A 56,629-nucleotide genomic window follows, 5' to 3' on the forward strand; every position below is an offset into this window, starting at 1 on the left:
ATGAGCACCACCGCCGGCGCGATGAAAAAAGTGCGCGAGTGGCGGTCGAGCCACTCGCCCCAGTTCTCACGCTGAAGGATGCCGGCCGGGGTGCCCCCCGGCCGGACATCTGCGCCGGCATTCGGCATCGAACGGGCTTAGTTGCCGGGCGTGCCGAGCGCCAAGGCCTGCGCCTTGATCTGGCTGTCGCGGCCGAAATCCTCGGTCACTTCCTCCCAGCCAGCCTCGATGTTCTTGAGGGCCTCGTCCACCGTGATCTCGCCGGCGAGATAGCGGGCGAGCTCGGTGTCAAGAATGACCCCGGTGTACTTCTGCGCACCCGGGATCTTCATGTCGGAAGCCATGTTGGGGTTGTTCAGGGCGCCGTTGATGGCGCCCAGGTAGTTTTCCGCCAGGTCCTTCGGCATGCCGGCCTTGACCCAGAGATCGGTGCTGGCGAGCTGCGAGTTCCGATAGGGGTTGTAGCCGGTGGCGCCGATCGTCACGTCGACGTTCGATTGGGCCGCCTGGTTCATGTAGGAGAGGAAGGCATAGGCCGCGTCCTTCTTCTTCTGGTCGATCTTGGCATTGATCGCGCCGGCCCAACCGCCGAAGGCGGCGAAGGGCGCATAGTTGATGCCATCGACGGCATAGGGCGCGCTTTCCTTGGTCACCGGCACGAGCTTGCCGGTGGCGCGGTCGAGCACCTCCTTGGAGCCGACAGCGCCGACGGCGAAGATCAGGCCCTTGACCTTGGCGGCATCCGGGTCGAGCTGCAGCGTGCCGGGATCACCCCACTCGATCAGCAGGCCGCAGCGGCCGGCCTTGAACAGGCCGCGGGTGTCGCCGATGTCCATGTTGAGCTCTTCCGGCGGGCCGTACTTGCCGGTCTCCTTGTAGACCTCGAAGGCCTTCTTCCAGGCTTCGTTGTTCACGATCGGCTTCATCGTCGCGGCATCGAAGTGGAAGCCCTGGGCCGTGCCCTGGGTCTGCACATAGGACGCGGCGACCGTCTGGATGGCGAAGTAAGATTGCGCGTTGCGCTTTTTGAAGATGCAAGAGCCGTAATCCGGGGTGCCGTCGCCATTCATGTCCTGGCCATGGATCTTGGACGCCACCGCGAGATAGTCGTCCCAGGTCTTCGGCGGCTGCAGGCCGGCCTTCTCCAGCACATCCTTGCGGTAGTAGACCATCTGGAAGTCGCCATCGACCATCAGCAGCTTGGTCTTGCCGCCGATCTTCTGGCCGAAGTCCCGGAAGTAGGGGGCGATGTCATTGGTGTCGAGCTTCGTGTCTTTCTCCACGTAGGGCGTCAGGTCCTCGAGCAGCCCCGCAGAATCCAACTCCACGCCCCAGCCGGCGGCAAACACGCCGACGTCGATCGCGTTCGTGCCCGTCGACCAGTCATTCTGGATCTTCGGGAAAATCTCGGCGAACGGCACTTCCGTAACGACGATCTTGGCTCCCGTCGCGGCTTCGAACTCCTTGCCGCGCTCAGCGAGGCGCCCGGCGATGACATATCCCGGCCGGGTAAGAATGTTGACCGTAACCCCATCGAACTCGCCGGCCGTCGAGCCGCCCGAAAAAGCGCCGAGAGCGACGGCGACGGAAAGCGCGCACACAGACACCTTGTATGATGACATTTACTTTCCTCCCCTTCTTTTCTTGCCGGCCCGCTTTGCGGCACCGGAACCGCCGGATTCTACCGTGCGTCTGCGCCGAAACGCCAGTAGACCATCGTCAGGCGCGTCTCGGTTTTTTTTGGCGAAAAAAACGCCCGGCATGCGATCACCGCAGGCCGGGCGAGTTTAAGGAGGCACCTAGGCCCGGGGGTCCTGAGACCCCCGGGGTAGAGCGGTCGAACGACCGTTAGTTCGCTTGCCGGCGCAGGAAGGCCGGGATGTCCAGCAGATCCTCCTCGGCCCGCGGCGCCGCAATGCGGTCGCTCGGGTCGAGGTTCAGCATCGGCTGGGCCGCCGGCGCTTCGACCCGCGGCTCGACGCGCTGCGGCTCACGCATCTGGACCCGCGGCGCCTGGGCCGGCGCCTGCGCCGGAGCCTGGGCCCGCGGCGGCTGGCCCGCCGGTTGCGCCGGCAGTGGCTGACCGGTGAGGCGCGAGGTCATCTTCTCGAACAGGCTCGCGCTGCGCCGGGCGGGCTCACCATGCTGGGCCTGGCCGCGACCGGCTTCCATCGCCTGCGGGGCGATGAACGGGCGGTCGTCGATCGGACGTTCGGCCGGCCGCGCGACCGTGGTCGCCCGCTGCAGATGCGCCATCTCGTCCTTCACCTGCGGCGGGCGCGCCGGCTGGGCCTGGAGCGCGGTCGCACCGATGCTGGACGTGGTCATGGTCGGTTGCGGCGCCATCATCGGACGCGGCGTCGCGGCCTGGGCGACGATCGGAGCGGCGGGACTCTGCGCCACGATCGGCGCCGGCTGGTAGCTCGGCATCGGCGCGGGCGTCGCTTCCATGCGCGCGATGCCGCGGTCTTCCGTCACCGACGCGATGGTCGGCGCGGTGTAGGCCGCCGGCATCGGCGCCGGGTTGCTGGAGATGACGCTCAGGTTGACGCCGCCGGTCTGGGTCGGGCGCTGCTGCTGGGCGACCGCCTCGATGCCGGTGGCGACGACCGAGATGCGGATCTTGCCGTCGAGCGACTGGTCGAAGGTCGAGCCGAAGATGATGTTGGCTTCGGGATCGACCTCGTCGCGGATCCGGTTCGCGGCCTCATCGACCTCGAACAGGGTCATGTCCATGCCGCCGGTGATGTTGATGAGCACGCCGCGGGCGCCCTTCATCGAGACTTCATCCAGCAGCGGATTGGAGATCGCGGCCTCGGCGGCGGCGATCGCGCGATTCTCGCCGGTCGCCTCGCCGGTGCCCATCATCGCCTTGCCCATCTCGCCCATCACCGCGCGGATGTCGGCGAAGTCGAGATTGATCAGGCCCGGCATGACCATGAGGTCGGTCACGCCGCGAACGCCCGAGTAGAGGACTTCGTCGGCCATCTTGAAGGCGTCGGCAAAAGTCGTCTTCTCGTTGGCGACCCGGAACAGGTTCTGGTTCGGGATGATGATCAGGGTATCGACGTATTGCTGCAGCTCCTGGATGCCCGACTCGGCCAGGCGCATGCGGTGCGCACCCTCGAAGTGAAAGGGTTTCGTGACCACGCCGACGGTGAGAATCCCCTGCTCCCGGGCGATCTGCGCCACGACGGGAGCCGCACCGGTGCCGGTGCCGCCGCCCATGCCGGCGGTGATGAAGGCCATGTTGGAGCCGGCCAGCTGGTCGGCGATCTCGCGGACCGCCTCTTCGGCCGCGACGCGACCGACATCCGGACGCGCGCCGGCGCCCAGGCCCTTGGTCGTGCTGGAGCCGAGCTGGATGCGCCGCTCGCACATGCTGCCTTGCAGCGCCTGTGCGTCGGTGTTGGCGATCAGGAACTCCACGCCTTCGAGCTGGGCGCGGATCATGTTGTTGACCGCATTGCCGCCGGCGCCACCGACGCCGATCACGGTGATGCGGGGCCGGATGTCGAACGGATCCGACGGAATCGAGAGATTGAGTGCCATTGAGTGCCTCCTAAGAGTTTTGATGGTCGATGATCAGAAGTTTTCTTTCAACCAAGAACCAAACCGTCCGAAGAGTCCGGACGCAGATTCGTGCTGGGAACGGCTTGGTTTCAGGCTTTCAGGCTCTGCTTGCAGTGCGTAGTTCAAGAGACCGGCAGCGGTCGCGAAGGCCGGGCCGCCGGTCGAATCGGCCAGACCATGGATGCGAATCGGACGGCCCATGCGGACCTGCTTGTCGAGAACGAGAGCGGCAAGCTCCCTGACGCCGCCGAGCTGACTGCCGCCGCCGGTCAAGACGACGCGACGGCCGGCGATCTTGTCGAAACCGGAAGCTTCGAGTCGGCCGCGCACCAGTTCGAAGGTCTCTTCGAGCCGCGGCTGCACGATGCCGATCAGGATCGAGCGCGGGATCGGGTTGGTGATGCCCGCCTCCTCCTCGCCGACCTGGGGAACCTGGATGATCTCGCGCTCGTCCGCCGGGGTGGCGAGGCAATTCCCATAGAGCGTCTTCATCCGCTCGGCATGGGCGAGCGGGGTCGAGAGGCCGCGCGCGATGTCGTTGGTGACATGGGAGCCGCCGATGGCGATCGAGTCGGTGTAGACGACGTGGCCGTCGAAGAAGACGGCGATCGAGGTGGTGGCGGCGCCCATGTCGATCACGGTGACGCCGAGATCCATCTCGTCCTCGACCAGGGTGGCGAGACCGGAGGCATAGGGCGAGACCACCAGCGCCTTGATCTCGAGATGGCAGCGGGTCACGCAATTGGTCAGATTCCGGACCGCGCCGGCCGCCGCGGTGACGACATGCATGTCCACGCCGAGCCGGTCGCCGAACATGCCGCGCGGGTCGCGGATGCCGCGCGAGCCGTCGATGGTGTAGCCGACCGGAATCGAGTGGATCAGGCGCCGCTCGACGCCGCCGTTGATCTGGGCGCCCTGCATCAGGACCCGCTGCAGGTCGTGGTCGCCGATCTCGCGGCCCGAAAGCGGCACCTCGACGCCGATGGTCTGCGAGGCGGGATAGCCGCCGGAAAGGTTGATGACCACGTCGGTGATCGTTTCCTGCGCCATCTGCTCGGCGGCATGGACGGTGGAGAGCACCGCCATCTCGGCTTGTTCCATGTCGATGATCGCGCCCTGGCGCACGCCGCGCGAGATCTGGTGGCCGATGCCGACCACGTTGGGCTTGCCGTCATCGGCCAGGCGGGCGATGAAGCAGCAGATCTTGCTGGAGCCGACATCGACGGCGGCGATCAGCCCGTTCTTGGTCACAATCCGCGGCTTCTTCATCGCTGATCCCCCGAAACCCTTAAGTCGCGTTCCATTTGCATCCCCGAAATCAAGTCTCGTTGCTCTTGGCCGGTGTCGCCGGATCGGCCGCCGGCTGCGGATGACCCTGCCGGACGACGACGCGGTCCGGCTGCCGCAGATCGACCACGCTCACATCCTTGTCCAGCAGGTTGTCCTGGCGGTTGAGGTCGGCGAAATGCCGCCAGGCCTCGAGCGCGCCGTCCTCGGGCAGCTTCACATCGACGTCGTTGTCCATGCGGATGTTCCAACGCCGCTTGCCGACCAGCACGGCGGCGGTCACATGCGTCCTCAATTCAGGCTCCTGCGCCAGGATGTCGAACAGGTCCTGGGCCTTCTTCGGCGCATCCTCGCCGACGATGATCAGCAGCTTGGCGTATTTGCCGAGATTGGCGGTCTCGATCACCGCGCCGTCGCGGCTGACCAGATAGAGTTTCTGGCTGCGCTGCCAGAGCGCCATCGGCGCGGCCTCGGCGACCTGGACGATGAGCTGGTCCGGAAAGCGCCGCTCGACGCTGGCGGTCTCGATCCAGGGCAGGTCTTCCAGCCGCTGGCGGACGGCATCGATGTCGATGCCGAGGATGGGATCGCCGCGATTGGCCTGTACGGCGGCGAGGATGTCGGCGACCGCCGTCTCGCCGCGGCCCTCGACCCTGACCTCGCGCAGCGCAAAACCGGAGGCGGCCGTCGTCTTCAGGATGCCCGCATGCGTGGCCTCGATCGTCGCGGTGATCCAGCCGCTGGAGATCGCCCAGTAGACCGGCGCCGCCACCGCCAGGGTGCCGATGGTCACCGCCGCCCAGCGCATGAAGCGCCGGGTGCTTGCACCGTGCACGTGCGGGCGCAGTTCGTCCTTCTTCGGTGCGCGCGACGCGGTAGGCCCGAAGCGCGGGCTGGATTTCGGCGAAACGTCGATCGCCTTCACTCGTCCCATGCGGCGTGCTCCACCATCCAGCTCACCAGCTCGGGGTAGGAGATCCCGAGATGGCGGGCTTGTTCCGGAACCAGGCTCAGCGCGGTCATGCCGGGCTGGGTGTTGATTTCGAGCAGATAGAGGCCCTCGATGGCGTGGCCGTTCGGCTTGCTGTCGTCGAAGCGGAAATCGGCGCGGGCGACGCCGCGGCAGCCGAGCGAGCGATAAGCGGTCTGCGCCATCTGCATCGCCGCGTCATAGACGTGCTTCGGCAGCGGCGCCGGGCAGAGATGTTCCGTCATCCCATCCGTGTATTTGTTCTTGTAGTCGTAGAAGCCGGACTTCGGCCGGAGCTCGGTCACCGCCATGGCCTTGTCGCCCATGACGCCGACGGTCAATTCGCGGCCCGGGATGTAGCGCTCGCAGAGCACATGATCGCCGAACGGCCAGTCGATGCCGGCGAAGGGATTGGCATTGTCGCCCGGCTTGATGATGTAGACGCCGACGCTGGAGCCCTCGTTCGACGGCTTCACCACGTAGGGGCGCGGCAGCGGATCGCCTTTCAGGATCTCCGCCTTGGTCAGCTGGATGCCTTCGGGGCAGCGCACGCCGTTCGCCGCGAAGATGCGCTTGGCGACCGGCTTGTCCATTGCCATGGCCGAGGCCATCACGCCGGAATGGGTATAGGGCAGCTTCAGGAGATTGAGCAGGCCCTGGAAGTTGCCGTCCTCGCCGAAGCGGCCATGCAGCGCGTTGAACACCACGTCCGGCTTCTGTGCCAGCAGGCGGTCGATCACGGTCCGGATGTCGCCATGCACATCCAGGGTCTCGACGTGATAGCCCGCCTCCTTCAGCGCGGTGGCGCAGTTGACGCCGGAAGCGAGCGAGACTTCCCGCTCCTTCGAATAGCCGCCCATCAGGACCGAAACGCGCTTCATGCTTCACTCTCTGGCTTGACGCGCAGGGCTGAATCCCCCGGCACGCCGATGCGCTTGATTTCCCAGTGGAGCTCGACGCCGGACTGCGCCTTCACGCGCCGGCGCACCTCTTCCCCCAGGCCTTCCAGATCGGCGGCGGTGGCGGTGCCGGTGTTGATCAGGAAGTTGCAGTGCTTCTCCGAGACCTGTGCGCCGCCGAGCGTCAAGCCGCGGCAGCCGGCGGCATCGATCAGCTCCCAGGCCTTGCGATGCGGCGGGTTGGTGAAGGTGCTGCCGCCGGTGCGCGACCGGATCGGCTGGCTCTCGGCCCGCGCATTCTGGATCTCGGTGATGCGGGCCTGGATCGCCTGCGGGCTGTCGGCATGGCCTTGCAGCTCGGCGCCGATGAAGATCCAGTCGGGATCGACCGCACAGTGCCGATAGGTGAAGCCGAGTTCCTCCTTCGAGAGCTTGTGCAGCCGGCCATGGCTGTCCAGCGCCGTCGCCGCGGTCACCACCGTCGCCATGTCGCTGCCATAGGCGCCGGCATTCATCCGCAGCGCCCCGCCGATAAGGCCGGGCACGCCGGAGAGGAATTCGAGGCCGGCGATGCCGGCATCCCGCGCCGCCAGCGCGACGTTGAGATCGAGCGCCGAGGCGCCCGCGGTGATCGCGGTGTCGGTCGCGCGCACTTCGGCGAAGGCGCGCCCCAAGCGGATCACCACGCCGGGAATGCCGCCGTCGCGCACCAGCAGGTTGGAGCCGACGCCGAGCACGGTCACCGGCACGCCGTCGGGCTTGCGCGCGAGAAAGCCCTGCAGGTCCATGAGGTCGGCCGGCTTGAACAAGACTTCCGCGGCGCCGCCGACCCGGAACCAGGTCACGTTGGCAAGGCTGGCGCCGGCGGTCAGGCGACCCCGGACTTGCGGCAGGCGTTCGATGAGCGGGCGTTGCTGTGTCATCAGGGCCCTCATTCCGCCGCTCCGGGAGCCTGGCGGGCGAACACCGCCTCGAGCTCGCTCGGCAAAGACTGCGCCCAGTAGGTGATCGAGCCGGCACCGAGGCAGACCACCAGGTCGCCGGGCCGCACCAGCGGCGCGATCTGCTGCGCGAGACCCTTGGGATCGGGCATGTACTCGACATGGCGATGGCCGCGCTCGCGCATGCCCTGCACCAGCGCCTCGGCGTTGACGCCTTCGATCGGCTGCTCGCCGGCCGAATAGACATCGGCCACCAGCACGACGTCGGCATCGTTGAAGCAGGTCGCGAAACCGTCGAACAGCGAATGCAGCCGCGTGTAGCGGTGCGGCTGCACCACGGCGATGACCCGGCCGCGGCTGGCCTGGCGCGCCGCGGTCAGCACCGCGGCGATCTCGACCGGGTGATGGCCGTAGTCGTCGATCACGGTGACGCCGCGCGCCTCGCCGGTCTTGGTGAAGCGGCGCTTGACGCCGCCGAAGCCGGCAAAGCCGTTGCGGATGGTGTCGTCGGAAACACCCATCTCGTTGGCGACGGCGATCGCGGCGAGGCTGTTCTGGACGTTGTGCTTGCCGACCATCGGCAGCTTCACGCCGGCGATTTCGCGCTGGACGTTCTTGTAGCGGTCGTTGATGACCACGGTGAACTGCGAACCGTCGGGATGCATGGTGAGGTCGATCGCGCGCACGTCGGCCTGGGGCGAGAAGCCATAGGTGACGATGCGCCGGTCGATGAGGCGCGGGATCATCGCCTGCACCACCGGATGGTCGATGCAAAGCGCGGCGAAGCCGTAGAACGGGATGTTCTCGACGAAGGTCTCGTAGGCGCGGTTCATCGCCTCGACCGAGCCGTAATAGTCGAGATGTTCCGGGTCCATGTTGGTGACGATGGCGATGGTCGCCGGCAGTTTCATGAAACTGCCGTCGCTCTCATCGGCCTCGACCACCATCCAGTCGCCGGCGCCGAGGCGCGCGTTGGTGCCGTAGTTGTTGATGATGCCGCCGTTGATGATGGTCGGGTCGAAGCCCCCGGCCTCCAGCAAGGCACCGACCAGCGAGGTGGTCGTGGTCTTGCCGTGGGTGCCGCCGATCGCAATCGACCACTTCAAGCGCATCAGCTCGCCCAGCATCTCGGCGCGGCGCACCACCGGCAGCAGGCGCGCGCGGGCGGCGAGCACCTCCGGGTTGTCGGGCTTCACCGCCGAGGACACGACCACGACCGCCGCGTCGGCGAGATTCTCGGCGCGATGGCCGATCTCGATCTGCACGCCGCGCTCGCGCAGGCGCTTGGTATTGTAAGAGTCGGCGAGATCGCTGCCGCGCACCTTGTAGCCGAGATTGTGCAGGGTCTCGGCGATGCCGCTCATGCCGATGCCGCCGATCCCGACGAAGTGGATGACGCCGATATCGAGAGGAAGTGCCCGCATCAGCGCGCCTCCCCCGCAAGGTTGGCGACAACGTCCGCCAGCCGCTCGGCGGCGTCGGTGCGGGCGAGGCCGCGCGCGTTGTCGGCGGCCCGCTGCAAGCCATCGCGATCGGTCAGGATCTCGGTGAGGCGCAGCGCCAAGGCCTGCGGCGAGGCCGCATTCTCATCCAGGACCCAGCCGGCGCCTTTCTCGCTGAGCGAGCGCGCGTTGGCGCGCTGGTGGTCGTCGATCGAATGGGGCAGCGGGATCATCAGGGCAGGACGGCCGCAGGCCTCGATCTCCGCGACCGAGGAGGCACCGGACCGGCACACCACCAGATGCGCCCATTCATAGCGCGCCGGCATGTCCTTGAAGAAAGGGCTGAGTTCGGCGTCGAGGCCCAGGTCGCGATAGGCCTTGGTCACGTCTTCCACGTCCTCGCGGCGGACCTGCTGCACCAGCTTCAGGCGGTTGCGGAGTTCTTCCGGCAGCAGCGCGATCGCCGGCGGCGTCACGCGCCCGAACACCCGCGCGCCCTGGCTGCCGCCGAAGACGAGCAGGTTGACCGGCCCGCCCGGGCTGGGTGCCGCATAAGCTGCGATCTCGGAGACGGCGGCGCGCACCGGATTGCCGGTGACGATCTTCTTGGCCGCCGGCAGTTGCTCGGTGAAGCGCACGTGCTCGAAGCTCAGCGCCACGCGGTTGGCGCGCTTCATCAACACGCGGTTGGCACGGCCGGCGACGGCATTCTGCTCGTGCACCACGGTGCGGATCTTGCCCCATTGCGCGGCGAGGATCGGCGGCAGGGAGGGATAGCCGCCGAAGCCGACGGCCACGGAGGGCTTCAGGCGCTTCAGCAGGCCGCGCGACTGCAGGAAGCCGAGCATCAGGCGGCCATAGTTGCGGGCGCGCACGCCCATGCCCTTGCCGGCGATGCCGCCCGAGGCGATGCGATGCACCGGCACGCTCGCCAGCTTGCCGGCGAAGCCGGTGCCGCGCTCGTCGGTCACCAGATCGACCGCGAAGCCGCGGCCGAGCAAGGCGCCCGCCAAGGCTTCCGCCGGGAAGAGATGGCCGCCGGTGCCGCCGGCTGCGAGGAGGATGCGGGCCGTCATACGTCCTGGCTCCCCGGGAAGCGTTTGCGGGTCAAAGCCAGCAGCATGCCGACACCAAGCGCGATCGCCACGATCGAGGAGCCGCCATAGGAGATGAACGGTAACGTCATACCTTTCGTCGGCATCAGGTGCAGGGTCGAGGCCATGTTGACCACGGCCTGCAGGCCGAAGCTGGTGACGAGACCCGTGGTCGCCAGCAAGACGAAGAGGTTGGTCTCGCCCAGCATGCGCAGCAGGCTGCGGAGCACGATGAAGGCGAACAGCCCGACGATGAGGGTGCAGACCACCATGCCGAATTCCTCGCCGGCGACGGCGAAGACGAAGTCGGCATGGGCGTCGGGAATCGTCAGCTTCACGGTGCCGCCGCCGGGACCTTGCCCGACCAGGCCGCCATGGCTGAAGGCTTCGAGCGCGCGGTCGATCTGATAGGTGTCGCCGGTGGAGGGATCGAGGAACTGGTTCACGCGATCGGTGACGTGCGGCAGCATCATGTAGGCGCCGACGAGACCCGCGACGCCGGCGCCGACGATCGACGCCACCCAGAAGATCGGCAGGCCGGCGACGAAGAACTGGGCCGCCCAGGTCGCGGTGATGACCACGGTCATGCCGAGATCCGGCTGCTTGATCAGGATCGCGACGGTCACCAGATAGGCGCCGATGCTGATGAGGTTGCCGGGAATGCGCTGCCCTTCGGTGCGCTGCAGCGCGAACATCCAGGCGGTGAAGATCGCGAAGCAGGGCTTCAGGAACTCGGAGGGCTGCATCGAGAGCGGGCCGACCGAGATCCAGCGCGTGGCGCCCTTGATCTCCATGCCGGAGCCCAAGGTGAGCGCGGTCAGCGCGAGGAAGAAGAAGAAGAACACCACGCCGACCCGGCGCACCTGGCGCGGGGTCAGCACCGAGACCGCGATCAGCACCGCCGCCGCGGCCGGCAGCATCATGTAGTGGTGGCGCACCAGGTAGAAGCTGTCGAGGCCGATGCGGGTCGCGACCGCCGGGCTCGCGGCCAGCACCAGGATCGCGCCGACGAACATCAGCGCGATGACCGCGGCCAGGGTCCAGCGGTCGACGGTCCACCACCATTGGCCCAGCGCGGAACGGTCGGTGCGGGCAAAGCCGATCATGCGGCCCCCTTGGCTTGAAGGGTTGCCACGATCTGGCGGAAATGGTCGCCGCGCTCTTCGAAGTCGTTGTACTGGTCGAAGGATGCGCAGGCCGGCGAAAGAAGCACGACCGGGCTTTGCGCGGCGTCCTTTTTCGCATCCGCGGCGGCCTGGGCGACGGCCTGGTCCAGCGTGCCGCTCTGCGTCGCCGTGACGGCGCCACCCAGCTGCTTGCCGAACGCTGCGGCCGCCTCGCCGATCAGATAGGCGCGACGGATACGCGGATAGAATTGCTCGAGGCCGGCCAGCCCGCCTTCCTTCGGCTTGCCGCCGGCGATCCAATAGATGTTGTCGTAGCACGCCAATGCCTTGGCCGCGGCATCGGCATTGGTCGCCTTGCTGTCGTTGACGAAGCGGATGCCGTCGATGGTCGCGACCAGCTCCTGGCGATGGACGAGGCCCGGGTAGGTCTTGATCCCCTCGACGACTTCGTCGATGCCGAGGCCGAGCGCCCGAGCCGCGGCATAGCAAGCGGCGGCGTTCTGCCAATTGTGCCGGCCGGGCAGCCGGGCAACGGTGTTGAGATCCAGGATCTCGATCGGCTTGCCGGCGATCGCGTCGGTGAGCTTGCCATCGACAGCGGAGACACCGGCTTCGACCGCGCGTTCGGCGGAGATCGGAATCATGCGCCGCTTGCCCTCGGCCTGCAGCGCCGCGAACATCTGGCGGCAGGGCGCGTCGTCGAGGCCGATGATGCCGATGCTGGAGCCGCCCTTGGGCCGCATGATCAGCTTCTTCGCCGCAACATAGCCTTCCATCCCGCCATGGCGGTCGAGATGGTCGGGCGTGATGTTCAAGAGGATCGCCACGTCCGAGACCGGGCTCGGCGTGATCTCCAGCTGATAAGAGGAGAGTTCCAGCACGTAGATGCCGCCGCCCCCGAGCGCCGGGAGACCAAGCACGGCCTGGCCGAGATTGCCGCCGACCGCGACGTTGCGGCCGGCCGCCTTCAGGATATGGCCGAGCAGGGTCGTGACGGTGGACTTGCCGTTGGTGCCGGTGATGCCGACGACCCGGGCCTTCGGCTCGGCGCGGTGCAGCAGCTCGATGTCGCTGATCAGCGGCAGGCCCGCGGCCTTGGCCGCGGCCGCGACCGCATTGGGCTTCGGGAAGGTGGTGGGAATGCCCGGGCTCATCACCAGCGCCGTCGCCTTCGACCAGTCCGCCTGATGCAGATCGGCCAGCAGCGGCTCCGGCACGTTGGCGCGCGCCTTCTCCGCGTCGTCCCAGGCCCAGACGATGGCGCCGGAATTGTGCAGGGCCTCGACCGCGGCCAAGCCGGAACGGGCGAGGCCGAGCACGGCCACCACCTTGTTCGCGACGTCGGGGATGCGGATCGGGTTGGCCATCGTCACCTCAGCTTGAGCGTTGCGAGGCCGATCAGCGCGAGCACGGCGGCGATGATCCAGAAGCGGATGACGATGGTGGGCTCGGCCCAGCCTTTCTTCTCGAAGTGATGGTGGAGCGGCGCCATCATGAAGACGCGGCGGCCGGTGGTCTTGAAACTCACCACCTGGACCACGACCGAGACCGTCTCCAGCACGAACAGGCCGCCGATGATGGCGAGCACCAGCTCGTGCTTGGTGATGACGCTGATGGCGCCCAAGGCGCCGCCCATCGACAGCGAGCCGGTGTCGCCCATGAAGACCATTGCCGGCGGCGCATTGAACCAGAGGAAGCCCAATCCCGCGCCGCAGAGCGCGCCGCAGAACACCGCGAGCTCGCCGGTGCGCGGCACGAAATGGAGCTGCAGGTATTCGGCGAAGACCGCGTTGCCGACGAGGTAGGCGATCAGCGAGAAGCAGGCCGCGGCGATCATCACCGGCACGATGGCCAGGCCATCCAGGCCATCCGTCAGGTTCACCGCGTTCGAGGCCCCCACCATCACGAAGGCCGCGAAGGGGATGAAGAACCAGCCGAGCGGCACCAGCACCTCTTTCAGGAACGGCACCGCGAGGCCGGTCGAGAGCGGCGCGGGGGTGAGCAGCATCGCGCAATAGGCGGCGACCAGGCCGATCAGGCCCTGCGCGATCAGCTTGAAGCGGCCGGGCAGGCCCTTGGTGTTGCGCTTGGTCAGTTTCAGAAAATCGTCGCCAAAGCCGATCATGCCGTAGCCGATCGTCACCAGCAGCACGATCCAGACGAAGCCGTTGGTGAGGTCGGCCCAGAGCAAAGTCGTGATCGCTGCCGAGATCAGGAACATGAGGCCGCCCATGGTGGGCGTGCCTTTCTTGGTGACGAGATGCGAGGCCGGTCCGTCGTCGCGGATCGGCTGGCCCTCGCGCTGCAACCGCTTCAGGACGCGGATCACCATCGGTCCGATCAGCAAGGTCAGGAACAGCGAGAACAGAATCGCCGCACCGGTGCGGAAGGTCAGATAGCGGAACAGGTTGAAGATTCCGCCGTCCTCCGCCAGTGGTGCCAACAGGTTATAGATCACGTGCGACTCTCCCCCTTCAGTCGCCGTTGGCGGCTTTGGGCCGCTTGACGGTGGCCTGATCGACCGCGCGCAAGGCTTCCACGATCGGCGCCATGCGCGTGCCGAGCGAACCCTTCACCAGCACGACATCGCCGGAACGCAGCGCGCCCAGCAGCGGCTGGATCACCTCGGTCGATTCCCCCCAATGCCCGGCGCGGATCTTGTCCGGCAGGATCGCGTGCAGCTCCTGCATGACCGGCCCGACCAGGAAGACGTGCTCGACGCCCGACGCGACGATGTCCGGCATCAGTTCACGGTGCAGCATCGGCCCGGATGCGCCGAGCTCGCGCATGTCGCCCAGGACCGCGATCCGTCGTCCGTTGCCCTCGGGCTGCGAAGCCGCGAGCAGGGACAGCGCCGCGCGCACCGAAGCCGGGCTCGCGTTGTAGGATTCGTCGAGCAAGGTGATCGGCCCGGAGACCAGCATCAGCGTCTCGCGGGCACCGCGGCCTTTCAGCGCCGCAAGCCCACCGAGCGCCGCCGCGGCGGTCGCGACGTCGAGACCGAGCGCCTTCACCGCGGCCAGCACCGCGAGGCTGTTCTTCGCCTGGTGCAGGCCGGGGAGGCCCAGCGCGTAACTCACCCGCTGGCCCATCACCTCGGCGGTGACGCGGCTGCCGGTCGGCGAGACCACGCAGTCGATCAGCCTGGCATCGGCGGCATCGCTGCCGAAGGACAGGATATGCGAGATGCCGCGGCGCTCGGCATGGGCGACCAGGCGGTCGTAGTGCGGGTTGTCGCGCGGCAGGATCACGGTGCCGTCGGCATCCATGCCGTCCATGATCTCGGCCTTGGCGTCGGCGATCTCCGCCACGGAGGGGAAGAATTCGATATGCACCGCCTCGACCGTGGTGATGATCGCGACCTGCGGCTTCACCAGCTTCGACAGCGGCGTGATCTCGCCCGCGTGGTTCATGCCGAGCTCGAACACGCCATATTCGGTCTCACGCGGCATGCGCGACAGGGACAGCGGCGCACCCCAATGGTTGTTCAGGTTGCCGACGCTGGCATAGGTGCGGCCGAACGGCTCGAGCGCCGCTTTCAGCGCTTCCTTGGTGCTGGTCTTGCCGACGCTGCCGGTGACCGCCGTGAACTTCGCGGGCGTGCGCGACCGCGCCGCGCCGCCGAGATCCTGCAGGCCCTGCAACGTGTCTTCGACCACCACGACCGGCATATCCGCCGCCATGCTGCCCGGCAGGCGATCGACCAGCGCGCCCGCCGCACCCGCGGTCAGCGCGCCGGCGACGAAGTCGTTGCCGTCGAAGTTGGGGCCGTGCAAGGCGACAAAGAGATCGCCCTGCGCGATCTTGCGGCTGTCGATGGAGACGCCGTTGGCGCTGAACCGCTTGCCCGCCCGCCCGTTGGTGGCGGCGGCGATCTCGGCCGAGGTCCAGAGTGCGCGCGTTTCGCTCATTGCGCCCCTCCAGGATTGTCGGCCAGGCCTGCGACGACCGAGCGCGCGACGGCGCTGTCGTCGAACGGGTGCTTCACCTTGCCGATGATCTGATAGGTCTCGTGGCCCTTGCCGGCGATCACCAGCAGGTCGCCCTGCTTCAATTCGCCGATCGCAACCTTGATCGCCTCGGCGCGGTCGCCGATTTCCACGGCGGAGGGCGCGCCGGCCAGGATCGCGGCGCGGATCTTCGCCGGGTCCTCGCTGCGCGGGTTGTCGTCGGTGACGATGACGCGGTCGGCGAGCCTGGTCGCGATCTCGCCCATCTGCGGCCGCTTGCCGGGATCGCGGTCGCCGCCGCAGCCGAACAGCACGAACAGCCGGCCTTCCGCATGCGGCCGCAAGGTGGTCAGCACCGCTTCGAGGCCGGCCGGCTTATGCGCGTAATCGACATAGATCGAGGCGCCGGAGGGCGTCGTCGCCACATGCTCGATCCGGCCATGGACGCCGGAGACGCTGGCGATCATGCCGACCGCCTTCTCCGCATCGGCGCCGGCGCCGATGACGAGACCCAAGGCCGCCAGCAGGTTCTCGGCCTGGAAGATGCCGACCACCGGGAAGGTGACGGTGTGCCGCTTGCCCAGCACATCGAGCTCCAGGGTCTGGCCATGGGCGCCCGGGATCTGCTGCAGCAGCTTGATCTCGCTACCGCTCTTGCCGAAGCTGATCAGCCGCAGGCCGCGCCGCTGGGCGATCTCGCGCACCCGCGCCGCCGGCTCGATATCCGCGTTGACCACCGCGGCGGCGCCCGCCGGCAGCAGTTCCTCGAACAGCCGCAGCTTGGCGGCGAGATAGGCTTCCATCGTCGGGTGATAGTCGAGATGGTCGCGCGAGAGATTGGTGAAGGCGGCGGCGGCCAGCTGCACGCCGTCCAGCCGGTACTGGTCGAGGCCGTGGCTGGAGGCCTCGATCGCCAGGTGATCGACATCGGCGCGCGCCAGATCGGCCAGGATGCGGTGCAGCTCGATCGGGTCCGGGGTGGTCAGGGATTCGCCGCGCTCATAGCCCGGGGCGAAGACGCCGATCGTGCCGAGGCTCCCGGCGCGATGGCCGAGCAACGACCAGAGCTGCCGCGCGAAAACCGTGGTCGAGGTCTTGCCGCTGGTGCCGGTGACGGCGACGACGATCTTCGGCTGGGCGCCGGCGAAGCGCGCCGCCATCAGCGCCAGGGCACGGCGCGGATTCGGTGCCGTCAACACCGCGACTTCCGACGGCACCGAGATCCGGCTCCCCTCAGGCAGCAGCAAGGCCGCGGCACCGGCCTTGATCGCCGCCGGCACGAATTCCCGGCCGTCGACCTGCGTGCCCGGCAACGCAGCGAAAAGGAATCCCGGCGCGACCTGGCGGGAATCCGCGGTCATGCCGGCGATCTCGACATCGAGCGGCCCGCTCGCCTTTAGTGCTTCGGCGCTGGCCGCCAGGATGTCGGTCGCGGAGATCAAATCATTCAGCCTCAAGTGGAGCTCCGGGAGCAGCCGCCGGTTCCGCGGCCGCCGACTTCGATTCGGCGTCGTCCGTGGCCTTCACCTGGATTACAGGCGAATGCGATTTTTTTGAGGCCGGCGAATCGTAATCCGGCACCAGGGCGACCAGCGGGTTCTCTTCTTCCGGCGGCAGCACCGGCATCGGGCTGATGCCCATCAGCGGCGCCATGCGCTCGACGATCGAGCCGACCGCGGGTGCCGAGACCCAGCCGCCGGTCGCGTAGCCATGGCTCTTCTTGTTGCCCTTCGGCTCATCGACCATGACCAGGATCGCGTAGCGCGGGTCGTCCATCGGGAAGGCCGCGAGGAACGAGGCGAGATTGGCATGTTCGGAATAGCGCCCGCCCTTCTCCTTGTCGGCGGTGCCGGTCTTGCCGCCGACCTGGTAGCCGGGCGTGTTGGCGAACTTGCCGGTACCGACCAGAGTCACCAGCCGCATCAGCTGGCGGATCGAGGTCGAGGCCTTCTCGGAAATGACGCGATGCCCCGCCGGCACTTCGTTCGGCGAGCGCTTCAGCAAGGTCGGCGGAATCATGAGGCCGTGGTTGACGGTCGCGGCCATGCCGCTGACCAGCTGCATCGGGCTGACCGAGATGCCATGGCCGTAGGACACCGTCATCGTGTTGATGCGCTTCCAGTTCTTGGGCGCGGGATATTGCGGCTCGCCGACTTCGGGCAGCTCGATCGGCGACTTATCCATCAGGCCGAACTTGGCGAGATAGGCCTGCTGCACCTCGGCGCCGAACAGGTCGGCCATCTTGGCCGAGCCGATGTTCGACGAGTAGGTGAAGATCTCCGGCACCGAGAGCCAGCGATGCTTGCCGTGGAAATCGTCGATCGAGAAGCGGCTGATCTTGATCGCATGGGTCGCGTCGAAGCCGTCGCTGATCCGGCAGGTGCCGGAATCGAGCGCGATCGCCGTGTTGAAGATCTTGAAGACCGAGCCCATCTCGAACACGCCGAGCGTCGCGCGGTTGAAGCGCGTGTCGGCATCGGCCTTGCCCGGATCGGTCGGATCGAAATCCGGCAGCGAAACCAGCGAAAGCACCTCGCCGGTCTTGATGTCGGTGACGATGCCGACGCCGCCGATGCCGTTGAAGTCGGCGATCGCACGCGACACTTCCTCGTGCACGATGTGCTGGATCCGGATGTCGATCGAGAGCTGCAGCGGCCGCTGTCCGCCGGAGAGCAGGTCGTCGAACGAGCGCTCGACGCCGGCGAGGCCCCGGCTGTCGACGTCGGTGAAACCGACGACATGCGAGGTCAGTGAGCCCTGCGGATAGATGCGCTTGGTCTCCATCTGGAAATAAAGTCCCGGAATGCCGAGACGGTTCACGCCATCCTGCTGCTTGGGCGTCAGGTTGCGCTTCAGCCAGATGAAGGTCTTGTCGGTGTCGAGCTTCGCCGCGGTCGAGGCGATGTTGAGATCCGGCAGCACCATGTTCAGCCGCTCGGCGGTGTCGTCCGGATCGCGGATCTGTGACGGATTGGCGAACAGCGAAGCGGTGGTCAGCGAGGTCGCGAGCACGACGCCGTTGCGATCGATGATGTCGGCGCGATCGGCGACCGGCGCGACGCCGGACTTGTGCGCCAGCGCCGGATCCTGCTCCTGCGGCAGCAAGGTCACCATGGCGAGCCGCACGGTGATCACCAGGAAGGCGACGCCGAACAGGCCGGCGCCCAGCATCAGCCGGTTGTGGCTGGTCTCGAGCACGCGCGACTGCACGCCGGAAAGCTCCGGCTCGATCGCCATCGGGTCGATGACCGGCTGCGGCTGGCGGATGTCGAAGCCGGGCTGCGGGCGTTGCTTGCGTCGGAGCCAGTTCTTCATTCCTGCGCCTTCTTCATGTCGGCGAGGATGGCGTTGATCACATCATCCGCTTCGGCCTGCTCGTCGGTCGGCTTGGCCGGCGATTTCTCGTCCGCTTCCGACGCGGTCGCGGTGGAGAAGGTGGCGGCGGTCGCGGCCTTCGACCCGGCGCCATCCGGCTCCGAGCCCTTCATGCTGGCCAGCAAGGCCGCGGCGCCGGCGGCACCGCCTTCATGCAGGCCGCGCTCGAAGGGCTGGCCCGCGGGCGGGCGCGGCAACAGCCGGTCGAAGCCGGCGATCTGGGTCGGCGTCGCGGGCGCGAGGTCGGTGTAGCGCCGCGCCAGATCGGCGAGGCGCGTCGGGTCGTTCAGGTAGCTCCACTCCGCTTCCAGCACATGGGTCGCGTCGCGGTTGGCATCGATCTGGCGGTTGATCTGCCGGAGCTCGGATTCCTTGGCGAGCACGCCGAGCTCGACCTGGTAGAGGCCGACCCCGATCATGGTGAGGAGTGCCAGCCAGACGAAGGTGCCCAGCCGGATCATGCCGCCACCTTTTCCGCGACGCGCAGCCGCGCCGAGCGCGACCGCGGATTGTCCCCGAGCTCCGCCTCGGTGGCGGTGATCCCACCGGCGGCGATCAGGCGGAACACCGGCTTCGCCTCGTCCTGTTGGGCGACGGGCAGATGCCGCGAACCCTTCGGCGCAGCACCCGCGCGATCGCGCAGGAACTGCTTCACCCGGCGATCCTCGAGCGAATGGAACGACACCACCGCCAGCCGGCCACCGGGCGCCAGCAGCTGCTCGGCCGCGGCGAGGCCGCGATCGATCTCGCCCAATTCGTCGTTCACCGCGATGCGCAGGGCTTGGAAGGTACGGGTCGCCGGGTCGATCTGGTTCGGATTCGGCTTGCCGCCGATCGCGCGGCGCACGATCTCGGCCAGGCGGTCGGTGGTCTCGATCGGCGCCAGATCGCGGGCGGCGACGATGGCGCGGGCGATGCGGCGGGCCTGGCGCTCCTCGCCGAAGGTGAAGATCAAATCGGCGAGCGGCCGCTCCGCCATCGCGTTCACGAGGTCGGCGGCGCTGGGACCCGCCTGCTCCATTCGCATGTCGAGCGGACCGGAGAAGCGGAAGGAGAAGCCCCGCGCCGCCTGGTCGAGCTGCATCGAGGAGACGCCGAAATCGAAGGTGATGCCGTTGACCGCATCGACCCCGCGCTCGGCCATGAGGCGCGCGAGATCGCCGAACCGGCCCTGGATCACGTGCAGGCGACCGGCATAGCGCTCGATCAGCGGCGCGGCACCCTTGATCGCGTCGGGATCGCGGTCGATCGCGAAGACCGTGCAGTTGGCCGCATCGAGCAGGGCGCGGGTATAGCCGCCGGCGCCGAAGGTGCCATCGACGAAGATCGCACCGTCATGGTTGCGACCGGCCGGAAGCAGCGCCTCGATCACTTCCCTGAGCAGGACCGGCTTGTGCAGCTGGCTCATTTGCCACCGCCATTGCCGGGCAGCGTGCGGCCTTTTTCCAGCGCCCGCTTGCGCGCCTCGGCCTTGTAGGCCTCGAGCGCCTCGGGCTGCCAGATCTCGAAAGTATGTCCGCGACCGACGAAGGCGGCGGCCTCGCCGATCGCGGCATGTTGCGCCAAACTTTCGGGCAACATGATTCGTCCCTCGCCGTCGAAGGCGAGTTGCTTGGCGTCGGCGAAGACCGACGCGGTCAGATCGTCATGCTCGTCGGAGAAGAGGTCGACCTTGTTCATCGTCTCGGTGAACGCGGTCATCCAGTCCATACCGGCGCATTGAATGGCGGGATGCTTGAAGCTCGGGAAAGCAACGATGCCCTGGAACAGCTGGCCCGCGAGCGCAGCACGATAGGGGGCGGGAACGGAAACGCGGCCCTTCCGGTCGATCTTGTTGATGAAGGTATCGATGAACACAGCCATCGACCGCGCACTCACGTTCCGGATTGCCGCCCTTGCCCCCGCGATCGGGACTGTCGGGCTTCAGGGAACGCGCCCCTTGATGGCCGGCGCCGCCATCGGAATGCCTTGGGATCCAGGACCGACCCGCCCGTCGGAACTGGGAATAGCAGGTAGGGTGATGGGATATCATGGGATCATATGGGCGTCAATGGGAATTGGCCGTAACTCTATGGAAAATCTTGGGTTTTTCCGATTTTTGCGCAATGCAGCGCAAACGAGAGTCAACCGAATCAATTGCTTATGAAGCGTCCTTAAAGTGGAATTGGATCAGCGCCTTGAATCGCGGTGGTTCAAGGGCTTGGGATGTTCCCCGTAGGTTCCGCTTCGGCGCGGGGAGAAGCGCCAGATGACCTATAAGCCGGGTTCTGTCCGGGGCCTTGCGGCCCCTGGATGGCCATTCCTCTGGGACGGTCGTTGCCGACCGCCTCACGCGACCTACCCGAGGATCTGGCGCGGAAGCCGCCCGAGCCGAGTTGCCCCGGCTCCATCCTCCTATGCAGTCTTGCTCCCGGCGGGGTTTGCCGTGCCGCGTCCGTTGCCGGCCGCGCGGTGCGCTCTTACCGCACCGTTTCACCCTTGCCGATGAACGGGGCGAACCCGTGTGACCGGCGGTCTCTTCTCTGTGGCACTTTCCCTGGGCTCGCGCCCGCCGGCCGTTAACCGGCGCCGTTCTTCCATGGAGCCCGGACTTTCCTCCACTCTCCGAAGAGAGCAGCGGCCATCCGGTCATCTGGCGAGGGGTGAGTTAGGCCTGTGGCCGGCCCAAGTCAATGAGGCCGTTCAGCACCGCCTTGAGCTCGGGATCCGGCAGCGACACCAAACGTGCCGGTCGGAAGTGCCGCGAGAAGGCCATCACCGCCGCATGCCGCACCTTGGCGGGCTCGGCGTCCTTCGGCCCTTCGAGATCGTAGCCGTATTCGCCGAGCTTCAGCAGGAACTCGGCATCGCTCCAGGCGCAGGGCTTCGGGGTTGGCCAGAGCCCGACGCCGTTCTCGGCGAGATAATGCCAGTCGAACAGTTCGCCGGGATCTTCCTTGCGCAACGGCGCCACGTCGGAATGGCCGAGCACGCGCGAAGGCGCGATGCTGTGCCGTGCGACGATGTCCTTGGCGAGGTCGAGCACCGCTTCCATCTGCCGCATCGGAAAGGCGCGATAGCCGAACTCGTGCCCGGGATTGACGATCTCGATCCCGATCGCATGCGCGTTGATGTCCTTGGTCCCGCCCCAGTAGGCCGCCCCGGCATGCCAGGCGCGGAACTCCTCCTCGACCAGCCGATAGGTCGTGCCGTCCTCATCGACGACGTAATGCGCGCTGACCTTGGCGCTGGGATCGCAGAGCCGGTCGAGCGCCGCCTGCGCACTCTGCATGCCGGTGTAATGCAGCAGCAGGATGTCGATGGGCGCGTTGCGGTGGTTGTAGTTGGGCGACGGGAGCTCGACGATGCTCATGGGCTAGATACCCGTCTTCGTCGAAGGGGCAATCACGGCCGGGCGGCGGATGATGATGATCGCGACGCCGATCAGGATACCAATGCCACCGATCACCATCGGCAGGGTGATGACCTCATCGCGGAACACCACGCCGGAGGCGGCGCCGATCAAGGGTTGCAGCAGCATGAAGGGCATGACCAGGTTGACCGGATAGCGCCGCATCAGATTGTACCAGATCCAATAGCTGAAGGCGGCCACGATCACCGCCTGATAGGCCAGCGCGAAGGCACCGCCCCAGCCGATCTCGGCGAGGCCGGGCCAGCGATCGCCTTCGAGCGCATAGGAGACGACGAGCAATTGCGGCGCGGCCAGGATCGCGATCCAGCCGTTCAACTGCACCGCATCGATCTCGTCGCCCAGGGCCTTCACCTGCATGTTGGCAATCGACCAGACCAGGGCGGCCGCGATCACCGAAGCAAGCGGCCAGGGATGCGCGAGGAATTGCGGCTGCCCCGCGATCGTGACGATGCCGGCGAAGGCGATCACCATGCCGGTGATGCGCCGCCAATGCAGCGTCTCCTTGAAGAAGATTGCCGCCAGGATCGCCGCGAACGGCACCTGCAGCTGCACCGCGATCGCCGTGGTCGCGGCATCGAGGTAATGCATGCCGGTGTAGATCAAGGTGAAATGCATGACGCCGAGCGTGAAGGAGAGCGGGATCACCCGCTTCAGATGCGCCCGCGGCAGGCCCGAGAAGGGCACCAGGATGAGCGCCGCGAGGCTGAACCGCAGCGCCACGAAGAAGAGCGGCGGCATGTGGTCGAGGCCGAGCTTCACCACGACGAAGTTGACGCCCCAGATCAGCTGGATCAGGAGCATCCAGGCAAGATCGCGCAATTTCATGGAATCGAGCCTAGCAGGTTGCAGGTTCAGTCGTCATGCCCGGGCCTGACCCGGGCACCTGGTGCCGCGTGAGGCAGATCGCCGGGTCAGGCCCGGAGATGACGGGCATATTCACGCCCCCGGCCCCACCGGTTGCTCGACCGCTTGCGGCCGCCGGATGACGATGATCGCCAGGCCCGACACGGTGACCAGCGCGCCCAGCACCATCTGCCAGTCCCAAGGCTCGTTCAGCAGGAAGACCGCCGTCAGCGCGCCGAACACCGGTTCCAGCAAGGTGAAGGGCATGACCTGGGTGACCGGATAGCGCCGCATCATGGCAAACCAGAGCCCGTAGCAGAGCGCGGTCGTCACCACGACCTGATAGGCCATCGCAGACCAGGCGGCGATCCCGGCATCGCGCAAAGTCGCGACCTGGCCCTGCTCGGTCAGGGCCGAGAGCAAGAGCATCATCGGCGCCGCCAGCAAGGCCGGCCAGGCGTTGAGCTGCCAGCCGCTGACATCGGCGGCGAGCCGCTTGATCTGCAGGTTGGCCGCGACCCAGGAGACCGAGGCGATGAGGATCAGCGTCACCGCAACCCAGCCGCCCTGGAAGGCCGGCCTGCCGACCAGCAGCCCGATCCCGGCGATCGACAAGGCCATGCCGGACCAGCGCCGCCAGCCGATGCGATCGCCGAAGAAAACCGCCGCGGCCAGCGCCGAGAGCGGCACCTGGATCTGGATCACGATCGAGGAGGTCGCCGCATCGGACATCGCGATGCCGGTGAACAAGGTCCCGAAGTGGATGACACCCAGCAGCAAGGCGAGCAGCAGCAGGCCCGGCAGCTGCGAAGGCTTCGGCAGCCCGACGAAGGGGATCAGCAGCAACCCGACGGCCCCCAGCCGCAAGGCCACGAAGAAGATCGGCGGCCAGGTGTCGAGGCCGAGCTTCAAGACGGCGAAGTTGGCGCCCCAGAGCACCTGGGCGAAAGCCAGCGCCAGGAAATGCTGCGGCTTCAAGGCGATTGCTGAAGCTGCGCCTGCTTCTCCTCGAGCTCCAGCCAGCGCAGCTCCGCCGCTTCCAGCGCCTGCTTCTTCGCCGAAAGCAGCTCGCTCGCCTTCTTGAACTTGTCGACGTCGCGGGCATAGAAGTCGGGATCGTGCAGTGCGCCTTCGATGGTGGCGATGTCTTTCTCCAGCGCCGCGATCTTCGCCGGCAGGTCGCCGAGCTCCTTCGCTTCCTTGCCGCTGAGCTTCGGCTCGACCCGCGCCGGACGCTCCGCGGTCACGCGCGGCGCCGCTTTCGCTTCGGCCTTCTGCGGCGCGGGCCGCTGAACTAGATAGTCGCTGTAGCCGCCGGGATATTCGGCCACCCGGCCCTCGCCTTCGACCGCGATGACGCTGGTGGTCAGGCGGTCGAGGAAGTCGCGGTCGTGGCTGACGATCAGCACCGTGCCGTCATATTCCCCCAGGACCTCCTGCAGGAGGTCGAGCGTGTCCATGTCGAGATCGTTGGTCGGCTCGTCCAGGATCACCAGGTTCGACGGCTGGGCGAACAGCTTCGCCAGCAGCAGGCGCGCGCGCTCGCCGCCGGAGAGGGCGCGCACCGGCATCACCGCCTGCTTCTCGTCGAACAGGAAATCGCGCAGATAGCCGACGACATGTTTCTGCCGCCCGTTGACCATGATGGAATCGCCGCCGCCGGGCGCCAAAGTCTTCCACAGGGTCGCGTCGAGGTCGAAACCCTCGCGGCGCTGGTCGAGGCTGATCGGCTTCAGCCCGAGGCCGAGCCGCACCGATCCCGAATCCGGCGCGATCTCGCCGGTCAGGATCTTCAGCAAGGTGGTCTTGCCGGCACCGTTTGGCCCGATCAGCCCGACCCGGTCGCCGCGCAGGATGCGGGTCGAGAAGCTCTTCACGATCGGGAGCTGGCTGCCATCCGGCCGTGTGTAGGACTTCGAGATATCCTTCGCCTCGATCACCAGCCGGCCGCCCGCCTCGGCCTCGCCCAGCTCCAGCTTGGCGACGCCCTGCGCCTTCAGGCTGGTGCGGCGCTGCTCGCGCAAGGCAAACAGGTTGCGCCGCCGGCCTTCGTTGCGCGAGCGCCGCGCCGTCACGCCGCGCTGCAGCCAGTATTCTTCCTGCTCGATCTTCTTCTTCAGGCGATAGGCCTCGGCGGATTCCTGCTCGATGATGCGCTGCGACCAGTCCTCGAACTCGGCAAAGCCGCCGTCATGCTCGAACATGCGCCCGCGGTCGAGCCAGAGCAGCCGCTGGGTCAGCCGGTTGAGGAAGGCGCGATCATGGCTGATCATCAGCACGCCGCCGGAATAGTCGAGCAGCTCCTGCTCCAGCCATTCGATGGTCGGGAGATCGAGATGGTTGGTCGGCTCGTCCAGCAGCATGAGATCGGGCTCGGTGGCCAGCACCCGCGCCAAAGCCGCGCGGCGGCCCTCGCCGCCGGAGAGCGTCTGCACGTCGCGCGCGCCGTCGAGGCTCAGGTGATCGAGCGCCCGCGCCACGCGGTAGTCATGCTCATCCGCGCCGAGCCCACCGGCGACATAAGAAGCGACGCTGCCACCTGAGGCAAAGCTGGGGCTCTGCGGCAGGTAGCCGATCTTCAAGCCCGGCTGCACGAAGCGCTCGCCGGCGTCGAGCTCCATCTCGCCGGCCAGGGCGCGCAGAATGGTGGACTTGCCGCTGCCGTTGGCGCCGACCAGGCAGACTCGCTCGCCCTTGCCGAGACCGAGCGAGATCCCGGAGAAGAGCGGCTTGCCGCCGAACGTGACGGCGGCGTCGCGGAGTGCGAGTTGGGGCGGTGAGGCTGGCATGATGTCCGAATAAAGCGACCGAAGTCAGTTAATGCCGCGTTCCTTGGCGACCTTGTCATAGGCGGCATTGATGGTGGCGACCTTTTGGTTCGCCAGCATCACGAATTCCTCCGGCAGGCCCTGGGCGATCAGCCGGTCGGGATGGTTGTCGCGCACCAGCTTGCGCCAGGCAGCGCGGATCTCGTCGTTGCTCATGGTGCGGGTGACGCCGAGGATCGTATACGGGTCGGCCTTGTCCGGGCCGAGATTGGCCTCGCGGATGCGGACAAAGTCGGCCTCGCTGAAGCCGAACAGGGCCGCGACCTGCTGCAGATACTCGATCTCGGAGTCCTGAATCCGGCCGTCGGCCCGGGCGATGTGGAACAGCCCGTCGAGCAGTTCTTCCAGCACCGGGCTGTCCTTGCGGAACATCTTGGCGATCTGCCGGGCATAGGGCTCGAAGCCGCGCGCGTCGCGCTTCGCCAAGTCGAAGATCCGGGCGACATTGGCGGTCTCGCTCGGCGGCACCTGGAAGACTTCCTTGAAGGCTGCGACCTCGGAACGGTCGACCTGGCCGTCCGCCTTCGCCATCTTGGCGCCGAGCGCGATCACGGCGATGGTGAAGGCGATCTGCCGGGTCCCGGCGCGGTCTTCGGGCCCTTCGAGCGCGGGCGGGGATTCGCCGCCGACATATTTGTCGGCCGCATGCCCCGCCAGCGCGCCCAGCAGCGCGCCCAGCGGGCCGCCCAGCGCGAAGCCCGCGGCCCCGCCGATGATTTTTCCCCAGATGCTCATGCTGATGCTGCGATCCCGGATCCTGAGGCAACCATAGCGACAGGCCGCCGGCATTTCCAGCCGCGCCTGCGGCGAATTTACGGCAAGGATGCGGTGATCCGCCGCGCCTCCTGCTTCAGCAGACCGCCCAGCCGCGCCGCCCGCCGCATGCTGAACCGCTGTGACGGCCCGTGGATGCTGAGCGTGGCCAGCATCCGCCCCTGGCCGTCCAGGATCGGCGCCGCCACGGCGATCACGCCCGGCTGGAACTCGTCCTCCTCGGTCGCATAGCCCAAGCGCCGGACCTGATCGAAATCACGGCCCGCGGCCGCGCCGCTGAAGGCCTGCAGGCATTTTCCCGAAGCCGTCCCGACCATCGGCATGCCGGTGCCCTTCAGCGCCGTGGTCTTCAGGATGACGTCGCCCTTCAAGCTTTCGGCGACGATCATGGTGGTGGCGGAAGGCACCAGCAGGTTCACCGTCTCTCCGGTCGCCTGACAGAGGCGGATGATGCCAGGCCGCCCCAGTTCCAGGAGATCGACCTGCTTCTCCACGATCCGGCCAAGCTTCAGCAGGCGGGGGCCCAGCCGATACTGCCCGCTGGATAAGATCTTCTCGGCATAGCCGAGCGCCACCAGGCTCTTCAGCAAGGTCGCCGCCGTGCTCGGCGCCAGCCGCGTCAGGGCCGCGATGTCGCGCAGGCGCCGGCCCGAGCGCGGGCCGCCCGCCAGCGCTTCCAGGATTGCATCCGCCCGCGCCAGGGATTGGATCCGCGCCTTCATCGCGCCAGCATAGCCGTTCGACATTGTCGAACATAGCGTCGATTGGCTTTGCCAGTTTCGTCCGCCGTCCGCAATCTCGCCGGCATTCATCAGAAGGAGGATTCGATGCCGCTGCATTTCACCCCCGACGAGTTCGCCGCCCGGCGCGCCGCCTTGCAGCGCTCGCTGCAGCGGGAAGGGCTCGACGGCATCCTCCTGTTCCGGCAGGAGAGCATGTATTACCTGACCGGCTACGACACCTTCGGCTATGTCTTCTTCCAGTGCCTCTATTTCGGCGCCGACGGCGACCTCTTCCTGCTGACCCGCCGACCCGACCTGCTGCAAGCGCAGCTGACCTCGGACATCCAGGAGATCCATATCTGGGTCGATGCCGACGGCGCCAATCCCGCCGGCGACCTCAGGCAGCTGCTCGAAGCCCGCAAGCTCAAGGGCAAGAAGCTCGGCGTCGAATACGACGCCTATGGCCTCACCGCGCAGAACGGACTGCGCCTCAACGCGACGCTCGAGGGTTTCTGCACGCTCAAGGATGCCTCGATGCTGGTCACCCGGCTGCGGCTCATCAAGAGCCCGGCCGAGCTGGTCTATGTCCGCCGCGCCGCCGCGCTCGCCGACGACGCGCTGGACGAAGCGCATCGGCTCGCCAAGCCGGGCGCCGATGAGGGAGAGATCCTGGCGGCGATGCAGGGCGCCGTGTTCAAGGGCGGCGGCGACTATCCCGGCAACGAGTTCATCATCGGCTCCGGCCCGCAGGCCCTGCTGGTGCGCTACGCCGCCGGCCGCCGCAAGCTGGATGCGCAGGACCAGCTGACGCTGGAGTTCGCCGGCGTCTATCGCCACTACCATGCCTGCCTGATGCGCACCATCGTCATCGGCAAGCTGCCCGAGCGCCAGCGCGAGATGCACAAGGCGGCGACCGGCGCGATGCAGGCCTGCATCGACGCAATCCGCCCGGGCGTCACCTTCGGCGCCGTCTTTGCCGCCCACGCCAAGGCGATGGACGATGCCGGCTTCGCGGCGGCACGGCTCAATGCCTGCGGCTACAGCCTGGGGACCACCTTCTCGCCCAATTGGATGGACTGGCCGATGCTCTACCGCGACAATCCGGTCGAGCTCCAGCCGGGAATCGTGCTCTTCCTCCACATGATCCTGGTGGACGGCGCGACAAAGCTCGCTATGAATCCAGGCCAGACGGTGATCGTGACCGAGACCGGCTGCGACGTCCTCTCCCGGCACAAGCTCGACCTGATGGTACGGTAATGGCAAACGGCTCCTGGCAGTTCTGGATCGATCGCGGCGGCACCTTCACCGACGTCGTCGCGAAAAAACCTGACGGCGGCCTGATCACCTATAAGCTGCTCTCGGAGAATCCCGGCCGCTACAAGGATGCCGCCATGGCCGGCATCCGCGCCATCCTCGGCCTCTCGGGGAACGCGCCGCTGCCGGATTCCGTTGCCACGATCAAGATGGGCACCACCGTCGCCACCAACGCGCTGCTGGAACGCAAGGGCGAGCGCACGCTTCTGGTGACCACGAAGGGCTTCAAGGACGCGCTCCGGATCGCCTATCAGAACCGGCCGAAGATCTTCGCCCGGCGGATCGAGTTGCCCGAGCTGCTGCACAGCGCGGTGATCGAGGTCGCCGAACGGGTCAGCGCCCAGGGCGAGGTCCTGACCCCGCTCGACGAAACCGCCGCCCGAGTCGAGATGAGCAAGGCCTTCGCCGCCGGCTTCCGTTCGGTCGCGATCCTGCTGATGCACGGCTACCGCTTCTCCGACCACGAGAAGCGCCTCGCCGCGATTGCCAAGGATATCGGCTTCCCGCAGATCTCGGTCAGCCACGACGTCTCGCCGCTGATGAAGCTGGTCTCCCGCGGCGATACCACGGTGGTCGATGCCTATCTCTCGCCGATCTTGCGCCGCTACGTGAACCAGGTGGCGAGCGAGATCGGCAACACGTCCACGCGCCTGATGTTCATGCAATCGAACGGCGGCCTCACCGACGCCGCCACCTTCCAGGGCAAGGACAGCATCCTCTCCGGCCCGGCCGGCGGCATCGTCGGCGCGGTCGAGACCGCGCGGCAGGCCGGCTTCGAACGCATCATCGGCTTCGACATGGGCGGCACCTCGACCGACGTCTCGCATTACAACGGCGCCTTCGAGCGCTCCTACGAGGCGCAGGTCGCCGGCGTGCGCATGCGGGCGCCGATGATGCAGATCCATACCGTCGCCGCCGGCGGCGGCTCGATCCTGCATTTCGATGGTTCGCGCTTCCGGGTCGGCCCGGATTCCGCCGGCGCCGATCCCGGCCCTGCCGCCTATCGCCGCCAAGGCCCGCTCACGGTCACCGACTGCAACGTGATGCTGGGGCGGCTCAACCCCGACTTCTTCCCCAAGGTGTTCGGCCCGAACGGCGACCAGCCGATCGACCGCGCCGTCGTCGCGCAGAAGTTCAACACGCTTGCCGCCGAGATTTCCAAGGCCACCGGCGAGAGCCGAACGCCGGAAGCGGTCGCCGAAGGCTTTCTCATGATCGCCGTCGCCAACATGGCGAACGCGATCAAGGAGATCTCGATCCAGCGCGGCTATGACGTCACGCAATACACCCTCGCCTGCTTCGGCGGCGCCGGCGGTCAGGCGGCCTGCCGCGTCGCCGACGCGCTGGGCATGACCCGGATCTTCCTGCATCCCTTCGCCGGCGTGCTCTCGGCCTATGGCATGGGCCTGGCGGACATCCGCGCGATCCGTCATCGCACCGTCGAGGCGAAGTTCGAAGCCGCGCTGATGCAGCGCCTCGCCGCCGACATTGCCGAACTGGAATCCACGGCCAAGGCCGAGATCGCCGCCCAGGGCATCGCCGCGGAAGCGATCACCATCCTGCCCCAGGTGCATCTGAAATACGCCGGCACCGACGCGCCGCTGATCGCCTCCTTCGGCAGCGCCGCCGACATCCAATCCAGCTTCGAGACCGCGCATCGCCAGCGCTACGGCTTCATCGTGCCGGACAAGCCGCTGATCGTGGATTCGGTCTCGGTCGAAGCGGTCGGCCGCTCCGAGCGGGTCGATGACCCGATCCTGCCCGTCGGCGACAAGGATGCCGTCGCCCTCGCCGCCGTGCCCTTCTATGCGGACGGTACCCAGTACGACGCCCCGGTCTTCCAGCGTGCGGAATTGCGCCCCGGCCAGACGGTGGCAGGCCCGGCGATCATCCTCGACCCCACCTCGACCACCATCGTCGAGCCGGGCTGGCGCGCGATCGCCAACGACCGCGGCCACCTGATCCTCGACCGCACCGTCGCCGTTTTGCGCAACGCCGCGATCGGCACCGCGGTCGATCCCGTCATGCTGGAGATCTTCAACAACCTCTTCATGTCGATCGCCGAGCAGATGGGCTCGACCCTGGAGAAGACCAGCCATTCGGTGAACATCAAGGAGCGGCTCGATTTCTCCTGCGCCCTCTTCGACCAGCAGGGCCGCCTGATCGCCAACGCCCCGCATATGCCGGTGCATCTGGGCTCGATGGGCGAGAGCGTCGAGACCGTGATCGCCGCCAACCCGAACATGAAACCGGGCGATGTTTATGTGCTGAATGCGCCCTATAACGGCGGCACCCATCTTCCCGACATCACCGTCGTCACGCCGGTCTTCGACGAGACGGGCAAGCAGATCCTGTTCTACGTCGCCAGTCGCGGCCATCACGCCGATATCGGCGGCATCACGCCGGGCTCGATGCCGCCCGACTCCCGCACGGTCGAGGAGGAAGGCGTGCTGATCGACAATGTGAAACTGGTCGATCGCGGCACCTTCCGTGAGAAGGCGATGCGCGAACTGCTCGGCTCCGGCAAATACCCGGCGCGCAATCCCGACCAGAATATCGCCGATCTCGCCGCCCAGGTCGCCGCCAACGAGAAGGGCGTCCAGGAGCTGCGGCGGATGGTGAAGGATTTCGGCCTCGATGTGGTGCATGCCTATATGAACCATGTCCGCGCCAATGCCGCCGAGCAGGTCCGCCGCGTCATCGACCGGCTGAAGGACGGCGCCTTCACCTATGAGATGGACGACGGCGCCAAGATCGCCGCCACCGTCACCGTCGATCGCAAGGCGCGCCGGGCCAAGGTCGATTTCACCGGCACCAGCCCGCAGCTCGCCAACAACTTCAACGCCCCTTCCGCGGTGGCCAAGGCCGCGGTGCTCTATGTCTTCCGCACGTTGATCGATGACGAGATCCCGATGAATGCCGGCTGCCTCGAGCCTTTGGACATCGTCATCCCGGAAGGCTCGATGTTGAAGCCGAAATACCCCGCGGCCGTGGTCAGCGGCAATGTCGAGACCTCGCAATGCATCACCGACGCGCTCTATGGCGCGATGGGCGTGATGGCGGCGGCCCAGGGCACGATGAACAACTTCACCTTCGGCAATGACCGCTACCAGTATTATGAGACCGTCTCCGGCGGTTCCGGCGCCGGGCCGGATTTCGACGGCACCGACGCGGTGCAGACCCATATGACCAATTCCCGCCTGACCGACCCCGAAGTGCTGGAATGGCGCTTCCCGGTCCTGCTGGAAGAGTTCCGCATCCGCCGCGGCAGCGGCGGCAAGGGCCGGCACAAGGGTGGCGACGGCGTCGTCCGCCGGGTCCGCTTCCTGGAGGCGATGACCGCGGCCATCCTTTCCGGCCATCGGGTCGTTCCGCCCTACGGCATGGCCGGCGGCGGCAACGGCGCGCTGGGGCGAAATTCGGTTGAACGCAAGGACGGTTCGGTGGTCACATTGGGCGGAACCGACAAGGCGGAGATGCGCCCCGGCGACGTCTTCGTGATCGAAACACCCGGCGGCGGCGGATACGGCGCGGCCTGATAACCAAGGAACACCCGATGCTTGCCACCAACCGCCGCACCAAGGATACCGACGGCCTGGTCGCCGAACTCGTCGCCCTGCTCGGCGCCGACCGGGTCAGCACCAATGCCGGGATCCTGGAGCGGCACGGCCGCGACGAGTCCTATCATCCCTCCGTCGCCCCCGACGTGGTCGCCTTCGCGAAATCCACCGAAGAGGTGGTGGCGATCGTCAAGCTCGCCGCCCAGCATGACGCGCCGATCATCCCCTATGGCGTCGGCACCTCGCTGGAGGGCCATGTCGCGGCGCTCGAAGGCGGCGTCTCGATCGACCTTTCGGGAATGGACCAGGTGCTGGAGGTCAATGCCGAGGATCTCGACGTCAAGGTCCAGGCCGGCGTGAAGCGCAAGGCGTTGAACGCCTATCTCCGCGACACCGGCCTGTTTTTCCCGATCGATCCCGGTGCCGATGCCACGCTCGGCGGCATGGCGGCGACCAGGGCGAGCGGCACCAACGCGGTGCGCTACGGCACCATGCGCGAGAACGTGCTGGGCCTGACCGTGGTGCTGGCCGACGGCCGCGTGATCCGCACCGGCGGCCGCTCGCGCAAATCCGCCGCCGGCTACGATCTCACGCGCCTCTTCGTCGGCTCCGAAGGCACGCTCGGCATCATCACCGAGGTGCGGCTGCGCCTCTATGGCGTGCCGGAGACCATGGCCGCCGCTGTGGCCCTCTTTCCCAGCATCGGCGATGCGGTCAACACCGTGATCCGCACCATCCAGTCCGGCATCCCGGTCGCCCGCATCGAGCTGGTCGACGAGGTACAGATGGACGCGCTCATCCGCTACGCCAAGCTCGACTATCCGAAGCAGCCGGCCTTGTTCTTCGAATTCCACGGCACCGAGGCCGGCGTGAAGGAGCAGGCGGAGATGGTCGCAGCACTCGGCGAGGAGTTCGGCATCGGCGGCTTCCGCTGGACCCAGAAGGCCGAGGAGCGCAGCAAGCTTTGGGAAGCGCGGCACAACGTGCTCTATTCCTGCCTCGCCTTGCGCCCCGGCGCCAAGGCGCTGGCGACCGATGCCTGCGTGCCGATCTCGCGCCTCGCCGACTGCATCCTCGAGACCCGCCAGGACATCGACGCGCATGGCCTGCTGGCGCCGATCGTCGGCCATGTCGGCGACGGCAATTTCCATGTCACCGTCGTGCTCGATCCCGACGATCCCAAGGAAATGAAGACCGTCGAGGCCTTCGTCGAGCGCCTCGCCTTGCGCGCCATCGCCATGGGCGGGACCTGCACCGGCGAGCATGGCATCGGCTACGGCAAGATCCCCTTCCTGCAGGCGGAGCATGGCGAAGGCGTCGCCGTAATGCGCCAGCTGAAACAGGCACTCGATCCCGAGAACCGGATGAATCCCGGCAAGATCTTCGCCGCCTGATCCGATCGCGGCATAGAAAAATCCCCCGTGCCGAAGCACGGGGGACGATTCTGACCTAGCAACCGCAGGGTTACTGGGTGGCGGCGCCGGTGCCACCCGTCCCGGTGCCGCCGGTGCCGGTGCCAGTGCCGTTGGTGGACGGGGCGTTCGAGGGATTGCCGGCAGTGCCGTCTTCCGGACCGCCCGGCGTGCCCAGCGTGCTGGGCTCATCGGCGCTGCCCGGCGCCACGCCGGTCGGCGTGCCCGTGCTCGGGTCGGTCGACTGGCCGGAGTTCGGGTTCTGCCGCGACTCCTCCATCTGGTTCATACACTCGGTCCGGCTGGCCGAGTTCTGGACAGCGGAGCAATCCGTGCCTTTCGGATAGGTGGCGGCCTGCGCCCAGGCCGGCGATGCGATCGCCGCAGCCATCAGGCCCGCGGCGACGGAGCCAAGAAGGGTGGTCTGTTTCATGTTTTCTCTCCTGCCAAATTCGATTGAAACTCTCTCGATGGCGGGTGGCACCGCCGCGGCATCCAGCCGTACAGCGGCATTCTTGTCCCGTCATATCAAGCCAACCTTGGCCCATCGGTGAGGTTCCGCCGGGGCGCAGAGCGAATCTCGGGAGCTCTTTTTGGAATGAAGCGCAGCGCGCTGGTCAGCGCTCCGCGCCGGATCTTACGTCGCTCAGCCGGTCAACTTGGCGCAAGGCCGGGAACAGCCACATCCAGACCGCAACGACGCCGAGCGTGCCCAAGCCGCCGATCACCACGGCGGGCACGACGCCGACCAGATGCGCGGCGCCGCCCGATTCGAACTCGCCCAGCTCATTCGACGCGCCGACGAAGAGCATGCTGACGGCGCTGACCCGGCCCCGCATCGCGTCGGGCGTCGCCGCCTGGATCAAGGTCGAGCGCACGAAGACGCTCACCATGTCGGAAGCGCCGAGCACCACCAGGGCAACCAGCGATACGACGAAATTGGTGGAGAGGCCGAACACGACGGTGGCGACGCCGAACAAGGCGACGCAGCCGAACATCCACGCGCCGGTCTTCCGGTTGAGCGGGCGATAGCCGAGCCAGAATCCGGTCACCGCCGCACCCACCGCCGGCGCCGTGCGCAGCAGCCCGTTGCCGAAAGCGCCGACATCGAGAATGTCCTTGGCATAGACCGGCAGCAGGGCGGTGGCGCCGCCGAGCAGCACGGCGAAGAGGTCGAGCGAGATCGCGCCGAGGATGATCGGGTGCGCCTTCACATAATGGATGCCGGCGACGGCGCGCTGGAAGGCGGTGGTGTTCTTGATGTCGCGCGGCGCCATGGAGACCCGCATCGCCCCGAACAGGGCAGCAACCACCAGCGCCAGCACGACGCAGATGCAGTAGGCCGCTTCGGGGCCGACCAGGTAGTAGAGGCCACCGCCGAAGGCCGGGCCGACGATGGTCGCGGTCTGGAAGGCCGACGAGCTCCAGGCGATCGCCTTGGAAAGATGCTCGGGCGGCACCAGCAGCGGGACCAGCGACTGGCTCGCGGGCGCCGACAAGGTCCGCACCACGCCGAACAGTGCCAGCGCGAGATAGAAGGCCCAGAGCGCGTGCACCTCGAAGACCGTGAGAATGAAGAAGCAGGCCGCGACCGCCGCCTCGAGCAGGCAACTCACCATCAGGATGGTGCGCCGGTTGAAGCGGTCGGCGAGATCGCCGGCCGGCAGGATCAGCGCCAGCATCGGCAGAAACTGCGCGAGGCCGACGAAGCCCAGCTGCAGCGGGTCCGAGGTCAGCTCGTAGACCTGGTAGCCGACCGCCACCGACTGGATCTGGATGGCCGCCGTCACCAGCAGCCGCGCCAGCAGGAACAGCCGGTAGTCGCGGTATTTCAGCACCGAATGCGCGACGGCGGGCGGAAGCGAGTCTGTGGTCATCCGGGGGTCATGCGCGTGGTGTTACGCCGGCAACGGAATGAACTCCGTCTCGCCGGGCACCAGGCCGAAGCGGCCGGCCTTCCAATCCGCCTTCGCCTGCTCGATCCGCTCCGGCGACGAGGAGACGAAATTCCACCACATCTGCCGCGGCCCGTCCAAGCGCTCGCCGCCGAGCAGTATCAGGCGAGAATCTTCCAGCGCCTCGATCGTCACCGGCATCCCGGCGCGTAGCACCAGCATGCTGCCGGATTCGACCGTATGGCCGCCGACGCTGATGCGACCGGCGACCGGCTGGATCGCGCGCTCCTCATGCTCGATCGGCACCTCGACCTTGGCGCCGGCCGCGAGCACGACGTCGCAATAGAGCGTCGAAGAGAAAGTGGCCACCGGCGCCTTTTGCCCGAAGGCGGCGCCGGCGATGATCCGCACGGTCTTCCCTTCGCCTTCGATCAGCGGCAGCGTTGCGGCCGGGTGATGGAAGAAGGCGGGATCCGCCTCTTCATGCGCCTTCGGCAAGGCGACCCAGGATTGGATGCCGAAGACCGGCCCGCCCCGGGTGCGGGCATCCTGCGGCGTCCGTTCGGAATGGGCGATGCCGGAACCGGCCGTCATCCAGTTGACGTCGCCTGGCCGGATCACCTGAACCGAGCCCAAGGTGTCGCGGTGCAGGATCTCGCCTTCGAAGAGATAGGTGACGGTCGCCAAGCCGATATGCGGATGCGGCCGCACATCCAAGCCATGACCGGCCGGAATTGCGGTCGGCCCCATCTGATCGAAGAACACGAACGGCCCGAGCGAGCGGCGCTGCGCCACCGGCAACAGACGCCGCACCTCGAAGCCGCCGATGTCACGCGGCCGCGGCTCGACGACGAGTTCGACCGGATCCTCGGCCATCAGATCGGCCGCGTGGCGGCGGCGAGCCAGGCCTTGGTCGCGTCGTCCAGATTCGGCGAGAGCGTCTCGCGCACCCGCCGGTGATAGGCGTTGAGCCAGGCGACCTCATCGGCGGTGAGCAAGTTGCGGTCGATCAGGTTGATATCGATCGGCGCCAAGGTGATGGTCTCGAACTGCAGCATGTTCGGCTGACCCCCAATGGATTCAGGGGGGACCGGCTGCACCACGATCAGGTTCTCGATGCGGATGCCGTATTCGCCGGTCTTATAATAGCCGGGCTCATTGGAGATGATCATGCCGGGCTCCAGCGCCACGCGGTTCGGCGCCTTCGAGATGCGCTGCGGCCCTTCATGCACCGAGAGATAGCTGCCGACGCCGTGACCCGTCCCATGGTCGTAGTCGAGCCCCGCTTCCCAGAGCGGCCGGCGCGCCAGCACATCGAGGCTGCTGCCGGTGGTGCCTTTCGGAAACTTCACGGTGGCGAGGGCGATATGGCCCTTGAGCACGCGGGTGAAGCGGTCCTTCATCTCCGCGGTCGGGGTGCCGACGGCGACGGTGCGGGTGATGTCGGTGGTGCCGTCGAGATACTGGCCGCCGGAATCGATCAGGTAGATCGAGTTCAGCTCGATCTTGCGGCTGCTCTGCTCCGAAACCTTGTAATGCACCACCGCGCCGTTCGGCCCGGCGCCGGAGATGGAATCGAAGCTGAAGTCGCGGAAGAGCTCGTTCTGGCGCCGGAACGCCGCCAGCTTCTCGGCGGCGCCGATCTCGGTCAGGCCGCCCTTCGGCGCCTCGCTGGCGAACCACGCGAGAAAGCGCGAGACCGCGGCGCCGTCGCGGCGGTGCGCCGTGCGCGTCCCTTCGATCTCGACCGCATTCTTCTTCGCCTTCGGCAGGGCGCAGGGATCATCGCCGACCTTGACCGTGGCGCCACTCTTCTGCAGCCGGTCGCGGATCCACACCCCGGCGGTCATCGCGTCGAGCCCGACCTGCGCCTTGGCCTTGCCCAGGGTCTCGAGCGCGTTCGAGAAGGCTTCGCGGGGCTGCACCGAGACCTCGTTGCCAAGATGGCTCAGCACAGCCGGCGTGAACTTCCGCGGGTCCATGAAGACATCGACATGGCCGTCCTTATGCAGCAGGCCGAAACCCAGCGCGAAGGGCGTGCGCGGCACGTCGCCGCCGCGGATATTCAAGAGCCAGGCCAGCGAGTCCGGCGCGGTGATGACCGCGGCGTCGAGGCCATCGGCAGCAAGTGCCGCGCCCATCGCGCGGCGTTTCTCCTCCGCGCTCTGCCCGGCGAAACGCAGATCCTGCACGGTCACCGGGGCGATCGGCGCCGGCGGCTGGTCGGTCCAGGCGGCGTCGAGCGGATTGCTCTCGACCGCGACCAGCTCCCCGCCGGCCTTGGCGGCGCCGTCGGCGAAACGCCGGGCCTGATCGACGGTGAAGAGCCAGGGGTCGATGCCGAGCCGGCCGCCCTTGCCCAGATGCGCCTCGATCCAGCGCTCGGCCGGGTCGTTGACCAGGTGCTTGATCTCGAAGATCCGGGTGTCGACCTCGTCCTTGACCTGCAAGGTGTAGCGGCCATCGACGAAGATCACGGCGCGGTCGAGGAGCACGATGACGAGCCCGGCGGAACCGGTGAAGCCGCTGATCCAGCCCAAACGCTCGGCGCGCTTCGGCACATATTCGCCCTGGTGCTCGTCGCCGCGGCCGATCACGAAGCCGGCGAGGTTCTGCCGCTTCAGCTCGGCGCGCAGAGCCGCGACCCGTTCCGCGATGGTCTTCGGCGAAGGCGTGCCGCCGGGTTTGAAGCCGGCGCGGAAGGCGAGGAGCTGCGCCTTCACCGCATCATTGGGCTCCGGGGCAACCAGGTGGATCCAGTCGTCGGCGCGGTCGCCGGAGGGCGCGGCGGCGACGCCGGGGATCATGGCCTTCAACCCGTCGAGATCGGTGAAAGAGCGCTGTTCCTTCAGCAGGCCCGCCAGCTTCGCGTCGCCCTGATACGCCTCGGTCTTCCGGCCGTCCTGCATGCCCGACATCGAGCCTTCCTTCTGATGAATGCGGTGGATCCCCGGTTCTACGACCTGCCCAGGAATTAGGCTACCCGTTCACGGCTGCTGCCTCTTCGCGCATGCAGCAATTTCAATGCTGCGATGCAACAAAATCCTTAACAGGGCGGCGCTGCTGCACTTAATCTTATCGATAGGCGATGGCAATAGCGTCGTCGCCGCTTGGAAAGAGCAAAAAAATGCAGACGAATCAGATGGCGACCTTCTCCCGGACCCGCGTCGCCCTCGCCAACTCGGCGCGCAGCTTTCAGACGCGCCAGCAGGTTGAACGCGAACTCGCCTTGTTGAGCGACCGCGCCCTCGCCGATCTCGGCCTCTATCGCAGCGACATCCGCAGCTTTGCGCGCGATGCCAGCCGGATCGAGGGCGCCGAGAGCCTGGCTTCCGCGGTTCTGGCCGATCTTCGGGCCTTGCTGCCCTTCCACGGCACCGCGGCGGGTCGCCCGACCTGGTAGTCTGACGGCCCGGCCCCAACGGTCGGGCTCGCCGCCTGCATTGACGCCCGGTCCGGCCAAGGGGCGTCAAAGTGCTGCAAGCCTCTGATCATATTGCCAAAACAGAGGCGACGGCAGTGCGAGGACTTGGATTCCGTCCATGCACTGTACATGCATCGCCGAAACGCCGCCGAGGCCAGGAAACAATATACCCTATTTGTTCTCATCAGGCCAGCGCCCTCGCTGCCGGATCTCGAGAATCTGCCGAGGCGCACCCCCGCGACGGGGCGTCGCGGGCGATGGTTATAGCCCTGTTAATGCCGCTAATATCTTAATGCCGCCGTTTTTTGATGCTTCCGGCCGTCCGACTTTTCATTATGTATTTCAACTAGTTAAGAATCTCCTCCCGCCGAATTGTGACCAAGCCATGTCCTACGTGATTAACGTCACGTTACTGCATGCGCCGGGCTCATTGCTGCAATGCGGCATACCCCCTGCCTGAGGCCCATTGGGATTCGTATATATCCTGCGTCCGCGGGATGGCCCTCGGACGGGGAAATCCCCAGGAATTTAAGCTTTTGACGTTTCGTCGAGCGATATCGGATCGGTGAGAACCATGAATCGGATGATCAATGAAAATGAGAAGGCGGCCGCTGGTGTCGCCCGTGAGACCGGCTTCGCCGCGCTGAACCGTTTCGGCGCCGTGCTGGTCAACTCCGTGCGCCGCCATTTCAAGCGCGCCGCCATCGAGCGCGAGCTTGCGCGCCTGGACAACCGGATGCTCGGCGACCTCGGCCTGAGCCGGAGCGAGATTGGTTTCGTCGCCCAGCAGGCGGTTGCCGTGCCGGGTGAAGGCACCCTGTTCCAGGAGTTCAGCCGCCTGGTGTTCAACCTCGTCGTGCGTCCCGCCGTCGAGTGGAGCCGCCGCCGCGAGATCTATGACCAGCTGATGTCGATGGACGACCGCATGCTGGCCGATATCGGCATGACCCGCTTCGACGCGGCCGAATACGTCCGCCGCCTCGGCCGCGAGGTCCAGGAGCCGCTGCCGGAAGTCCTGGCGGCGATGGAGCAGGACGTCACCGCCCCGATCCGCGCCTGGAACCGCGCCCGCCTGACCGCCCGCCAGCTCGACCAGCTGAGCGACCGTCAGCTGGTGGATATCGGCGTGGTCCGTGGCGACATCACCGAGCTCGCGCAGGAAGTGGCCCGCAAGGCGGTCGCCAATTTCAACGCGCAGCCGGAAACCCCGAAGGCCGCTTAAGCGTTATACCCGCGTAACTCTTCATCGAGTTCCCTCCCTGACTGCGCCGGCCTTTTGGCCGGCGCTTTCTTTTTCAGCCATAGTGGCTTCAGGAAGCGCCAAGCGGCAGGACGGTGCGGTTGCGGACTTCCTTGCCGTCGAACAGCACGACCTCCAGCGATGCGATCCTGGCCTCGACGGCGACGCCCTCGGCATTGCAGTCCCGCGCCACCGCGTCCGCCAGCACCCGCTCCTGGAACCGCCCCAGGGTGAGATGGGCGTCGAAGGCCACGTCGGGTGCCCCCTGCAGCGGCCCGGAATTGAGCCGCCGGTGCAGCTCCGCCAGCACCGCCGGGATCTGCTTCGGCATCAGAAACAGATACCAGGCGGAATTTTCGTAATCCCGCGCCACCGTTGCCAGGGTGAAGCGCAGCGAAGCGGCCGCGAAGGCCCCGGCCTGGATCCGCGCCCAGCGCAAAGCCTCGCTCTCGAGACCGTCATCGACGCCGTAGACCATGGTCACATGCGGCGCCACCGCCGCGGCATTGGGATCGTAGCTCTTGCGCAGCAAGGCGACCCTTTCGGCATCGGCCGGCTGCAATGTGAGCGGCGCGATGACGAAGACCGGCATCTATTTTCTGGCTTTCTTCAGGACCAGCACCGACCACTGGCCGAGCCGCAGGCGGAAATCGAGTTCCAGCCCGACCGCGCGATGGGCCGCCAGAACATCCTTCGCCTGGTCGTTCATCAGGCCCGAGAGCACCGCGCGCCCGTTGCGCGCCAGATTGCGCGCCAGGTCCGGCGCCAGCAGGATCAGCGGATTGGCCAGGATGTTCGCGGTGATGAGGTCATAAGGCGCGTGGTCGCGAATGACTTTCGCCTTGTAGCCATCCGATGCAACGATGCGCACCTGCTTCTTCAGCCCGTTGATCGCGGCATTCTCCCGGGCGACGCGGACGGCGTCCTTGTCGTTGTCGCCGGCGATCACCGGCTGCGCCCAGAGATGCCAAGCTGCGAAGGCCAGGATGCCGGTGCCGGTGCCGACGTCGAGGATGCGCTTGAACCTGTGCGTCTTCCGGAGGCGCAGCAGCGCCTTCAGGCAGCCCATCGTGGTCTCGTGCCGCCCGGTGCCGAAGGCCATGCCGGCGTCGATCTCCAGCGCGATGCCTTTCTTCGGCCGCTTGTCGCGGTCATGCTCGCCGTGGATGAAGAACGGACCGGCTTTCAGCGGCGGCAGGCCCTTGCGGCTTTCCAGCACCCAGTTCTTCTGCGGCACCTTGTCGATCTTGGCCGTGACGCCGAACGGCTTCAGCGCCGCGCGCACGTCCGCCGCGCGGGGCTTGGCCTCGGCGATGGTCTCCATGCGCCAGCCCTTGCCTTCCTCGAAGCTGGACAGCGCGGCGCCGAGCGCCTCCATCACGGTCTCGATCTCAAGCCGCAGCGCGTCGTCCGGCTTCAGCGCGAAGTCGATCCGGATCGACCAAAGTTCCTGGGTCTCGATCATGCCGCGCGCTTCTCGAGGCCGCACCATTCCGCCATGAAGAGGGCGATGCTGCGCGTCACCTTGCGGACCGAGTCCAGGTTCACCCGCTCATCGAAGCCGTGATAATCCTCGGCCGACGGCCCGTAGACCAAAGCGGGGATGCCGGCATAGAGGCCGAAGAAACGCGCATCGGTGGTCGCGGTGATCGCATGGGTGGGCAACGTCTCGCCGAAGGCGAGCCGGTGGGTCTGTTCGAGGACGGCGCGCGGCGCATCGGCGCCTTCGAGGATGTAGGGCTCGGCCTGGAAGCCGTGATAGACGACCTCCGGCGGGTTGTTGGCCAGGAAGCCGTCGTTGCGCGCCGCTTCGCGCACCGTCGCCTCGACCGCCTTGCGCACCGATTCCAGCGACTGGCCCGGGTAGAAGGAGATGCGCATGTCGAAGGTGCACCAGGCGGGGACCGAAGAGGTCCAGTCGCCGCCCTCGATCCGCGACAGCACGAAGTTCACCGGATGCGGGTGATCGCCCCAGATTTCGTGGCGGTTGGCGTTCCACTCGGCTTCGAGCTTATGCAGCGCCGCGACGATCGGGAAGCAGCTCTCGATCGCGTTCACGCCGCGTCCGGCGTGACCGACATGAGTCGGCCGGCCGCGCACCTTCACCTGGAACCACATGACGCCGAGTTGGGCGATGTCGAGCCCGTTCTCCGCCGGCTCCGGGATCAGCGCCGCATCGGCGCGATAGCCCCGCTGCAGGCAGGCGAGCGCGCCGTTGCCGGTGCATTCCTCCTCGATCACCGACTGCAGATAGACATCGGCCGCCGGCCGGTAGCCCAGCTTGTCCAAGGCATCGAAGGCGCAAAGACCGGCGATCAGGCCGGCTTTCATGTCGCCGGAGCCGCGGCCATAGAGCCAGCCGTTCTCGACCCGCGGCGCAAACGGCGGATGGGTCCAGAGATCGAGCGGGCCGGTCGGCACCACGTCGATATGGCCGTTGACGATCAGCGAGCGGCCCTTGGCCTCGCGCGGCCGGTGCACGCCGACGACGTTGAAGGCGTTCTCATAGGAAACCGCGACCGGCGAAAAGCCGGGCAGATGCTCGATATCCGCGACATCGATCTTCCAGCGGTCGACCGGCAGGCCGCGCCGGCGGTACTGGTCGGCCATGAAATCCTGCGCCGTCGCCTCCTGGCCGCGCGTCGAGGGGAAAGCGGTCAGGTCCGCGGTCAGCTTCACCTGGTCGTCGAAACCGGCATCCACCGCCGCAATGATGTCTTTCGAAAGTGTCGCGTCCATCCCAGTCCTCACCAGCCGCCGGTCCTCAGCCATTCCCGCACGTCGTCGAGCCGATCATTGCCCCAGAAGGGCTCGCCGTCGATGATGAAGAAGGGCGAGCCGAAGATGCCGCGGGCGATGGCATTCTCGGTCTCCGCCCGCAGCCTTTCCTTGGCCTCCGGGCTGCCGATCGCCGCCGTCACTGCCGCCGGGTCGAGGCCGATCTCCGCCGCCACCGCCGCGACCACGTCGGTCGGCGTGATGTTGCGCCCCTGCGCGAAGGCGGCGCGGTAGAGCGCCTTGGCGAGGTCGCGCGCTTTGGCCGGATCCTTGGCGTCGAGCCAATAGAAGGCCCGGCCGGCCGCCATGGTCGCCATCGGAAAACCCTCGGGCAGGACGATGGGCACGTGCATCTTGCGGGCCGTGCGTTCCATATCGCGCAAGTGATAGGGACCGCGCATCGGCTGCGAAACCAGCGGGCTCTGGCCGCTGCTCTTGAAGGCGACCCCGAGCAGGTAAGGCCGCCAGGCGACTTCGCGGCCGAACTCCTTGGCGATGTCGTCGATCCGATAGGAAGCGAGATAGCCGTAAGGCGAGGCGAAGTCGAAGTAGAACTCCAGCGCTTCGGCCGAGGCGGGCGCTACCATGGCAGGTTCTCGCCGCTGTAATTGAAGAACTGGCCGCTGATCCCGACTTTCAGCTTGTCGATCACCTTGCGGATGCCGGCGGCACTCTGCTTCACGTCCAGCGGCGCGCCGGCGCCGCCCATGTCGGTCCTGACCCAGCCGGGCGAGATCACCGCGACCGAGATGCCGCGCGAGCGCAGCTCGTTGGCGGCGGTCACCATCACCATGTTGAGCGCCGCCTTGGAGCTGCGATAGGCATAGGCGCCGGTGCTGGCATGGGTGCCGATCGAGCCCATGCCGCTGGTGATCGCGGCCACCTTCTTCTGCTGCGAAGCGGCGACATGCTCGACCAGGGCCTCGGTCAGCTTCAGGGGCGCGATGCTGTTGACATGCAGGGTCTGCAGCCAGGATTTCGTGTCGGTGTCGCCGAAACTCTCATAGCCGGTGAGCATGCCGGCGTTGTTCAGCAGCACGTCGATCGCCGTGCCCTTCAACGCCTTGGCGAGCGCCGCGATCTGCTTCTCGTCGGTGACTTCCAGCGCCTCGATGCGGATGTCGCCCTTGAGCGCCTTCAGGCCGTCGGCCTGCTTCGGATCGCGCGCGGTGGCGATGACCGACCAGCCGTCGCCGGCATATTGCTTGGCGAGCTCGAGGCCGATGCCGCGGTTGGCGCCGGTGATGAGGACGGTCGGCATGATCAGCTCCTAGCGCAGGAACAAGGTGGCAAGACCGAGGAAGGAGAAGAAGCCGAGGCAATCGGTCGTGGTGGTCAGGAACGGGCCGGCGCCGGTCGCCGGGTCGAAACCGAGCCGGTCCATGACCAGCGGGATGACAGTGCCGGCGAAGCCGGCCCAGACCATGTTGAAGATCATCGCGCCGGCCAGCACGAAGCCGAGCTCGACATGGCCGAACCAGAGCGCGCCAAGCGTGCCGAGGATCAGCGCGAAGATGCAGGCGTTCATGAAGCCGACCAGCAGCTCCTTGGCGATGATGCGCCAGACGTTGCTGTTGGGGGTGATCTCCTTGGTCGCCAGGGCGCGCACCGTGACCGTGATCACCTGCACGCCGGCATTGCCGCCCATGGCGGCGGTGATCGGCATCAGCACCGCGAGCGACGGATACTGGCCGATCGTGCCCTCGAAGCGGGAGATCACCACCGAGGCGATCAGGGTGTTGATCAGGGTCACGACCAGCCACTGCACCCGGCGGAACGCCGTGATGTGGGCGGGATCGTGGAAATCGGTGTCGCCGACGCCGACGATCGCCAGCAGGTCCTCCTCGGCCTCCTCGTCGATGACGCGCACCACGTCGTCCACCGTGACCACGCCGATCAGCTTGCCGCCGTCATCGACCACCGGCGCCGAAATGAGCGCGTATTGCCGGAACATGTAGGCGACGGCTTCCTGGTCCATGTCGGCCGGCACCAGGCGGAGCTCGGTCTCCATGATGTCGGAGAGATTGATGTCGCGCGGCGAGCGGATGGCGCGGCTCAGGGCCACCGAGCCGACCGGCTTGTGCAACCGATCGACGACATAGAGGCTGTAGAAGTCGTCGGGCAGCTCCTTGCTGTTGCGGAGGAAGTCGATGGTCTGGCCTACATTCCAGTGCAGCGGCACCGCAACCAGTTCGCGCTGCATCAGGCGGCCGGCGCTGTCCTCCGGGAAGGTCAGGCCCTGCTCGAGGACGACGCGGTCCTCCTGCGGGATGACGTCGAGGACCTGCTGCTGCCTCTCCTCGTCGAGATTCTCGAGGAGCTCGACCGCGTCGTCGGAATCGAGCTCCGAGACGACCTCGGCCAGCTCCTCCGGCTTCATCCCGTCCACCACCTCCTCACGAAGCGTGTCTTCGAGATGCGAGATAGTCTCCGGCTCGATCACATGCTTGGTGATCTCGAGGAAGAGGCGCCGCTCCTCGGGATCGAGATGCTCGATCAGATCGGCGACATCGGCCGGGTGCAGCGGCTCGATCAGCGCCTCGACCTGCGGAATGTCGGCTTCGGCGAGCGCCGCCTTGATGTTCTGCAAGAGCTCCTGCGACGGGCCGTAAAGCTCTTCCTCGTCCACGGTCTCGACGACCGGGGCGCGTTCGACGTCGTTCGGCTGGGTTTCCGGGTTCAAGAAGCGGATCCGCTGCGGCCGGCTTCCGCCGCCGACCGCTTCTCGTGGCCGTCCTGCGCCTCGACGACCGCGATCGCCGTCATGTTGACGATGCCGCGCACCGTCTGCGTGGGCGAGAGCACGTGCACCGGCTGCGCCGCGCCCAGGAGAATCGGGCCGATCGAAGTGCCCTGGCCGAGCAGGCGCAGCAGGTTGAGCGCGATGTTCGAGGCGTCGAGATTCGGCATGACCAGGAGATTGGCCTTGCCGGAGAGCCGCGAGCTCGGGAACAGCCGCGCGCGGATCTGCTCATCGACCGCGAGGTCGGCGCGCATCTCACCCTCGACCTCGAGCTCGGGGTCGCGCTGCAGCACCAGGCCCAGCGCGCGGCGCATCTTGCGCGCCGAAGCCGAGGTGTCGGTGCCGAAGTTGGAATGCGACAGCAAAGCCGCCTTCGGCACGATGCCGAAGCGCCGGATCACCGCCGCGGAATGGATCGTGATCTCGGCGATCTCGTCCTCGGTGGGGTCGGGATTGGCCTCGGTGTCGGCGAGGAAGAAGGTGCCGGTCGGCAGGATGATCGCGGTCATCGCCGCGAAGGAGCGGCTGCCCGGCGCCTTGCCGATCACCGCGCTGACGTGCTCCAGATGCCGGTGGAAGCGGCCGACCGTGCCGCAGAGCATGGCATCCGCCTCGCCGCGGCGGACCATCAGCGACGCGATCACCGAGGGCCGCGTGCGCACGATGTCGCGCGCCACATCGGGCGAGACGCCGCGCCGCTCGGTCAGGCGATGGTAGAGCGTCCAGTATTCCTTGTAGCGGTGATCGTTCTCGGGATCGACCAGATCGAAGTCGCGGCCCTCCTGCAGCCGCAAGCCCAGCCGCGCGATGCGCTTCTGCACCACCGAGCGCCGGCCGATCAGGATCGGCTTGGCCAGGCCCTCGTCGATCGCGGTCTGGGCCGCGCCCAGCACCCGCTCCTCCTCGCCCTCGGCATAGACCACGCGCTTCGGATCGCGCCGCGCGCGGTCGAACAGCGGCTTCATCACCAGGCCGGAACGGAACACGAATTGCTGCAGGCGTTCCTTATACTCCGCCCAATCGGCGATCGGGCGCGTCGCGACGCCGCTCTCCATCGCGGCCTTCGCAACCGCCGGGGCGATCTCGACGATGAGGCGCGGGTCGAACGGGCGCGGTATCAGGTATTCGGCGCCGAATTGCAGGCTCTCCCCACCATAGGCCGATGCGGCGACGTCGGAGACCTCGGCGCGGGCGAGGCGCGCGATCGCCTTCACGCAGGCGATCTTCATCGCCTCGTTGATCGCGGTGGCACCCACATCCAGCGCGCCGCGGAAGATGTAGGGGAAGCAGAGGACGTTGTTGACCTGGTTCGGGAAGTCCGAGCGGCCGGTGGCGATCACCGCTTCCGGGCGGATCGCCTTCACTTCGTCCGGCATGATCTCCGGCGTTGGGTTGGCCAGCGCGAAGACGATCGGCCGGTCGGCCATGCTGGCGACCATTTCGGGCTTGAGCACGCCCGGCGCCGAGAGGCCGAGGAAGATGTCGGCGCCCTTGATAGCATCGGCCAGGGTGCGCGCATTGGTCTTGCGCGCATAGCGGTCCTTGCGCGGGTCCATCAGCTCCTTGCGACCCTCATAGACCACGCCGGCGATGTCGCTGACGACGATGTTGTCGATCGGGAAGCCGAGGGCCACCAGGAGATCGAGGCAGGCGAGCGCGGCGGCGCCGGCGCCGGAGGTCACCAGCTTCACCCGGTCGATCGGCTTGCCGACGACCTCGAGCCCGTTCATCAGCGCGGCGGCGACGATGATCGCGGTGCCGTGCTGGTCGTCGTGCATCACCGGAATCTTCATCCGCTGGCGCAGCTTGCTTTCGATCTCGAAGCATTCCGGCGCCTTGATGTCCTCGAGATTGATGCCGCCGAAGGTCGGCTCCAGGCTGGCGACGATATCGACCAGCTTCTGGGGATCGGTCTCGGCGATCTCGATGTCGAAGACGTCGATATCGGCGAATTTCTTGAACAGGACCGCCTTGCCTTCCATCACCGGCTTGGCGGCCAGCGGGCCGATGGCACCCAAGCCCAGCACGGCGGTGCCGTTGGTCACGACGGCGACCAGGTTGGCCCGGCTGGTGACCTCGGCGGCGGCGGCGGGATTTTCGACGATGGCCTCGCAGGCGGCGGCGACGCCCGGCGAATAGGCCAGCGCCAGGTCGCGCTGATTGGCCAGCGGCTTGGTTGGGATGATGGCCAATTTGCCCGGCTTGGGCAGGCGGTGATATTCGAGCGCGGCCTCTTTCAGGCTGTCATCCGCCATCCGTTCCTCGACCCCATTTCTTTGGAGAATCTGGATAGTGCTTTGGGAGGACAGCATATAGCGGAGGAACCCGCGCGCGCTACAGCGGCGGGATCTCCCACTTCCGATATCAGCTTTGCACTGAAGGGATTGGTGCGGTCGAGAAGACTCGAACTTCCACGGGTTGCCCCACAGCGACCTCAACGCTGCGCGTCTACCAGTTCCGCCACGACCGCAGCGGGGGCTCGGAGCACCGATGCCCCTTGCCTAATCCAGGCCGGGGGAATAGCAAATCGCCCGTGCCCAAGCAAGCGGAAAGCACCCCCGGAATGGCCCCTGGAAGACCCTCGGCCCAACCCGCCCAATCCGCGCTGGAATGGCGGATTTCGGCGGGTTTGGTCGATTACCCCGCCGCCCTGGCCGAGATGGAGGCCAGGGCCGCCGCGATCCACGCCGGAACCGCGCCGGAACAGGTCTGGCTGCTGGAGCATCCCCCGCTCTACACCGCCGGCACCAGCGCGAGACCCGAGGACCTGCTGCTGCCGGAGGCTTTGCCGGTCTACAAGGCCGGCCGCGGCGGACAGCTCACCTATCACGGGCCCGGACAGCGGATCGGCTACGTGATGCTCGACCTGGCGGCGCGCGGCGGCGATCTCCGGCGCTATGTCCACGACCTCGAGGACTGGATCATCCGCAGCCTTGCCTGCTTCGGCGTGAAGGGTGAGCGGCGCGATGGCCGGATCGGCATTTGGGTGGCGGGCGAGGACGGGCGCGAGGACAAGATCGCCGCCTTGGGCGTCCGGGTTCGCCACGGTGTCACCTTCCACGGCATCGCCATCAACCGCGATCCCGACCTCGCGCATTTTGCCGGCATCGTCCCCTGCGGGATCCAGGAAAGCGCCACCCAGCCCTTCGGCGTCACTTCGCTGGCGAAGCTCGGGAAATCGGTCACGCAGGCCGAGCTGGATGCGGCGCTGCAGAGGAGCTTCGGCACGGTCTTCGGCTGAGCCCCGCGACACCGCGTCGCGCCGCGCCGTGTCACAGTCCCCGCCACCTTCGTTCGGCCTATCCTCATGGGAAAAGCCTTTCAGGGGAGAACGTCCATGGAGCGACGGGCACCGCCGAAGGAAATGACCGCCATGATGCTGACGCTGGCGGTCGATCCGGAGAAGATGGCCACCGACTGGGGCCGCGTCCAGCTGCAGCATGCCGTGAAGCGCTGCGAGGACTGCAAGACGCTGATGACCTGCCGCTATTGGCTGACGGATGTGCATCGCGATCCGCGCGCCTTCCGCAACTTCTGCCCGAATGCCGGGATGTTCGAGCGCTTCCGCGGCGACCGCCGCAGCAAGGCGCGGTAGCTCCCGCATCGCACCGAGTTTGTGGCACCCCCTCCCAACCCTCCCCCGAAGACGGGGGAGGGCTTTGCATGGCGCTTGCCTTCTCCCTCCCCCGTCTTCGGGGGAGGGCTGGGGTGGGGGTGCAACTGAAGACTCTGTCCGAACTAAACCGTCGGCAGCTGGCGGAAGCCGGCCTCGGCCCTCTCTGCTTGCGGCGTGATCTCGACGTCGGTCACGCGCGCCGACGGCGGGCCTTGCCGGCAGGCTTCGATGAGGTCGTCCACCTGCGCTATCGGTCCGGAGACCAGGGCTTCCACGCTGCCGTCGCGGCGGTTGCGGACCCAGCCGTCGAGGCCGCGTTGCGTTGCCTCGCCCACGGTCCACCAGCGATAAGACACGCCCTGCACGCGGCCGCTGATGACGAGGCGTACGGTCTTCGACCCGGCGGGAAGATCCGCCGTCATCTCAGGCGAACTCGAGGATGATCTGATCGACCGCCAGGCTGTCGCCAGGCTTCGCATGAAGCTTCGCCACCTTGCCATCGCGCTCGGCCTTCAGAATGTTCTCCATCTTCATCGCCTCGACCACCGCGAGCGTTTGCCCGGCCTTGACCTCCTCGTCGGGCGTGACCGCGAGCGACACCAGCAGGCCCGGCATCGGCGAGAGCAGGAAGCGCGACATGTCGGGCGGCAGCTTTTCCGGCATGAAGGCGTCGAGCTCGGCGGCGCGGCTGTTCAAGACCATGACCTTGCAGCTGGCGCCGCCCTGGGTCACGCGATAGCCGACACCGTTGCGGTCGATCTGCACCGTGATCGGCCTTCCGTCGATGCGACCCTGGTAGAGCGGGTCGCCGAGCCTCCAGGCGCTCAACACCTCGCGGCTGCTGTTGCCGCCGACCACCGCGAAGCCGTCGGCGGTTTCCACCACCGAGACTGCGTGCGGCACGCCGTCCAACTTCACCACCCAGTCGCCGCCGACCTTGCTGCCCTTGGCCTGGAAATGCGGGGCGCGGGCATGGGCGCGGCGCTCGTAGAGGTGATGCACCGTGGCGATCACCGCGACCAGGTCCGCCGTCGAGTCCGGATCCGGCGTGACACCATGAAAGCCGTCCGAGAACTCCTCGGCGATGAAGGCGGTGGAAAGCCGGCCGGCCTGGAAGCGCGGATGCCCGGCGAGCGCCGAGAGGAAGGGAATGTTGTGGTTGAGGCCGCGGATGTAGAAGGCGTCGAGCGCCTCGCGCATCGCCGCCACCGCCGCCGGGCGATCGGCGCCGTAGGTCACCAGCTTGGCGATCATCGGGTCGTAGAACATGCTGATCTCGGCGCCTTCATAGACGCCGGAATCGACGCGCACCGAAGGGCCGGCCGGCGGCTCGACATAGCGGATCAGCCGGCCGGTCGAGGGCAGGAAGTTGCGGAACGGATCCTCAGCATAGACGCGGGCTTCCAGCGCCCAGCCCTTCAGCCGGACATCCGACTGTCTGAGCTTCAGCTTCTCGCCGGCTGCGATGCGGATCATCTGCTCGACGAGGTCGAGGCCGGTCACGAGCTCGGTCACCGGATGCTCGACCTGGAGCCGGGTGTTCATCTCCAGGAAGTAGAAGTTGCGCTTCTGGTCGACGATGAACTCGACCGTGCCGGCGGACTTGTATTTGACCGCCTTGGCGAGGGCGACGGCCTGCTCGCCCATGGCGGTGCGGGTCTTCTCGTCGAGGAAGGGGCTCGGCGCCTCCTCGATCACCTTCTGGTGCCGGCGCTGGATCGAGCATTCACGCTCGCCGAGATAGAGGCAGTGGCCGTGGCCGTCGGCCAGGACCTGGATCTCGATATGCCGCGGCTGCTCGATGTATTTCTCGACGAAGACCCGGTCATCGGCGAAGGAAGAGCGCGCCTCGTTGCTGGCAGAGCGGAAGCCTTCGCGCGCCTGGGCGTCGTCATGGGCGATGCGCATGCCCTTGCCGCCGCCGCCGGCCGAGGCCTTGATCATCACCGGATAGCCGATCTCGCGCGAAACCTTCACGCAATGCTCGGCGTCCTTGATCACGTCGAGGAAGCCCGGGACCATGCTGACGCCGGCCTCTTTCGCCAGCTTCTTGGATTCGATCTTGTCGCCCATCGCATGGACCGCATGCGGATCCGGGCCGATGAAGGTGATCTTCGCCTTCTTCAGCGCCTCGGCGAATTTCACGTTCTCCGACAGAAAACCGTAGCCGGGATGGACCGCCTCGGCGCCGGTCTGCGCGCAGGCGTCGATGATCTTCTCGATCTTGAGATAGCTCTCCGCCGCGGCGGCCGGGCCGATCGCGACGGCTTCGTCGGCCTCGCGCACATGCAGCGCATCGGCATCGGCCTCGGAATAGACCGCGACGGTCTTGATGCCCATGGCCCGCGCCGTGCGGATGACCCGGCAGGCGATCTCGCCGCGGTTGGCGATGAGGATTTTCTTGAACATTAGACAGCGCCACGCTTAGAGAGTTTTTCGGCCCCCCGCTCGTCACGCCCGGGCTTGGCCCGGGCATCCACGAGTTTCTTGCCCGAGGAACGCAGGGGTCCCCGGGCCAAGCCCGGGGATGACGACCAAGTAGAAGGGACCAGCGTCATCAGCATCACAGCGGGATGTTGTCGTGTTTCTTCCAGGGATTCTCGAGCTGCTTGTCCCTGAGCATTGCGAGCGAGCGGCAGATCCGTTTCCGGGTCGAGTGCGGCATGATCACGTCGTCGATGAAGCCGCGGGCGCCGGCCACGAAGGGGTTGGCGAACTTCTCGCGGTATTCGTCGGTGCGCTCGGCGATCTTCTGCTTGTCGCCCATATCGGCACGGAAGATGATCTCGACCGCGCCCTTCGGGCCCATGACCGCGATTTCGGCGGTCGGCCAGGCGAAGTTGACGTCGCCGCGGATGTGCTTCGAGCTCATGACGTCGTAGGCGCCGCCATAGGCCTTGCGGGTGATGACGGTGACTTTCGGCACCGTGGCCTCGCCATAGGCGAAGAGCAGCTTTGCGCCATGCTTGATGATGGCACCGTATTCCTGCGCGGTGCCGGGCAGGAAGCCCGGCACGTCGACAAAGGTGACGATCGGGATGTTGAAACAGTCGCAGAATCGCACAAAGCGCGCGGCCTTGCGGCTGCTGTCGATGTCGAGGCAGCCGGCCAAGACCATCGGCTGGTTGGCGACGATGCCGACGGTCTCCCCGCCCATCCGCGCCAGCCCGATCACCATGTTCTTCGCATAGTCCGGCTGGATCTCGAAGAAGTCGGCCTCGTCCACGACCTTCAGGATCAGCTCCTTCATGTCGTAGGGCTTGTTGGGGTTGAGCGGGACCAGGGTATCGAGCGAAAGCTCGTCGCGGTCGATCGGATCGGCGGTCTCGCGCGCCGGCGCCTTCTCGCGATTCGAGGACGGCACCAGGTCGATGAAGCGCCGCAGTTGCAGCAGCGCCTCGACGTCGTTCTCGAAGGCGAGGTCGGCGACACCGGATTTCTGCGAATGGGTGAGTGCGCCGCCGAGCTGCTCGTGGGTGACGTTCTCATGGGTCACCGTCTTCACCACGTCGGGGCCGGTGACGAACATGTAGGAACTGTCCTTCACCATGAAGATGAAGTCGGTCATCGCCGGCGAATAGACGGCGCCCCCGGCACAGGGTCCCATGACCAGCGAGATCTGCGGCACCACGCCCGAGGCCATGATGTTCTTCTGGAACACGTTGGCATAGCCGGCGAGCGAGGCGACGCCTTCCTGGATGCGGGCGCCGCCGGAATCGTTGAGGCCGATCACGGGCGCGCCGACCTTCATCGCCTGGTCCATGACCTTGCAGATCTTCTCGGCATGGGCCTCCGAGAGCGAGCCGCCGAAGACGGTGAAGTCCTGGCTGAAGACGAAGACCAGCCGGCCGTTGACCGTGCCGTAGCCGGTCACCACGCCGTCGCCGGGCACGCGCTGCTCCGCCATGCCGAAATCGACCGAGCGGTGCTCGACGAACATGTCCCATTCTTCGAAGGAATCGGCATCGAGCAGCAGCTCGATCCGCTCGCGGGCGGTCAGGCGGCCCTTGGCATGCTGGGCCTGGACCCGGCGCTCGCCGCCGCCGGCCCGCGCCGCCGCCCTCTTCTCCTCCAACCGGCGAAGGATTTCCTGCATCGAACCATCCCCCCAGGACTCGCGGCGGGCTCAGGAGCCCTTATTTTGCCGCAGGTGCGAAATCCCCTTAGCAGAAAGGTTTAGCCTGTGCCAGTCGCCAACAGATCGAGAAACCGCCGTGCGGCAATCAGGTCCGCCTTTTGGCCGGCCCGGCGCTTTTCGGCCTCCGGGTCGATGCCCCAGCGTTCGGCCTGGTAGAGCTCGTCCAATTGCGCCGCCTCTGCCGCGGCTTCGGGGCTGATCCGGCCCTCCAGGACCGCCAGCCCGATCGCCAGCGAGCCCGCCGCGCCGGTCATGACCCCAAGGGCGGTGAGCCGCAGGTCGTCCTGGGCGGCGACCGCACGGGTCAATGCCGCCAAGGCCTGGCCGGATTGGGGGATCGCCATCACGCCCGCGGCCTTCTGCAAGGAAACGTCGTAGCGCTCGCGCAGCCAGTCGATCAGTGGATCCCAATGGGCGGCCTGGCGCTGGACCAGCTCGTCCGGTCCCTCGGCACGGTAGCAAACCAGGTCGGTCGCCGCATAGCCGGCGGTCTCGGCGATGATGCGGCCGCGGTCGGGCGCCACGCGGTCGATCGCGGTGCTGGCGAGCTGCATCAGCGGCATCGTGTCCGGCTTGACCTTGGTCTCCTGCGCGTTCCATTCGGCGGCGATCGCCTCGGCCAACGCGCGGCTGGGCAGCCCGAGCGGATTGCGCGCCGGGGTCTTCACCAGCTTGCCGTCGAGCGCGATGCGCCAGACGTCACCGTCGGCCAAGACGGTGGCTTCCTTGTAGAAGCGGCGGGCGACGTCCACGCTCATGGATGTGTCGTCAGTTGCCGAACAGGCTCTTGCCGAGATCGTCGATCGCCTGGCCGGCGGCTTCGCCCGCCTTCTTGGTGGCGTCGAGCGCATCCTCGCCCAACTCCTGCGCACCCTGGCCGATGCCCTCGCCCGTGGTGTTGAGGCCGTCGATGATCTTGTCGCCGGCGGACGGGACCGAAGACTGCTTCGCCTTCGCGCCGGCCGCGGCCGCGCCGACACAGGGATTGTCGCCGGAGCCGCTGCTTGCGCCGACACCGGTCAGCGAGGAAAGCACGCCGAAGGTGGCGGTGTTGGCGGTGCGCGCGGCGAAGTCCGCGGTATTGCCGACCGCACCCATGGCATCGGGCGAGACGGCGGGATGGGCCAGCGTGCCGCCGACATTGATCGGCACCGCGAGGTTCGCGAGGTTGGTCTGCTTCGAGTTGCTGTCGAAGTGGAGATGCAGGGTTTCGTCCCGGAGATTGATGTCGCCGGTGCCGACGACGGTGACGCCCGGCGTGTCGAGCACCAGAGACTTCGCCCCGGCGATGCCATCGACCGCGGCGAAATCGGTGACCATGCAATTGACCTTCGCCGCATTCGCGGTGCCGCCGAAGGTCACCAGCTGGAAGAGATCGGCGAACATCAGCCGCGCGAAATCGTTGTTGATGGCGCCTGATCCCATCTCAAGATGGAGTCCGCCGTTCCAGCCCGCCATCAGATCGCGCAAGGACGTCCCGGGGCCCTGGACCGCGGCCTCGAGATTGATTCGTCCCGCGGTGACCGCGCCGCCCATGCCCATGGCATCGAGCAGCGGCGCACCGTCGACATTGTTGGCGCGCAAGCGCGCCTCGACCGTCGCGGGCTTGGCCGCGCCGTTCACATTCGCGGCAAGGCCGAGCGTGCCGTCGCCGAGGCCGGCGGTCAGCGTGGTGATCTTGAGCGCGCCGGATTGCAGCGTCCCCTCGCCGACCAGGTTGTCGAGCGTTGTCGCGCCCAGGATCGCGCGCTGCACATTGAGGTGGAACTGGCCATCGAGGTCCTGCAGCGGGGTCAGATCCCAAGGCTCGGCGGAGAACACCTTGCCGTCGCCGGGCGAAGCCGACTTCTGCGCGTCGGGCTTCACGCCGAAATCGGCGAGATCGAGATGGCTCGACGCCAGGTTGGCGTTGATCGCGACCGGGGTCTTCGCCGGATCGACCTCGATACGGCCGGTGAAATCCGTGCCGCCGACCTTGCCGGCCAGGCCGTCGAACACGAACTTGCCGTCCGGATTGGCGATCTTGGTGCGGAGCTGATAGGCGCCGAGCGGCGGCAGCTTCGCCTCGAACAGGGCGCCGAGATCGGAGGCGGCCTTGCCGGCCAGGGTCAGCTCGAGGTTGATGCCCTTCAAGGAAGCAGGATCCTCGACCTCGCCCTTGACCGCAAGATCGCCGCCGGCAATCTGCCCGGTGGCGTTGATCGGCAGGGGACCCTGGGTGAAGTTGGCCAGGGTGCCGGTGATGCCCTTGAGGCTGATCGGCATGGTGTCGACCTTGCCGTCGATGGCGATGGCGAGGTTGCCGATGGCGTCACTCGGCGCCATGGTCAGCTTGTCGACCGCGAAGGTCCGCGTCTTGCCGGTGACGCCGTTATGCCAGCGCAGCTTGGCGTTCTCGATCGCCACCTGGCTGATCTGCGGCAGCGGCGCCGAGCTGCTGCCGCCGGTCGTCGGCGTGCCCATGACCCAGTTGCCGAGACCGTCCTTGTTGGTCTCCAGCAGGATATCGGCGCCGACCAGGCGCACCTGCTTGATCTGGATCTGGCTGGAGAGCAGCGGGATCAGGGCCACATCGGCTTCGAGCTTCTCGAGCTTGAGCATTTGCGGCTCGGAGCCCCAATCCGCGTTGCGGAACGAGACCTGGTCGATTTCCAGATGCGGGATCAGCGAGATCGCGACCTTCACATCGCCGGCCAGGACCAGATCGCGCCCGGTCGCCGCCTTGACCTGCTGGGCCACGAGATCCTTGTAGCTGTTGAAATCGACCGACTGGAGGATGGCGAATACGGCGGCCGCACCGCCCACCACCACGATAGCCGCTCCGGTCAGGAGGCGCTTGATCCGCATTAACGAGGCTCCGCTCTTCAGGGCGGCGATTTTACCGGTTCGTGGAGAGCGATTGCAAACAGTGGATCAATTCTGACGGGTGTTTCAGGACCGCATTCGCCCCGGCGGCGTGCAATTCCTCGACCGCATGGTAGCCCCAGCCGACCCCAATGGCGGTCGCGCCTGCGGAACGGGCCATTTCGATGTCGAAGGTGGTGTCGCCGATCACCACGGTCTCGTCCGGATCGACGGCGGTTTCGGCCATGGCCCGCAGCACCATATCCGGGTCCGGCTTGGACCGGCAGTGGTCGGGGGTCTGCAGGGTATGGAAGCGGTCCCGGAGCCCCAATTCGTCGAGGGTGTGCTTCAGCCCGACCAGATTCTTGCCGGTGGCCACGCCGAGGAAGATTTCGGGCGCGTTGAGGGCGTCGATCAGCTCCCGGATT

48 protein-coding genes, 1 tRNA gene and 1 other RNA gene (2 of these 50 cut by a window edge) are annotated in these 56,629 nt (G+C 67.0%); 7 read left to right on the forward strand and 43 right to left on the reverse strand.

Annotated features, from left to right (window positions below; genetic code table 11):
- The 25 genes from ACYQ4T_RS11720 to ACYQ4T_RS11840 form a co-directional block, all read right to left on the reverse strand.
- Nucleotides 1-128, reverse strand: partial view of a carbohydrate ABC transporter permease gene (locus ACYQ4T_RS11720; RefSeq protein ID WP_459854049.1) — the 5' end (the start) only. 1,027 nt of this gene lie to the left of the window's left edge; 128 of the gene's 1,155 nt are visible here — the first part of the coding sequence; the start codon lies at nt 126-128; its stop codon lies off the left edge, out of view.
- Between the two features lie 9 nt (nt 129-137).
- Nucleotides 138-1,622 carry an ABC transporter substrate-binding protein gene (locus ACYQ4T_RS11725; protein ID WP_459854051.1) on the reverse strand — a complete coding sequence of 495 codons (1,485 nt, stop codon included), beginning with the start codon at nt 1,620-1,622 and terminating at the stop codon, nt 138-140.
- Between the two features lie 226 nt (nt 1,623-1,848).
- Nucleotides 1,849-3,552, reverse strand: a complete 1,704-nt coding sequence (gene ftsZ, locus ACYQ4T_RS11730; RefSeq protein WP_459854054.1) for a cell division protein FtsZ — start codon at nt 3,550-3,552, stop codon at nt 1,849-1,851.
- A 33-nt stretch (nt 3,553-3,585) separates the two neighbouring features.
- Nucleotides 3,586-4,842, reverse strand: coding sequence for a cell division protein FtsA (gene ftsA / locus ACYQ4T_RS11735; protein WP_459854057.1), 1,257 nt, complete (start codon nt 4,840-4,842; stop codon nt 3,586-3,588).
- Nucleotides 4,843-4,891: 49 nt separating this feature from the next.
- A complete protein-coding gene (locus ACYQ4T_RS11740) occupies nt 4,892-5,794 on the reverse strand; it encodes a cell division protein FtsQ/DivIB (RefSeq protein ID WP_459854060.1) in 903 nt (300 codons plus the stop codon).
- Nucleotides 5,782-6,711, reverse strand: a complete 930-nt coding sequence (locus ACYQ4T_RS11745) for a D-alanine--D-alanine ligase (RefSeq protein WP_459854063.1) — start codon at nt 6,709-6,711, stop codon at nt 5,782-5,784. Before ACYQ4T_RS11745 ends, ACYQ4T_RS11740 begins: the two co-directional genes overlap by 13 nt.
- Nucleotides 6,708-7,652 carry a UDP-N-acetylmuramate dehydrogenase gene (gene murB / locus ACYQ4T_RS11750; RefSeq protein WP_459854066.1) on the reverse strand — a complete coding sequence of 315 codons (945 nt, stop codon included), beginning with the start codon at nt 7,650-7,652 and terminating at the stop codon, nt 6,708-6,710. The genes ACYQ4T_RS11745 and murB overlap by 4 nt, the downstream gene beginning before the upstream one ends.
- Before the next feature lie 8 nt (nt 7,653-7,660).
- A complete protein-coding gene (gene murC, locus ACYQ4T_RS11755; RefSeq protein WP_459854069.1) occupies nt 7,661-9,094 on the reverse strand; it encodes a UDP-N-acetylmuramate--L-alanine ligase in 1,434 nt (477 codons plus the stop codon).
- The gene (gene murG, locus ACYQ4T_RS11760; protein WP_459854071.1) at nt 9,094-10,188 is read right to left on the reverse strand and encodes an undecaprenyldiphospho-muramoylpentapeptide beta-N-acetylglucosaminyltransferase; all 1,095 of its coding nucleotides are present in this window, start codon (nt 10,186-10,188) and stop codon (nt 9,094-9,096) included. Before murG ends, murC begins: the two co-directional genes overlap by 1 nt.
- Nucleotides 10,185-11,312, reverse strand: coding sequence for an FtsW/RodA/SpoVE family cell cycle protein (locus ACYQ4T_RS11765; RefSeq protein ID WP_459854073.1), 1,128 nt, complete (start codon nt 11,310-11,312; stop codon nt 10,185-10,187). Before ACYQ4T_RS11765 ends, murG begins: the two co-directional genes overlap by 4 nt.
- Nucleotides 11,309-12,700 carry a UDP-N-acetylmuramoyl-L-alanine--D-glutamate ligase gene (gene murD / locus ACYQ4T_RS11770; protein ID WP_459854076.1) on the reverse strand — a complete coding sequence of 464 codons (1,392 nt, stop codon included), beginning with the start codon at nt 12,698-12,700 and terminating at the stop codon, nt 11,309-11,311. Before murD ends, ACYQ4T_RS11765 begins: the two co-directional genes overlap by 4 nt.
- Nucleotides 12,701-12,702: 2 nt before the next feature.
- Nucleotides 12,703-13,791 carry a phospho-N-acetylmuramoyl-pentapeptide-transferase gene (mraY, locus tag ACYQ4T_RS11775; protein WP_459854078.1) on the reverse strand — a complete coding sequence of 363 codons (1,089 nt, stop codon included), beginning with the start codon at nt 13,789-13,791 and terminating at the stop codon, nt 12,703-12,705.
- A gap of 16 nt (nt 13,792-13,807) precedes the next feature.
- Nucleotides 13,808-15,244, reverse strand: a complete 1,437-nt coding sequence (locus ACYQ4T_RS11780; RefSeq protein ID WP_459854080.1) for a UDP-N-acetylmuramoylalanyl-D-glutamyl-2,6-diaminopimelate--D-alanyl-D-alanine ligase — start codon at nt 15,242-15,244, stop codon at nt 13,808-13,810.
- Entirely contained in the window at nt 15,241-16,740 is a 1,500-nt protein-coding gene (locus ACYQ4T_RS11785) for a UDP-N-acetylmuramoyl-L-alanyl-D-glutamate--2,6-diaminopimelate ligase (RefSeq protein WP_459854083.1), read from the reverse strand. The genes ACYQ4T_RS11780 and ACYQ4T_RS11785 overlap by 4 nt, the downstream gene beginning before the upstream one ends.
- Nucleotides 16,727-18,598, reverse strand: a complete 1,872-nt coding sequence (locus tag ACYQ4T_RS11790; protein ID WP_459854085.1) for a peptidoglycan D,D-transpeptidase FtsI family protein — start codon at nt 18,596-18,598, stop codon at nt 16,727-16,729. Before ACYQ4T_RS11790 ends, ACYQ4T_RS11785 begins: the two co-directional genes overlap by 14 nt.
- Nucleotides 18,595-19,119 (reverse strand): cell division protein FtsL, encoded by a 525-nt coding sequence (ftsL, locus tag ACYQ4T_RS11795; RefSeq protein ID WP_459854088.1) that lies wholly within the window; start codon nt 19,117-19,119, stop codon nt 18,595-18,597. The genes ACYQ4T_RS11790 and ftsL overlap by 4 nt, the downstream gene beginning before the upstream one ends.
- Nucleotides 19,116-20,066, reverse strand: a complete 951-nt coding sequence (gene rsmH, locus ACYQ4T_RS11800; protein ID WP_459854091.1) for a 16S rRNA (cytosine(1402)-N(4))-methyltransferase RsmH — start codon at nt 20,064-20,066, stop codon at nt 19,116-19,118. Before rsmH ends, ftsL begins: the two co-directional genes overlap by 4 nt.
- Entirely contained in the window at nt 20,063-20,521 is a 459-nt protein-coding gene (mraZ, locus tag ACYQ4T_RS11805) for a division/cell wall cluster transcriptional repressor MraZ (protein WP_459854093.1), read from the reverse strand. Before mraZ ends, rsmH begins: the two co-directional genes overlap by 4 nt.
- A gap of 377 nt (nt 20,522-20,898) precedes the next feature.
- Nucleotides 20,899-21,294: RNase P RNA component class A (gene rnpB, locus ACYQ4T_RS11810), an RNA gene on the reverse strand.
- 11 nt (nt 21,295-21,305) lie between these two features.
- Nucleotides 21,306-22,010, reverse strand: coding sequence for an N-acetylmuramoyl-L-alanine amidase (locus ACYQ4T_RS11815; protein ID WP_459854095.1), 705 nt, complete (start codon nt 22,008-22,010; stop codon nt 21,306-21,308).
- Between the two features lie 3 nt (nt 22,011-22,013).
- Nucleotides 22,014-22,895 carry a DMT family transporter gene (locus tag ACYQ4T_RS11820; RefSeq protein ID WP_459854098.1) on the reverse strand — a complete coding sequence of 294 codons (882 nt, stop codon included), beginning with the start codon at nt 22,893-22,895 and terminating at the stop codon, nt 22,014-22,016.
- Between the two features lie 111 nt (nt 22,896-23,006).
- Nucleotides 23,007-23,891: a DMT family transporter gene (locus ACYQ4T_RS11825; RefSeq protein ID WP_459854101.1), complete on the reverse strand. Its 885-nt coding sequence runs from the start codon at nt 23,889-23,891 to the stop codon at nt 23,007-23,009.
- Nucleotides 23,888-25,702 carry an ABC-F family ATP-binding cassette domain-containing protein gene (locus ACYQ4T_RS11830; RefSeq protein ID WP_459854103.1) on the reverse strand — a complete coding sequence of 605 codons (1,815 nt, stop codon included), beginning with the start codon at nt 25,700-25,702 and terminating at the stop codon, nt 23,888-23,890. Before ACYQ4T_RS11830 ends, ACYQ4T_RS11825 begins: the two co-directional genes overlap by 4 nt.
- Nucleotides 25,703-25,726: 24 nt before the next feature.
- Nucleotides 25,727-26,476 (reverse strand): TerB family tellurite resistance protein, encoded by a 750-nt coding sequence (locus ACYQ4T_RS11835; protein WP_459854106.1) that lies wholly within the window; start codon nt 26,474-26,476, stop codon nt 25,727-25,729.
- 77 nt (nt 26,477-26,553) lie between these two features.
- The gene (locus ACYQ4T_RS11840; protein ID WP_459854109.1) at nt 26,554-27,261 is read right to left on the reverse strand and encodes an IclR family transcriptional regulator; all 708 of its coding nucleotides are present in this window, start codon (nt 27,259-27,261) and stop codon (nt 26,554-26,556) included.
- Between the two features lie 81 nt (nt 27,262-27,342).
- Here ACYQ4T_RS11840 and ACYQ4T_RS11845 point away from each other — a divergent pair, with 81 nt between their 5' ends.
- The 3 genes from ACYQ4T_RS11845 to ACYQ4T_RS11855 are packed head-to-tail and all read left to right on the forward strand — an operon-like array spanning nt 27,343 to nt 33,505.
- Nucleotides 27,343-28,494, forward strand: coding sequence for a M24 family metallopeptidase (locus ACYQ4T_RS11845; protein ID WP_459854111.1), 1,152 nt, complete (start codon nt 27,343-27,345; stop codon nt 28,492-28,494).
- Nucleotides 28,494-32,090, forward strand: coding sequence for a hydantoinase B/oxoprolinase family protein (locus tag ACYQ4T_RS11850; protein WP_459854113.1), 3,597 nt, complete (start codon nt 28,494-28,496; stop codon nt 32,088-32,090). The genes ACYQ4T_RS11845 and ACYQ4T_RS11850 overlap by 1 nt, the downstream gene beginning before the upstream one ends.
- A gap of 17 nt (nt 32,091-32,107) precedes the next feature.
- The gene (locus tag ACYQ4T_RS11855) at nt 32,108-33,505 is read left to right on the forward strand and encodes an FAD-binding oxidoreductase (RefSeq protein ID WP_459854116.1); all 1,398 of its coding nucleotides are present in this window, start codon (nt 32,108-32,110) and stop codon (nt 33,503-33,505) included.
- Between the two features lie 70 nt (nt 33,506-33,575).
- Here ACYQ4T_RS11855 and ACYQ4T_RS11860 read toward each other — a convergent pair whose 3' ends face one another.
- The 4 genes from ACYQ4T_RS11860 to ACYQ4T_RS11875 all read right to left on the reverse strand — a co-directional run bounded on the left by ACYQ4T_RS11860 (nt 33,576) and on the right by ACYQ4T_RS11875 (nt 38,336).
- A complete protein-coding gene (locus ACYQ4T_RS11860) occupies nt 33,576-33,956 on the reverse strand; it encodes a hypothetical protein (RefSeq protein WP_459854119.1) in 381 nt (126 codons plus the stop codon).
- Nucleotides 33,957-34,140: 184 nt separating this feature from the next.
- Nucleotides 34,141-35,400 (reverse strand): MFS transporter, encoded by a 1,260-nt coding sequence (locus ACYQ4T_RS11865; RefSeq protein ID WP_459854122.1) that lies wholly within the window; start codon nt 35,398-35,400, stop codon nt 34,141-34,143.
- Nucleotides 35,401-35,421: 21 nt separating this feature from the next.
- Complete coding sequence (locus ACYQ4T_RS11870) at nt 35,422-36,294, reverse strand: pirin family protein (protein WP_459854124.1); 873 nt, start codon at nt 36,292-36,294, stop codon at nt 35,422-35,424.
- A complete protein-coding gene (locus tag ACYQ4T_RS11875; protein WP_459854127.1) occupies nt 36,294-38,336 on the reverse strand; it encodes an aminopeptidase P family protein in 2,043 nt (680 codons plus the stop codon). Before ACYQ4T_RS11875 ends, ACYQ4T_RS11870 begins: the two co-directional genes overlap by 1 nt.
- Nucleotides 38,337-38,545: 209 nt before the next feature.
- Between ACYQ4T_RS11875 and ACYQ4T_RS11880 the strand changes: the two genes are divergently transcribed.
- Both ACYQ4T_RS11880 and ACYQ4T_RS11885 read left to right on the forward strand, forming a co-directional pair.
- Complete coding sequence (locus ACYQ4T_RS11880) at nt 38,546-38,821, forward strand: DUF1127 domain-containing protein (protein WP_459854129.1); 276 nt, start codon at nt 38,546-38,548, stop codon at nt 38,819-38,821.
- A gap of 604 nt (nt 38,822-39,425) precedes the next feature.
- Nucleotides 39,426-40,064: a DUF1127 domain-containing protein gene (locus tag ACYQ4T_RS11885; RefSeq protein ID WP_459854131.1), complete on the forward strand. Its 639-nt coding sequence runs from the start codon at nt 39,426-39,428 to the stop codon at nt 40,062-40,064.
- 88 nt (nt 40,065-40,152) lie between these two features.
- On the opposite strand, the gene ACYQ4T_RS11890 is transcribed toward ACYQ4T_RS11885, so the two are convergent.
- From ACYQ4T_RS11890 to ACYQ4T_RS11925, 8 genes are all read right to left on the reverse strand, one after another.
- Nucleotides 40,153-40,674, reverse strand: a complete 522-nt coding sequence (locus tag ACYQ4T_RS11890; protein WP_459854134.1) for a 2'-5' RNA ligase family protein — start codon at nt 40,672-40,674, stop codon at nt 40,153-40,155.
- Entirely contained in the window at nt 40,675-41,547 is an 873-nt protein-coding gene (locus tag ACYQ4T_RS11895; RefSeq protein ID WP_459854136.1) for a 50S ribosomal protein L11 methyltransferase, read from the reverse strand.
- Nucleotides 41,544-42,821, reverse strand: coding sequence for an ArgE/DapE family deacylase (locus ACYQ4T_RS11900; protein WP_459854139.1), 1,278 nt, complete (start codon nt 42,819-42,821; stop codon nt 41,544-41,546). The genes ACYQ4T_RS11895 and ACYQ4T_RS11900 overlap by 4 nt, the downstream gene beginning before the upstream one ends.
- Before the next feature lie 8 nt (nt 42,822-42,829).
- Nucleotides 42,830-43,447, reverse strand: coding sequence for a DsbA family protein (locus tag ACYQ4T_RS11905; protein WP_459854141.1), 618 nt, complete (start codon nt 43,445-43,447; stop codon nt 42,830-42,832).
- Nucleotides 43,441-44,121, reverse strand: a complete 681-nt coding sequence (locus ACYQ4T_RS11910; RefSeq protein ID WP_459854144.1) for an SDR family oxidoreductase — start codon at nt 44,119-44,121, stop codon at nt 43,441-43,443. The genes ACYQ4T_RS11905 and ACYQ4T_RS11910 overlap by 7 nt, the downstream gene beginning before the upstream one ends.
- A gap of 9 nt (nt 44,122-44,130) precedes the next feature.
- Nucleotides 44,131-45,543, reverse strand: coding sequence for a magnesium transporter (mgtE, locus tag ACYQ4T_RS11915; RefSeq protein WP_459854146.1), 1,413 nt, complete (start codon nt 45,541-45,543; stop codon nt 44,131-44,133).
- Nucleotides 45,540-47,858 (reverse strand): NADP-dependent malic enzyme, encoded by a 2,319-nt coding sequence (locus ACYQ4T_RS11920; RefSeq protein WP_459854149.1) that lies wholly within the window; start codon nt 47,856-47,858, stop codon nt 45,540-45,542. The genes mgtE and ACYQ4T_RS11920 overlap by 4 nt, the downstream gene beginning before the upstream one ends.
- 130 nt (nt 47,859-47,988) lie before the next feature.
- Nucleotides 47,989-48,073 (reverse strand) — tRNA-Leu (locus ACYQ4T_RS11925).
- A gap of 93 nt (nt 48,074-48,166) precedes the next feature.
- Here ACYQ4T_RS11925 and lipB point away from each other — a divergent pair.
- Both lipB and ACYQ4T_RS11935 read left to right on the forward strand, forming a co-directional pair.
- Complete coding sequence (gene lipB / locus ACYQ4T_RS11930; RefSeq protein ID WP_459854152.1) at nt 48,167-48,844, forward strand: lipoyl(octanoyl) transferase LipB; 678 nt, start codon at nt 48,167-48,169, stop codon at nt 48,842-48,844.
- A gap of 96 nt (nt 48,845-48,940) precedes the next feature.
- The gene (locus ACYQ4T_RS11935) at nt 48,941-49,198 is read left to right on the forward strand and encodes a DUF6455 family protein (protein ID WP_459854155.1); all 258 of its coding nucleotides are present in this window, start codon (nt 48,941-48,943) and stop codon (nt 49,196-49,198) included.
- Nucleotides 49,199-49,341: 143 nt separating this feature from the next.
- Here ACYQ4T_RS11935 and ACYQ4T_RS11940 read toward each other — a convergent pair whose 3' ends face one another.
- The 6 genes from ACYQ4T_RS11940 to ACYQ4T_RS11965 all read right to left on the reverse strand — a co-directional run.
- Complete coding sequence (locus tag ACYQ4T_RS11940; protein WP_459854158.1) at nt 49,342-49,641, reverse strand: acylphosphatase; 300 nt, start codon at nt 49,639-49,641, stop codon at nt 49,342-49,344.
- Between the two features lies 1 nt (nt 49,642).
- Complete coding sequence (locus tag ACYQ4T_RS11945) at nt 49,643-51,628, reverse strand: acetyl-CoA carboxylase biotin carboxylase subunit (protein WP_459854160.1); 1,986 nt, start codon at nt 51,626-51,628, stop codon at nt 49,643-49,645.
- Nucleotides 51,629-51,782: 154 nt separating this feature from the next.
- The gene (locus ACYQ4T_RS11950) at nt 51,783-53,315 is read right to left on the reverse strand and encodes an acyl-CoA carboxylase subunit beta (RefSeq protein ID WP_459854162.1); all 1,533 of its coding nucleotides are present in this window, start codon (nt 53,313-53,315) and stop codon (nt 51,783-51,785) included.
- 80 nt (nt 53,316-53,395) lie between these two features.
- Complete coding sequence (locus ACYQ4T_RS11955; protein ID WP_459854164.1) at nt 53,396-54,115, reverse strand: ATP12 family chaperone protein; 720 nt, start codon at nt 54,113-54,115, stop codon at nt 53,396-53,398.
- 10 nt (nt 54,116-54,125) lie between these two features.
- Nucleotides 54,126-56,204 carry an AsmA family protein gene (locus tag ACYQ4T_RS11960; protein ID WP_459854166.1) on the reverse strand — a complete coding sequence of 693 codons (2,079 nt, stop codon included), beginning with the start codon at nt 56,202-56,204 and terminating at the stop codon, nt 54,126-54,128.
- A gap of 31 nt (nt 56,205-56,235) precedes the next feature.
- Nucleotides 56,236-56,629: the 3' portion of an HAD-IA family hydrolase gene (locus tag ACYQ4T_RS11965; protein WP_459854169.1), read on the reverse strand. It continues 290 nt past the right edge of the window; the window shows 394 of its 684 coding nt (coding positions 291-684); its start codon lies beyond the right edge, outside the window; it ends in the stop codon at nt 56,236-56,238.

The organism is Dongia sp. agr-C8, from assembly GCF_054658695.1.

What these genes read in the sequence shown, in the direction of transcription:
- ACYQ4T_RS11780 (WP_459854080.1), bottom strand. Translation starts at nt 15,244, where the DNA reads ATGAGCGAAACGCGCGCACTCTGGACCTCGGCCGAGATCGCCGCCGCC.
- ACYQ4T_RS11790 (WP_459854085.1), bottom strand. Translation starts at nt 18,598, where the DNA reads ATGAAGAACTGGCTCCGACGCAAGCAACGCCCGCAGCCCGGCTTCGAC.
- rsmH (WP_459854091.1), bottom strand. Translation starts at nt 20,066, where the DNA reads ATGAGCCAGCTGCACAAGCCGGTCCTGCTCAGGGAAGTGATCGAGGCG.
- ftsA (WP_459854057.1), bottom strand. Translation starts at nt 4,842, where the DNA reads ATGAAGAAGCCGCGGATTGTGACCAAGAACGGGCTGATCGCCGCCGTC.
- mraZ (WP_459854093.1), bottom strand. Translation starts at nt 20,521, where the DNA reads ATGGCTGTGTTCATCGATACCTTCATCAACAAGATCGACCGGAAGGGC.
- ACYQ4T_RS11955 (WP_459854164.1), bottom strand. Translation starts at nt 54,115, where the DNA reads ATGAGCGTGGACGTCGCCCGCCGCTTCTACAAGGAAGCCACCGTCTTG.
- murC (WP_459854069.1), bottom strand. Translation starts at nt 9,094, where the DNA reads ATGCGGGCACTTCCTCTCGATATCGGCGTCATCCACTTCGTCGGGATC.
- ACYQ4T_RS11865 (WP_459854122.1), bottom strand. Translation starts at nt 35,400, where the DNA reads ATGACCACAGACTCGCTTCCGCCCGCCGTCGCGCATTCGGTGCTGAAA.
- ACYQ4T_RS11835 (WP_459854106.1), bottom strand. Translation starts at nt 26,476, where the DNA reads ATGAGCATCTGGGGAAAAATCATCGGCGGGGCCGCGGGCTTCGCGCTG.
- ACYQ4T_RS11885 (WP_459854131.1), top strand. Translation starts at nt 39,426, where the DNA reads ATGATCAATGAAAATGAGAAGGCGGCCGCTGGTGTCGCCCGTGAGACC.
- ACYQ4T_RS11890 (WP_459854134.1), bottom strand. Translation starts at nt 40,674, where the DNA reads ATGCCGGTCTTCGTCATCGCGCCGCTCACATTGCAGCCGGCCGATGCC.
- ACYQ4T_RS11830 (WP_459854103.1), bottom strand. Translation starts at nt 25,702, where the DNA reads ATGCCAGCCTCACCGCCCCAACTCGCACTCCGCGACGCCGCCGTCACG.
- murB (WP_459854066.1), bottom strand. Translation starts at nt 7,652, where the DNA reads ATGACACAGCAACGCCCGCTCATCGAACGCCTGCCGCAAGTCCGGGGT.
- lipB (WP_459854152.1), top strand. Translation starts at nt 48,167, where the DNA reads ATGGCCCCTGGAAGACCCTCGGCCCAACCCGCCCAATCCGCGCTGGAA.
- ACYQ4T_RS11875 (WP_459854127.1), bottom strand. Translation starts at nt 38,336, where the DNA reads ATGTCGGGCATGCAGGACGGCCGGAAGACCGAGGCGTATCAGGGCGAC.
- ACYQ4T_RS11935 (WP_459854155.1), top strand. Translation starts at nt 48,941, where the DNA reads ATGGAGCGACGGGCACCGCCGAAGGAAATGACCGCCATGATGCTGACG.
- ACYQ4T_RS11820 (WP_459854098.1), bottom strand. Translation starts at nt 22,895, where the DNA reads ATGAAATTGCGCGATCTTGCCTGGATGCTCCTGATCCAGCTGATCTGG.
- ACYQ4T_RS11815 (WP_459854095.1), bottom strand. Translation starts at nt 22,010, where the DNA reads ATGAGCATCGTCGAGCTCCCGTCGCCCAACTACAACCACCGCAACGCG.
- ACYQ4T_RS11920 (WP_459854149.1), bottom strand. Translation starts at nt 47,858, where the DNA reads ATGGCGGATGACAGCCTGAAAGAGGCCGCGCTCGAATATCACCGCCTG.
- ACYQ4T_RS11850 (WP_459854113.1), top strand. Translation starts at nt 28,494, where the DNA reads ATGGCAAACGGCTCCTGGCAGTTCTGGATCGATCGCGGCGGCACCTTC.
- ACYQ4T_RS11900 (WP_459854139.1), bottom strand. Translation starts at nt 42,821, where the DNA reads ATGGACGCGACACTTTCGAAAGACATCATTGCGGCGGTGGATGCCGGT.
- ACYQ4T_RS11880 (WP_459854129.1), top strand. Translation starts at nt 38,546, where the DNA reads ATGCAGACGAATCAGATGGCGACCTTCTCCCGGACCCGCGTCGCCCTC.
- ACYQ4T_RS11840 (WP_459854109.1), bottom strand. Translation starts at nt 27,261, where the DNA reads ATGTCGAACGGCTATGCTGGCGCGATGAAGGCGCGGATCCAATCCCTG.
- ACYQ4T_RS11860 (WP_459854119.1), bottom strand. Translation starts at nt 33,956, where the DNA reads ATGAAACAGACCACCCTTCTTGGCTCCGTCGCCGCGGGCCTGATGGCT.
- ACYQ4T_RS11740 (WP_459854060.1), bottom strand. Translation starts at nt 5,794, where the DNA reads ATGGGACGAGTGAAGGCGATCGACGTTTCGCCGAAATCCAGCCCGCGC.
- ACYQ4T_RS11960 (WP_459854166.1), bottom strand. Translation starts at nt 56,204, where the DNA reads ATGCGGATCAAGCGCCTCCTGACCGGAGCGGCTATCGTGGTGGTGGGC.
- ftsZ (WP_459854054.1), bottom strand. Translation starts at nt 3,552, where the DNA reads ATGGCACTCAATCTCTCGATTCCGTCGGATCCGTTCGACATCCGGCCC.
- ACYQ4T_RS11855 (WP_459854116.1), top strand. Translation starts at nt 32,108, where the DNA reads ATGCTTGCCACCAACCGCCGCACCAAGGATACCGACGGCCTGGTCGCC.
- ACYQ4T_RS11745 (WP_459854063.1), bottom strand. Translation starts at nt 6,711, where the DNA reads ATGAAGCGCGTTTCGGTCCTGATGGGCGGCTATTCGAAGGAGCGGGAA.
- murG (WP_459854071.1), bottom strand. Translation starts at nt 10,188, where the DNA reads ATGACGGCCCGCATCCTCCTCGCAGCCGGCGGCACCGGCGGCCATCTC.
- ACYQ4T_RS11940 (WP_459854158.1), bottom strand. Translation starts at nt 49,641, where the DNA reads ATGACGGCGGATCTTCCCGCCGGGTCGAAGACCGTACGCCTCGTCATC.
- ACYQ4T_RS11945 (WP_459854160.1), bottom strand. Translation starts at nt 51,628, where the DNA reads ATGTTCAAGAAAATCCTCATCGCCAACCGCGGCGAGATCGCCTGCCGG.
- ACYQ4T_RS11765 (WP_459854073.1), bottom strand. Translation starts at nt 11,312, where the DNA reads ATGATCGGCTTTGCCCGCACCGACCGTTCCGCGCTGGGCCAATGGTGG.
- ACYQ4T_RS11845 (WP_459854111.1), top strand. Translation starts at nt 27,343, where the DNA reads ATGCCGCTGCATTTCACCCCCGACGAGTTCGCCGCCCGGCGCGCCGCC.
- ACYQ4T_RS11910 (WP_459854144.1), bottom strand. Translation starts at nt 44,121, where the DNA reads ATGCCGACCGTCCTCATCACCGGCGCCAACCGCGGCATCGGCCTCGAG.
- ACYQ4T_RS11905 (WP_459854141.1), bottom strand. Translation starts at nt 43,447, where the DNA reads ATGGTAGCGCCCGCCTCGGCCGAAGCGCTGGAGTTCTACTTCGACTTC.
- ACYQ4T_RS11725 (WP_459854051.1), bottom strand. Translation starts at nt 1,622, where the DNA reads ATGTCATCATACAAGGTGTCTGTGTGCGCGCTTTCCGTCGCCGTCGCT.
- ACYQ4T_RS11870 (WP_459854124.1), bottom strand. Translation starts at nt 36,294, where the DNA reads ATGGCCGAGGATCCGGTCGAACTCGTCGTCGAGCCGCGGCCGCGTGAC.
- ACYQ4T_RS11950 (WP_459854162.1), bottom strand. Translation starts at nt 53,315, where the DNA reads ATGCAGGAAATCCTTCGCCGGTTGGAGGAGAAGAGGGCGGCGGCGCGG.
- ACYQ4T_RS11895 (WP_459854136.1), bottom strand. Translation starts at nt 41,547, where the DNA reads ATGATCGAGACCCAGGAACTTTGGTCGATCCGGATCGACTTCGCGCTG.
- murD (WP_459854076.1), bottom strand. Translation starts at nt 12,700, where the DNA reads ATGGCCAACCCGATCCGCATCCCCGACGTCGCGAACAAGGTGGTGGCC.
- ftsL (WP_459854088.1), bottom strand. Translation starts at nt 19,119, where the DNA reads ATGATCCGGCTGGGCACCTTCGTCTGGCTGGCACTCCTCACCATGATC.